Origin of the sequence: Streptomyces sp. NPDC047108, assembly GCF_040643575.1 — a bacterium.
Taxonomy (GTDB): Bacteria; Actinomycetota; Actinomycetes; order Streptomycetales; family Streptomycetaceae; genus Streptomyces.
On sequence record NZ_JBEYUP010000022.1, the window covers coordinates 56,222 to 108,228 of the forward strand.

Here is a 52,007-nt window from a genome sequence, read left to right on the forward strand (position 1 = left end):
GATGAACGGTCAGCGGTGGGCGGCGGGTGGGGTGCGCCCGGCCCAGGGACGCGCCGCCTCCAGCTGCGCGGCCAGGCGGAAGAGCAGGCCCTCGTCCCCGTACGGCGCGACGAAGTGGGCGCCGATCGGGACCCCTTCGTCGTTCCAGTGCAGCGGGACGGACACGGCGGGCTGCCCGGTGACGTTGATGAGCGTGGTGAACTGCAGGTAGGCGCCCTGCCGGCGCAGGGTCAGGGACGGGTCCCCACCCGTCGCCGCGAAGGATCCGAGCGGCGGCGCCGGCGCGCCCGTGGTGGGCGTCAGCCAGATGTCGTACGGGGCCTGAAAGGCCGCCAGGTCGTCGCAGACTGTCTGCAGTTCGGCCAGCGCGTCCATGTAGGCGCTCAGACTCGTGGTGTCGGACCGGCCCCGCTCGATCATGTCCCAGGTCGCCTCCTCGAAGTCCTCCGGCCGGGCCGTCTTGCCGGTGACGCGTTCGAGGTGCGCGATGTCCCACGCGAGGCCTCCGGCCGAGACCGTCGAAAACGGCCCGGCCAGGCCGGAGTCGAGCCGGGGTGTGCGCTCCTCGACGTGGTGGCCGAGGCTTTCGCACAGACGGGCGGCGTCCTCGACCGCGGCGACGCAGTCCGGATGCAGGGGCGCCCCGACCGGTGACTCCTTGCTGTAGACGATGCGGAGCCGACCGGGATCGGTCCTGGTCTCCTCGAGGTACGGGCGGCGCGGGGGCGGCGCGACGAACGGATCGCCGGGCAGGGGTCCTGCGGTGGCGTCGAGGAGGGCCGCGCAGTCGCGCACGCTGAGCGTCACGGCGTGCTCGCTCAGCACCGCGATGCGCATGGACACCCCGGCTCGGCGGCGCGCCGAGGATATGCGCAGGCGGGTCGGCTTCATGCCGAAGACTCCGCAGCAGGACGCCGGGACGCGGATGGATCCGCCGCTGTCGCTCGCGTTGGCCATGGGCACCATGCGCGCGGCGACCGCGGCCGCCGCGCCACCGCTGGATCCGCCTGCCGAGAGCTGCGGGTTCCACGGGTTCGTGGTGGCGCCGAACAACTCGGGCTCGGTGGTCGCCTGGAGGCCGAACTCCGGCAGGTTGGTCTTGCCGCACACCACCAGGCCCGCGGCCTTGTACCGGCGGGTCAGCTCGCCGTCCTGCGTGGGGACGTAGTCGGCGAGGAATCTGCTCGCCGACGTCATCGGCACCCCGGCGTAGGCCACGCCGCCGCCGTCCTTCAGCAGGAAGGGCACTCCGGTGAAGGGGCCGTCGGGCAGCGGTCCGGCCGCCGTCGCGCGCGCCTCGTCGTACATCGTCGTGACGACGGCGTTGGTGGCCCGGTCGGACGTCTCGATGCGCTGGACGGCGTCCTCGAGGAGTTCGGAGGCCGTGACCTTGCCGGTGCGGACCAGGGCTGCCAGGGCCAGTCCGTCCAGGCCGTCGAACTCGCTCATGATTCCGGCCCCACAGGAGTCCGGGTCTTCCGACCAAAGTCGTTAAAGGCTTTAACCATACTCGGGGAGTTTAGCCACTCTTCCGCTGTGCGCAATGGGTCGGAGGGGATCGATCCGTCCAGGTCCGGCGCCTTGGCGCCCGGCGTCACGCTGTGATGTTCGGAGATCACCGGCCGCTGTCACAGGGCAGGTGATTCGGCCCGTTCTGTCGCTCATGCGGCCGCGACGCACGCGACGACCGGGGTGCAGCAACCGGCCACCGGCGCGCCCGGCGGGGCGCTTGCGACCCGGAGGCCACCGGGCCGCTCGCGGGATCGGCGGACATCCGGGGGCGGAGCCGGCCGTTCGTCCGGCGCCGCTCCTCGGTGAGGCCGTGCGGCCAGGCCGCGGATCCCGCGCAGGTCCAGGCTCTGCCCCGCCCCGCCGGACGTCAAGGCTCCGCCGGAGGTTCCGGGGCACGATTCCGGTACGGGTGTCGGCTACCCGTTGATCGTCCCGTACAGTGCCGCCGACGAGGGCGTATCGCTCCGCCGACCGGTACGGACCGGCGCCCTCACCACACCCCTCACCGCCCGCCCGCGGCCGAACGGTGCACCTCCTCGGCCCTGGTGAGCAACCATTGAGGCGGAGCCGGATCAGGTGCGCAGCACGAAGGAGTGGCATGACCAAGGGCGAGGACGCCGAGCTGCTCAGCGCCGTACGGACGGTCATCCGTCTGGCGCGTATCGCTCAGCAGGCCTGCGAGGAAGGCGGCCTCACCATGCCGCAGTACCGCGCGCTCACGAGCGCGGCGAGCGGACGGCAGCGGGCCTACGAGCTGGCCCGGTACGCGGCCGTCAGCCGGCCCGCCATCTCCGCCCTCACCAACGGCATGGTCAAGAGCGGCCTGATCGAGCGCAGCGGACTGGCCTCCGACGGGCGAGGCGTGATCTTCGACATCACACAGCACGGCCTGGACGTGCTCGCCACCGTGAACCGTCTGCTCGTCGAGCGCTTCCAGGAGACCCTGGGATCCGCCGATGCCGCCCTGAAGGTGCTGGACAGCGAGGTACTGGCGGAGGCGCTGGAGATCCAGGCCGACAAGGATTTCGGCCCGGCCCGGCGACGGGCCCCCAAGGCATAGACCTCGACGGAGCGTCACCCTCACCCATATAGTTAAAGGGTGGAACTAGATACGTCTCGGGCGCAGCTCTCCGACCGAGAGATACTCAAGGCGCTCACGGGGCTGCTGCTCGCACTGTTCTCCTCCGTGTCGAGCACGATGATCGTCACCAACGCCCTGCCGTCGATCGTGGCCGAACTGGGCGGCGGCCAGGCCCAGTACACCTGGCTGGTGGCCGCCTCGCTCCTGACCATGACCGTCAGCACACCGCTCTGGGGGCGGTTCGCCGACCAATTCGACAAGCGCAGGCTCGTACAGGTGGCTCTCGCCCTGTTCGTCGGGGGGTCGATGGCGGCCGGCGCGGCACAGTCCATCGGGATGCTGATCGGCATGCGGGCCGTACAGGGGGTCGCCATGGGCGGCCTGATGGTGACCACCCAGGCCATCGTCGGCTCCCTCGCGACGCCGCGTCAGGCCGGGCGGTACGGCGGCTACGTCGCCGCCGTGATGGCGCTCGGCACACTCTGCGGACCGCTGATCGGCGGCGCCGTCGTCGACTCGCTGGGGTGGCGGTGGTGCTTCTTCGTCGTCGTGCCGTTCGCCCTCGCGAGCCTGCTCGTCCTCAACCGCCATCTGCACGTCCCCGGGGTCCGGCGCAGAGCCGAAGTCGACTACGCGGGCGCCGTTCTCATGACGGTGACGGCGGTGGCGCCGTCGGTCTGGGCGACGACCGCCGGCCGGTCCTACCCGTGGCTCTCGTGGCAGAGCGCGGCATTCCTGGCGGGCACCGTCGTCTCGGCGGCCCTGCTGTGGCACGTCGAGCGACGCCACCCGGAGCCCGTCGTCCCTCCGTCGCTCATCGGCGATCGCACCACCGCGCTCGCCATCCTCGGCAGCGTGGCGGTGGGCATGGTGATGTTCAGCTCGATCGTCTTCCTCAGCCAGTACTTCCAGACGGCCCGCGGCTATTCGCCGACCGAGACCGGACTGCTGGGCATGCCCATGTTGGTGGGCACCGCGGCCGGAACCCTGGGCTCGGGCCACCTCATCACCCGCTTCGGCCACTGGAAGGTGTTCCTGGTGGGCGGATCGGCCGCGCTGGCGACGGGATTCGCACTCCTCGGATTCCTCGGCCACGAACCGCCCACGTGGTACGTGGTCGCCGCCACGGTCCTGGTCGGCCTCGGCATCGGCGCGGTCCTGCAGAACTACGTACTCGTCGTGCAGAACACCGTACGGGCGGGCCGCGTCGGCGCGGGGAGCGCGTCCGTCTCGTTCTTCCGCTCCCTCGGTGGCGTGACGGGGGTGTCCCTGCTCGGCGCGATCGTCACGCACCGGGTGGCGGGAGTCGAGGGCCAGGGCCTACTGGCCCGGCACCACTACGCCGACGCCATCGGCACGGTCTTCGCCGTGTCGGCCGGGATCGCGCTGGTCAGCCTGCTGGCATCGCTGGCCATCAAGCAGGTCCCGCTGCGCAGCACCCATGACCACGCCTGATCGGTCGCGTACGCCCGCGGCTGCCGTATCGCTCAACAGCCCCCGCCTGCGGCGGTGTTCATTTCGCCGCCACCACGGGAAGCGTGCGACGGCCGTGCACTACTCAGGCCCTGACATGCCCTACCGGATCCTGCGGACCTCACCTCAGGATGCGTGCACCCCACACCCAACGACCGATCACTTGGTGATCCCTGCTACGAAGAGGTCGACAAGGATGAATCCGCCCAGGCTCTCCCGGACCGGCCCCGGCCGTGAAGCACCTCTGTCGCGCCGGACGGCCTCGGTGCTGGCCGCGGGAGTGGCCACCGTGTCGCTGGCCGTACTGGCCGCCCCCGGCACAGCCGCGGGCGCCGGAGACGCGGACGGCACCGGGTCGGCAACGCGAGCGGAGCGCGTCACCGCGGCCGCGGACGGCGCGACGCCGTGCGTCGACGACGTCCGCGGGTCGGTGACCGAGAAGCTGCGGGATCACGGCGACACCATGGGGGTCCACCTGGGCGGCGGCATGCCGGACCCCGAACAGAGCGACACGCACCGCAACGACCACCTCCAGGGAGTGCAGCGGCTACCGGCCGACGGCGGCAGGTGGCTGGCCATGTCCTACGACGACACCGATGACGGGCCGGGCGGGGTCGGGTTCGCGCATCTCCCCTCCCGCTCCCCCGCCGAGGACGGCGGCCGGCTCCGCTCCAACCGCCTCGGGGCCGCGTCCTCGGTGGACCAGTCCCCGCCGGCGTCGGACCAGGTGGTCTCGAAGATCGACAGCGGCCGGAACGATCTGGACCACGCCGGCGGCATGCAGGCCCTCGGTTCCTATCTCGCGGTGCCCTACGAGGGATCCGCGGCCTCGTCCGAGGTACGGATCTACGACGTCGGCGACCCCGCCTCCCCCGTCCTGAAGTCCACGCTCGTCCGCACGGGGATCAAGAACAGCGGAAACGTCGGCTGGACCCGGCTCGCGGACGGGCGCCACCTCCTGATGGTCGGCGGGTACGACTCGACGCCCCTCGATTTCTACGCGAGCGACACCATCGACGGCCCGTACACCCATCTGGGCACCTGGCGCGGCGACTTCGCCGCCTATCAGAGCACCAACATCGTCACCGAGTGCGGCACGGGGAATCTGTTCATCGTCGGCAGCTACAAGACCGGCGGCGAGGACACGCTGGACGTCTACTCGCTGGCCCTGACGCCGAATCCCGACATCGCCCCGGTCGGCAGCCGCCATATGTACTGCGCGACGGACGGGGTCCGGCAGTGCGACTTCTCTGCCGCGGGCGGCGTGTACGTCTCCCCCGCGCATGAACTGTATTTCTATGCCACGGAACATGAGAACGACGGCCCGAGCGACTCGGTGAAGTTCAGCGAATTCCGTACCGCCACGCCGAACGCGTCCACATGCGCCACCAACGCCGCGAGTTCCTGGGTGGAACTGTACGAGCACGACCACTTCGGCGGGCGCAGCATCATCATCGACCATCCCGACCAGGAGCTGGAGAACTACGCCGACTACGACACCGTCGAGGACTTCGGTGACGAGGCGTCATCCGCACGGTGGTGTCTGACGCCCGACCAGACCTATCAGCTCTTCAAGGACTCCGGCTTCAAGGGAAACGCCAAGTGGCTCACGGGCGTGGGCGAGGACGCGGACTTCGGCGAGCTCCCGGGAATCGCCGGGTGGACCGACACGACGTCCTCCTCCCGCTTCTGACCACAGCCCTGCCCCCCGTCGCGCGGACGGGACCGACGCGCCACGGAACGCCGGCGCCCGGTCGCGGGCCCGCGGACGCGGCTCCGGGGAGCAGGCCGACCGACAAGAAAGAGGAGAGGACGCATGACCGCATCCTTCTGGCGGACACCGCTCAGGAGCGGCTCGCTCGAACTGGCTCCAGGACTGGGCCCGGACGCGCGGCACGGCGCCGAGCGTCACCGGCCACACCCCGTAAGGTCGGCTCGATGAAGATCACCTCGCTGGGCTTCCGCACCGACCTGATGCTGCGGAGCATGGCCGGCTCGCTCGTCACCCACCACCCCTCCCATGTAGTGGTCCGGACTCCGGCCAATCCGCAGTTCTGGTGGGGCAATTTCGTGCTGCTCGGCGCCCCGCCGCGGCAGGGCGACGTGGCGCGCTGGTCGGCCGTGTTCGCGGACGAGTTCCCCGGCGCCGCCCACCTGGCGCTGGGAGTCGACGGCATCGAGGGCGATACGGGGGACCCGGCCGAACTCGCCGAACTCGGGGTGACCACCGAGGTGAGTTCCGTCCTGACGGCGGGGCGTCTTGTGCCTCCGGCCCGGCCGGCCACCGGCGTCACCATCCGCCCGCTGACCGGTGACGGCGACTGGGCGCAGGCACGCGATCTGCGGTTCGCCTGCCACGACGACGGAACGCTCGACCCGGAGTACCGGCGCTTCGTCGAGGAGAAGGTGTCCGAGGAGCGGCGGCTGTGCGCATCCGGCCACGGCACCTGGTTCGGTGCCTTCGCCGACGACGTGATGCGCGCGGGGGCCGGCCTGTTCTCCGACGGCTCCGGGATCGCCCGGTTCCAGAACGTCGAGACACATCCCGATGCCCGGCGCCAGGGGATCGCCTCCTCCCTCGTCCACCACATCGGCACCTGGGGCCTGGAGACGCTCGGCGCCCGGACCCTCGTCATCGTCGCGGACCCGGACTACCACGCGATCGGCCTCTACCGTGCTCTCGGCTTCGCCGACTCCGAACGACAGGTCCAGCTCCACCGCGCCCCCGCCCCGGCCGAGGACGGCAGCGACTGATCGTGCGGAAGCCGGGCGCCACCGGGGACCGCGGTCCCCGGTGGCGCCCGGCTCCGAGGAGCGTGTCAACGGGCGACGGGCAGACTGACGGTGGACCGTCCGGGGTCGATCGTGAACTTGGTGGCCCCGTCCTTCAGCGGGACGAAGTTGCCGGCGTCCGCACCGGCGACGGCAATGCGCACGCGGTGCCCCTCGCGGAACAGGGCCGAGGTGGACACCAGGCCGATCGTGACGTCCTCCATCTCGCCGGGCTTCATGGGGCGGGCGTCCTCGCGGGCGTAACTGTGGGGGACGCGTACCGCGTCATCGCGGCGCTTGCCCTGATCCACCCGGCGGTTGGCCAGCCGCAGTTGGCCCTCGGTGATGTATGTGACGCGGCCGTCGGGCGCGACGTCCTCGAGGTACACGCGCACGTCCGCGTCGGGTTTGTCGACCGCCATCCGCAGCTTGACCACCGGCATCCCGGTGACCCGGACATCGCGGCTGAGGGGCTTGCCGGTGTAGGTCTGGAGGCGGCGGTCGGCCTTGCGCCGGTCCGGATAGACGATGTCGTCACTGGTGAGGTTGCCGTTCCAGCGGCTCGCGGGACCTGTACTGGCCTTCGGGTCGACCTCGTAGACGTCCTTCGCCCCGTCCCCCAGCTCCCAGCTGCTGGTCCTGGTGCCCGCGGGCGGCCATACGGACGTCGTGCGCCAGCGGTCCTCGCCGAGCGTGTAGTAGCGGATCCGCTTCTTCGCCTCGGCGTCACCGGATCCCTTGACGTGCCGGTCGAAGAAGGACATGAGGGCCCGCCACTGCTGCGCCGGCGAAGGCGCGGCGGCCTTCTTCGGCGAATTGAAGGGGTTGGCGTCGCCCTCTCCGCCGTGGGTCCAGGGCCCGATCATGACCTCCTGCGGGTTGTCGAACCTCAGGAACCGCGAGAGCGCGCCGTTGGCCGTACCCGCGTCGAGCCAGCCCGCGGGCACGAACATCGGCACGCCGGAACGGGAGATCTCCCGCTGGTAGCTGCCGGTGCTGCCGTCGATCAGGGACGTCCCGCCCTTGCGGTCGTCGCGGAAGGCGTTGCGCTTCATGAGCGGGGCGATGTCCACGTTGGACTGGTGCTCGCGCCGGGCCGCCTTCGCGAGGGCGGACCCGTCCGGCCCGTCCACGGGGCGCGGCTTGCCGAACTCGGCACGCCACTTGTCGTCGCAGGGCTTCTCCAGCCTCTTGGCGAGGTCGCACACCGCGCCGTTGACGCCGTCCAGCGCGCGGGAGGCCGTCAGCCACCGGTAGATCACGGCCATCTCCGTGCCGCCCGGCCGGATGAGGTCGTGGTACATCTCGTAGTCGTTGAACCGGGGTGCGATCGCGGCGAGATGGGGATTGTCGAGCCGCGCCATCATCTCGGCGGTGTCGCCGTCGTAGGAGTCGCCGAAGGTACCGACCCGGCCGGTCGACCACGGCTGGTCCGCGATCCAGTCCAGGATCTCGCCGTAGTCGGTCACTTCGGCCTTGGACAGCTCGCTGCTGCGGGTGCCGAAGGACGCGCCGCTGCCGCGGGCGTCGACCAGCACGAGCGCGTAGCCCGCCTTGGTCCACCGCTCGGTCTCCGGGGTGCCCTTCTCGCCCGCCCTGGCCTTCCAGTAGCGGGTCGCCCTCATCGCCGTCGGGACCTTCCCGCGTGCGGCGCGCGGCTGGGGCAGCCATACGTCCACCGCGATCCGTGTGCCGTCACGCATCGGGACGTACAGGGACTGGAATGCGGCCGTGCGCTTGGTGGTCGGGCGTTTCGCGGCCTGGGACGCCGATGACGACGCTTTGCCGTCGGTGGCCTTGGACGCCGACGGTGAATCCGAGGATTCGTCGTTGCCGGCACTGCACGCCGGAAGTGCGGCCCCTGCGAGGATCACTCCGGCGATGAACGAACTACGCAGACGCACGGGAGTTCTCCTTCTGCTCGGCGGTGAAGACGATGGGCATGTACGGCACGGGAAGTTCCTTTCATCAAAACGGCACATCTCGCAGCTCCGGGCACGGCGAACTCGCGGAGTGTTCCGGCAGGACATGCCGGCCGGCCCCAGCAGCGGAGATTAATTTCGCCCCGTGTTCCTCGTGATGGGCATGGGCTACTCAGCGCATAGCGCGAGAACACGGCCACGTTCCGTACGCGGCGTGGAATGCCACGGCCGGAGTCGCGGGCCGGTGTCGGTCAACTCCGGCCGTATCGCCCGTCATTGCACGGGCAGAATCTGCTACATCAGTTCCATTGCTGTCGTACTGGACGAACGGGAAAGCTTCCCCTTCCCGCGCCGGAAATCCTGCCGAGTTCCGCGGTGCCGCGCATTGGCCGTAGCGTCACTTCTGGGAGGTGGTGCCAGCACCACCCTCTGGGGTGCTCCACCGCACCCTCCCGTCACCGGAACACGAGTGGCTCACGTCGCCGGCCTGCGGGGGCACGCTCGTACGCCGCTCACCGGCTTCACAGGCAAGTCGATACTTGCCTATGGTGGGGGTCATGGCGCAGGATGTCTTCAAAGCACTGGCCGACCCCACCCGTCGGAAGATCCTCGATGAGCTGGTGGAACGGGACGGCCAGACCCTGTTCGAGATCTGCACCCGGCTGGTGACCAAGCACGGCCTGGGGCTGTCCCGCCAGGCGATCAGCCAGCACCTGGCGGTGCTCGAGTCCGCGGGTCTGGTCCTCACGCGGCGCCAGGGCCGCTACAAGTTCCACGATCTGAACACCGAACCCCTTGAGCGCATCGTGACCCGGTGGCTCAGGCCCGACGCACCGGAGAGCACCCCATGAAGATCCATGTGACCAGCGTCTTCGTCGACGACCAGGACAAGGCCCTGCGCTTCTACACCGACGTGCTGGGCTTCGTGAAGAAGACCGAGGTCCCGATCGGCGAGCACCGGTGGCTGACCGTGGTCTCACCGGAGGACCCCGACGGGACCGAACTGCTGCTGGAGCCCGACGGCCATCCCGCGGTGAAGCCGTACAAAACGGCGCTGGTCGAGGACGGCATCCCGGCCACGTCCTTCGCCGTGGACGACGTGCCCGCGGAGTTCGAGCGGCTGCGCGGACTCGGGGTGCACTTCACGCAGGAGCCCCTGGAAATGGGCCCGGTCACGACCGCGGTGTTCGACGACACCTGCGGCAACCTGATCCAGATCGTGCACAGCGCGTAAGGGTTCCGCTCGGCGCCGGACGGCGAAGGGCCGCCATCCGTACGGGTGGCGGCCCTTCGTACGACTCGGCCGGTCACGTGTCGCGGTGGTCCCGGAACCACCGCGCCACGTCGTCGGCGTGGGTGTCCGGCGGGAAGACCGGGTAGAAGACGTGCTCGATCGAGGCGCCGCGCAGGACGAGGGTCAGGCGCCGGTAGAGCGTCTGGCCGTTCGCCTCGAACGTCGGGAGCCCCAGCGCGTCGGCGAGCGTGAGCCCGGGGTCGGACAGCACCGGGTAGGGCAGGTGCAGGCGGTCCACGAGTGCCTGCTGGTAGTCGGTCCGCTCCGAGGACAGCGCGAGGACACGGTCGACGCCCTCCGCCCTCAGGGCGTCGAGGTTGTCGCGGAAGCTGCAGGCCTCCTGGCTGCACCCGCGGGCGCCGGGGATCTCGTTCCACCCCTCCGGGATGTCGGCGGCCGGATCGCCGGTGAGGGGGTACAGGAAGAGCACCCAGCGACCGTCCGAGACCGCGTCGAGGCGTACGTCTCCGCTGCCGCCCGTCCCGGGGAACGCCAGGGCGGGGAGCGTCCGGCCGGGCAGATGGTCGGCGGCGCCGTCGTCCTCGGGGACCGGCAGGCCGGCAGGCAAAGGGGCGGCTTGGGGCAGCATCTCGTCGGGCTCCTTCATGGGCTCGGTGGCGGAGGGAAAACCTCGCCGGGCCGCCGCGTTCCGGCGGCGGATCAGCTGGTCCCGGCTGCTGGTCAGCCGGGCGACGAGAAGGTCGAGCGCCTCGATCTTCTGCTGGTAGGCGGCCAGGGACTCCGCGCAGTGGTCGCCCGCGTCGTGTCCCGCGCGCAGGCAGGCGAGAAACAGCCTGGTCTCCTTCGGCGTGAGGCCGAGCGCCCCGAGGCTGCGGATCTCCTCCGCCAGCCGGACGTCCTCCGCGGTGTAGACGCGGTATCCGTTGGCCGTACGGCCGGGACTGAGCAGACCGCAGTCCTCGTAGTAGCGGAGCGCCTTGATCGTCACGCCGGCAGCCGCGGCCGCCTCACCTGCACGCATGTGCACCTCCTCGTCTTCCAGACGCTAGACCCGGACCTCGGGGGACGGGTCAAGGGCGGAGGAGTCCGGACTCACGGACGGGACGACTCGGGGAGCGGACGCCAGGGGATCCGTCGGCACGGGCGCCTTGTTCCGGGCGTCCCGGGGGCGGGAGGGGCGGTGAGCTCCCGACGGCTTGCAGGAGGACCGGCCCGCCGCCCTTGCAGATGGGCGCTCACCGCGGCACCAGAGTGCACCAGCCGCACCCCCGTCACGCGGCGCGACACACGACGGGATGTCGGATCACGCGTGCCCCGGCGACGCGGGCAGGTGGACCTGAGCAGAAATTTCCGCCCACCGCCAGGCAACCCCTGCACGGCTCGCGCGTGTATCTCTCGGGTTGCCGTGGCAGCCCCCGGGCCGGATCCCCGCCGTCTTCGTAGCGATGGCCGCAACGCACCACTCCCGGGCGCGGCGCTCAGCGCACACCGGACGGCACGGGACCGACCGGGGGCTCGCCCCGACGCGATCCGGACTGTGTGATGACCGACGACGAGAGTGAACCAGTGAAGATACGCACCATGGGCATCCTGCTGTCCTCCATGGCGATGGCAGTGACGCTCACCGCCTGCAACGACAACGCCCCGGACGCCGCCAAGGGCAACGGCGGCAGCAAGAGCCAGGGCAAGGGCGTCGCCGAGGGCGAGAAGGACCCAGCATCCGGGGGTGGCTCCTCGACCGGCGGCTCGAGTGGCGGCACCTCGGGCGGCGATGTCCCGAAGTGCAAGGCGAGCCAGCTCAGTTTCAGCTTCGAGCCCGTCTCGCGACCGCTCAACCACGTGGTTCTCGAAGCCAAGAACGACGGCACGTCCGCCTGCCGGATCCCGAAGGCCCACCCCCGCATCGTCTTCGCTCTCGAGACGGGGGAACCGGCCGCTTACGACCCGAAGACCGACGACGGCCCCGGCCGGATCACGCTGTCTCCCGGACAGAGTGCCTTTTCCGGCGTGATGACCCTGACGGCAGACGCAAAGGACTCGGACATCATGGAAGCGACGGAGGCCAGCGTTTCCCTGGACGACGAGGATTCCAGCAAGGACATCGAGATGGACAACCTGTCCATCACCAGTCCTGAGGTGGGCCCTTGGTCCAGCACCCTCGAGGATGCCCTGAACGGCTGACGAGACGTCCCAGTCAGGTGGCCCCGCCGACGGGCCGGGGCCACCGGCACCCTTTCCACCGCCGCTTCGACAGCGGCGTTCCCACCACACCAGGAGGCAGGAATGCCGACAGGCATCGTCACGCAGGACGACAGCATCTTCACTGCGATGACGGACGGAGTACCGCCGGGCATACGCGACCTGGCCATGGCCTGCCGCGCTCTGGTCCGTGACGTGCTGCCGCGGACGGTGGAGGTCGTCTGGCCGCAACAACGCACCGCCGGCTACGGCACCGGACCGAAGAAGAACACCGAGCAATTCAGCTGGATCACCCCCTACACCAAGCACGTCGTTCTGGGGTTCTACTACGGCGCCGAACTGCCCGATCCCGAAGGGATTCTCGAAGGCACCGGTAAATCCATGCGCCATGTGAAGATCCGCACGCGGGAAGACCTCGAGAACCCGGCACTGCGCAAGCTCGTCGAGATCGCCACCACGCATCGCGTACCCCCGCTCCAGCCTTGACCCGCTGCTGGCAGTGCGGACGCGCAGCACGAGCCGGACGGGGCGCTCCGGCGCGGGATGCGCCGGAACTCCCCGTCGCAGCTGCCGCGTCACGTCAGAAGGTGGCTCCTCCCTTGACGTGCTCGGAGAACTCCAGGCGGAACTTGACGCCGGCCTGGTGGTTGAGCACCACGAACTTCCAGGACCTGGCCGTGGCGTTGCGCCAGTCGCTGCACGTCCCGTCCTCGTAACGGGCGCGCACCCTGGTGTTCTTGTCGGCCTTGACACTGGTCATCAGGCAGTCGGTCGTGACGACGCCCTCATCCGCGCTGGACGGCCATACGTAGGTCTGCGTCGCGTCGCCGCTCCTGTCCGCCTTTGAGGACGTGAAGGTCACGGCGTCCTCGGGCAGGCAGGTGGCCTTGGGTGTGGCTGTGCTCGGCGCACCGGCGGCCGACGCGCTGTCGGTTGCGGCGATCAGACCGCTGCCGGCCATGACGATGGCGGCAGTCAGCGCTCCGATGATGCGGGAACGAGTGGACACGCTTCTCCTTCTCTGCGGGGGGTCTCCGGGCCGCCGCGGCGGCCCGGGACTTACACGCGCCGACCGCGCAGGGGTTGCCTGCCAGGGAGAAGAACATGCAGAAGTCGGCTCACGGTCACGCGCGACGAGGCTCAGCGATCCGTGGGGCCCGTGGCAGTCCTGGCGGTCGGGACGACGCCGATCCGGCGGAGAGCCGGACGCGCGGAGGGCGGATCCGGCTGAGCCGACGGCAGCTGGACCGCCACCCGACACACCCGCCGCGCGTGCCGCGCCTACCTCGCCTGGCCGAGCGGCGTGCCCTCGGCAGCGGTGGCCTCCCCCACCGTGGCGGAGCCGCGCAGGACATGTGTCACCCCGACAGCGAGGACGGCCCCCGCCACGGGCCCGACCAGATACACCCACCAGGTCGACAAGTCGCCCATGGCCACATCGGGACCCAGGCTGCGGGCCGGGTTCATGGAGGCGCCGTCGAAGGGGCCGCCCATGGTGCCCCAGGCCACGATGTACGCGCCCACGGCCAGGGGCACGAACGGCCCGTTGAGCTTGGGCCCGTCGGCCAGGCACAGGACCGTCAGCACCAGACCGAAGGTGATGATCGCCTCGAAGCCCGCGGCCTGCCAGGACAGGCCGGCCGGGGGCGTCGTGGCGGCCAGGTGGCCCGCCGGCCCGAAGAAGCCGCGCGCCAGCAGGGACCCGCAGATCCCGGCGGCGAACTGGGTCACCCAGTAGGCCGAAGCCATCCGGAGGTCCATGTCGCGCCGCAGGACGAACGCGAGCGTCATCGCCGGGTTGAAGTGGGCGGAGATGTCTCCGAGGAAGTACACGGCCACCATGAGCCACAGCCCGGAGACCAGGGACAGCACGAGGACCACCTGCCACGGTTGCAGGCCGCTGCCGCCGTAGCGGGCGAGGATCGCCGCGCCTCCGGACAGGACGAACGTCAGTCCCGCCATGCCGATGAACTCGGCGAGCAGCCGCCGGAGCCGGTGATCGGGGTTGGTCCAGTCGGCGTAGCCGCGCGAGCCGACCGACGCGATCAGCGCGGCCTTGCCGACGGGTACGGCCGCGCGGGCCGCCGGTTCGCCCGCCCCGCCCTGCGGGGAGCTCATGTCACGACGCTCCGGACGCCAGGTCGGCGCTGCCGCCACGGGTCATGGCCAGCGGGTCGACGATCCGGTCGAAGAGTTCTTCCGACACGCCGTTGGCCAGGGCCGCCTGCTTGAGGGTGGTGTCGTGGTCGATGGCGTAGTGGGAGATGACCGAGGCCTGGTCGTAGCCGATGACGGGCGACAGGGCGGTGACCATCATGACCGACCGGTCGATGTTCTCCTTCAGCTTCGCCTCGTTGAGCCGGGCGCCCTCGATCATGAACTCCCGGAAGTGGTCGCACATGTCGGCCAGGATCAGCGCGGAGTGCAGATAGTTGCTGATCAGGATCGGGCGGAAGGCGTTCAGTTCGAAGTTCCCCTCCGCGCCGCCCATGGTCACGGCCACGTCGGAGGCGATGACCTGGATGGAGACCATCAGCATGGCCTCGGCCTGGGTCGGGTTGACCTTGCCGGGCATGATCGAGGAGCCCGGCTCGTTGGCCGGCAGGACCAGTTCGTGGATGCCGGTCCGCGGTCCCGAGCCCATCCAGCGCAGATCGTTGGCGATCTTGAACAGCGTGACGGCAGCCGCTTTGAGCCCGGCGTGCGCGCGGACCATACGGTCGAGCGTGCCCTGGGCCGTGAACTTGTTGGGCGCGGTCCTGAACGGGAGTCCCGTCATCGAGGCGATCTGCGCGGCGACCTCGTCCCCGAAGCCGGGCGGCGCGTTCAGCCCGGTACCGACCGCGGTTCCGCCCATGGCCAGGAGCAGCAGCCCGTCGGTGGCGTGCTCGACCTCGGCGATCGCGTCGTCCACGGCCCCGGCGTATCCGGACCATTCCTGACCCACCGTCAGCGGGCAGGCGTCCTCCAGGTGCGTCCGGCCGATCTTGACGACGTCGTTCCACTGCTTCGCCTTCGCCTCGATCGCGTCCCGGAGCCGCTTCAGCGCGGGGACGGTCTTCCGTGTGGCCATCGTGTAGGCGGCGACATGCATCGCGGTCGGGAAGGTGTCGTTGCTCGACTGACCCATGTTCACGTGGTCATTCGGATGTACGGGCTCCTGACTGCCCAGCTTTCCGCCGACCAGTTGGATGCACCGGTTCGAGACCACCTCGTTCACGTTCATGTTCGACTGGGTTCCGGACCCGGTCTGGAACACGTACAGCGGGAATTCCTCGTCCAGCGCGCCGCCGATCACCTCGTCGCACACCTGCTGGATCAGCCGGCCTTTCCATTCCGGCAGACGTCCGGCCCGGGTGTTCACGAGCGCCGCCGCTTTCTTCACGTAGCCGTAGGCGTGATACACCTCTTTGGGCATACGGTCGTGGCCGATGTTGAAATGCTTGAGGCTGCGCTGGGTCTGCGCGCCCCAGTACCGGTCCGCCGGCACCATGACCGGGCCCAGGCTGTCGAATTCCCGCCGCTCCCCCGTGGCTTCGAGCCCGATCGGCAGGTCCAGGATTTTCGGCGCCGTCTCGGCATGCGTATGCGTCATGGAGTCAGCTTTTCCCCGTGCGCCCGGCCCTCCGTAACCGTTGCCCGTCCACAGTCGGCGAAATGAATGACCGGGTTCAGCTGATGGGGTGCAGTCCGGGTGGGCTGTGTTTCCGGACGAGTGCCGCCGCCGGCTGACGCGGGTGCAGGAATGCCCCGGCCCGTGCGTGACCGAACCGGCGAGGCCCGATCGGAGTAAGTCCGGTAGTTCGAGCGAGTCGATCGGGCGTGGCACGGCGCCGTCCGGTTCGACGAGGGCGGACGTGCGGCAACGGATCGCCGCCGCACGCCCTCGCCCCCGGCGCCGGTCGTCGCGGGCTCGGAAGGGGAGGCCCGGGCGAATCCGTCCGGGATCGGGGACATGGGGACGGGAGCCTTCATGGTGTCGGTGGGAGAGCGACTGAGCAGGGCGCGGGAGCGGACCTTCGTCGGCCGGGACGAGGAGCTCGGACGGTTCGGGGAGGCATTGGCCGGGGATCCGCAGGCGCCGTTCGCCTTCTACTTCTACGGGCCGGGCGGCATCGGGAAGTCGACCCTGCTGCGGTCCCTCGTGGACCAGGCCCGTGCGGCCGGCCGGCTGCTCCTCGAACTGGACGGCCGCTTCGTCAGCCGGGACCCCGTCGACTTCGAGCGCGCGGCCGGTCCTTTCCTGGACGTCGACGGCACGGTCCTGTTCGTCGACTCCTTCGAGCACTGCCAGTGGCTGGAGAGCTGGCTGTGGCAGCGCTTTCTGCCCCGCGCGGCGTCAGGCGCCCTGGTGGTCCTGGCGGGCCGGCTCGCGCCGCAGCCGCAGTGGACCGCCGATCCCGCCTGGGGCGGGATCCTGAACGTCCGTGAACTGGAGCCGTTCTCCGATGAACAGGCCCGCGGCCTGCTGGCCGCGGCCCGGCTCAGGCCCGAGTTGCAGGACCGCGTGCTGCGCTTCGCCGGCGGCAATCCACTGGCCCTGTCGCTCGCTGCGGCTGCGGGAGCCGAGGGCTGGAGCCGGGAGGAGATCTGGGCGCCGTCGGCCGACGTCCTGCGCACCTTGCTGGCGGGGCTGATCGGGGACGTACCGACAGCGTCCCACCGCCGCGCCCTGGAAGTCGCGGCACAGGCCCATTCGACGTCCGAGGAACTGCTCGCCGCGGTGCTGCCCGACGAGGACGTCCATCCGCTGTTCGCCTGGCTGAGGGACCTGCCGTTCGTGGAGTCCACCTCCCATGGGCTCCATCCGCACGACGCCGCCCGCGAGACGCTGGCCGCCGACCTGCGCTGGCGCGCCCCCAACGCCTTCCTGACGATGCGCCGGCGCCTCGCGGACGAGTATCTGCGCCTGCTGCGCGAGGCGCCCGAGGAGCGGGTGTGGACCGTCACCGACGAACTCTTCTACCTCTTCCGGGAGGGCCGGACCCTGGCGCGCCTGCGCACATGGTCCCGCGAGGACGAACTGCACGACTGCCCCCTGCAGCCCGAGGACATCGACGCCGTCCTGCGCATGGCCGAGGAGACCGAGGGGCCCGCCTCCGCGGATCTGGTCCGCTACTGGGTGCGGCGCCAGCCCCAGGCCTTCAGCGTCTACCGCCGGGTGAGCACGGGCGAGACCGTGGCGTTCACGGCCCGGCTCGCCCTGCCCGCTCCTGCCGACCCCCAGGACGTGACCACCGATCCCGTCGTCGCCGCGGCATGGGAACACACCGACGCCACCGCACCGTTGAGCCCCGGCGAGCACATCGGCGTCAGCCGATTCTCGGTCTACCCGGGGCGGTACCAGGTCCCCTCGCGCGTCATCGACCTCAGCAGCTCCCGTGCCCAGGCGGAGGCCGCTCGCGCCCGCGGTCGCGCCTACGGCTTCGCGGTCTTCCGGGACGCCGAGACCTGGGCCGAGCGCGTCAAGGGCACCCTGGTCGACACCGGCGCGCGACCGCGGGTCGGCGAGCACACCTACGGGCTGTTCGGCGTCGACTGGCGTCAGGTGCCCGTCGAGACCTGGCTCGGCCGCTTCATCGCGGCTCCCGACACCCCTGCCGAGCCCGGGCCGTCGGCCGTCTCGCGTACGGAGTTCGACCAGGCCGTGCGCGAGGCCCTGGCGCACTGGCGTGACGCCGCAACGTTCGCCGCCTGCGCCCTGATGCGCGCCCGCCTCGCGGCCGACCTCACCGACCCCGTCGAGGAGATGCGCACCCTGCTGCGCCGGGCCGTCGACGACCTCGCCCGCGACCCGCGGGGCGTGCGCGCCCGCGACGCCCTGACGGCCAGTCACTTCTCCGGAGCACCCACGCAGGAGGCCGCCGCCCGCCGCCTCGGCCTTCCGTACGGCACCTACCGGCGCCATCTGCGTCAGGGGCTGGACCTGCTGTGCGAAGCCCTGTGGGAGCAGGAGTTGCACGGAAAGGGATGGGACGGGACGCGCGGCTGAAGGCGGAGAGGGTTGCTCTCCCGAGCCCTCCGGCGGCCGGCGGTTCCGCCGGAGGCTGCCGTGCCGGCCGTCACCGCTTCCTTTCGGCCGCGAGTGAACGGGTGTGGACAGGGCTGGACAGTCCCCGGCCCCGTACGGCCTGGAAAGTGGACACCGATCGAACCGAGTCTGTGCGCCATGAACCTCCCACGTACGCAGAAGGCCAGGACGGCGCCGCGATCCCCCGGACCGGGAATCGTGCTCGCTGCGCTCGCCGCGGGCCAGTTCATCGTCATGCTCGCCACATCGATCGTGAACGTGGCGCTGCCTCAGATCCGTGAGGGCGTGGGCCTGTCGGAGAGCGGAACCACGTGGGTGGTCAACGCCTACAGCCTGGCGTTCGGAGCCCTGCTCCTGGCGGGAGGGCGAGCGGCCGACCTCCTCGGCCGACGCCGGGTGCTGGTCACCGGCCTCGCGCTGTTCGCGGGTTCCTCGCTGGCCGCGGGACTGGCCACCTCCTCCGGCGCGCTGATCACGGCCCGCGCCGTCCAGGGTCTGGCCGCGGCCGCCATCGCCCCGGCCTCGCTCGCCCTGGCGATGGGCCTCTACCCGTCGGGCCCGGGGCGCGGCAAGGCTCTTGGGGTGTGGGGCGCGGTCACCGCCGCGGGAGGAGCGGGAGGCGTTCTGCTGGGAGGTGTGGTCACCCAGACAGGGGGCTGGCCCTGGATCTTCCACTCCGTCGCCCTGGGGACGGCCCTGGTGCTGGTCGCCGTGGCGGTGCTCGTACCGCGGGTCTCCGGCCGGCAGACCGGGCAGTTCGACCTGCTGGGCACGGCCACCGTCACTCTCGCCCTCACCTGCCTCGTCTGGGGGCTGACCACCGCGGGGAGCGCAGGCTGGACGGACGCCCGGGTGCTGGGCGCCCTCGTCGGCGCTGTCGCGCTGCTCGGGGCCTTCATCGTGATCGAGCGTCGCCGGCCGAACGCGCTGATACCGCCGCGGCTGTTCAGCACCGGCCGGGTGGCGGGCGGCAATGTGCTGATGGCGCTGCTGGGGTCCGTATGGATCGCCCTGTTCGTCTTCCTGTCGCTCTACCAGCAACTGGTCCTCGGAATGGACCCCTTGTGGACCGGCGCGGGCCAACTCCCGTTCGCCGCGGCGAACATGCTCGGCGCGATGTCCGCGCCGCGGATCGCCCGGCGCATCGGTGCCACCGCGACCGTGACCGCGGCTCTGGTCACCGAGGCCGGCGGACTGCTGTGGCTGTCGCGGATGAGCGCGGACGGGAGCTATCTCGCCGACGTCCTCGGTCCGAGCCTTCTCCTCGGCCTCGGACTCAGCATCGCCTTCGTCCAGCTGACCGCACTCGCCGTGGACGGCGTACCGCCCGAGGACGCGGGCCTGGCCGGCGGGCTGGTGAACACCACCCGCCAGGTCGGCGGTGTGATCGGCCTCGCCGTCCTGGCCACCGTGGCCGGCTCCGTCACCGCCCAGGCGTCCGCGCACGAATCCCATCTGGAGGCTCTGACCTCGGGCTACCGCGCCGCCTTCACGGTCTCGGCCGCGATCGTGGCCGTGGGCGCGCTCATCGCCCTGCCGCTCACCCGCCGAGCCGGCCGTGGTCGCGGCGAACTCCCGCCCACCGGCGATGCGTTCACGAAGCCGTCCCATCGGGGCCGGCCGCCGGACCGGGCCTCCGCCGGCTGACCCGGCGCCTGACCACCTGCCCCACCCCGACCACCTGATCCTGCTGCCCGAGGCGGCCACGGCCCGTCGCCGAGCGCCCCAACGGCCCCAGGGGGCCAACGGCAGACCCCGATGGCCGAGCGGACAAGCCCGGCCTTCCACCTCACGACGACCACCCGACCACGACCACGCCCATGACCCCGACACGACCACGACCACCGACGACACCCAAGGACGCACCATGACCAGCAAGCCCTACCTCACCGGCCACTACACCCCCGTCACCGACGAGATCACCGCCACGGAACTGACCGTCGAAGGCGCCCTGCCCCCCGAGCTGGACGGCCGGCTGATCCGCAACGGCCACAACCCCAAGCCCGGCGTCACCCCGACCCACTGGTTCAAGGGCAGCGGCATGGTCCACGGCATCCGCCTCCGCCAGGGCCGCGCCGAGTGGTACCGCAACCGCTGGGTGCACACCCCCGCCCTCGAGGGTGCCCCCTACATGACCGAGCACGGGCCCGACCTGACCGCCAGCGCCGCCGGTACCCACGTCGTCGAGCACGCCGGACGGCTGCTCGCGCTGTGCGAGGCGAACTTCCCCTTCGAGCTCACCCGCGAGCTGGAGACGATCGGCGCGCACGACTTCAACGGCAAGCTGCGCACCGCCATGACCGCACACCCCAAAGAGGACCCGGTGACGGGGGAACTTCACTTCTTCGGGTCCTCGCCGTTCCCCCCGTTCCTCGTGTACCACGTCGCCGATGCCAAGGGTGAGATCGTCCACAGCGCCGAGATCCCCGGAGCGACGGCCTCGCTCAAGCACGACTTCGCCATCACCCGCGGCCACGTGGTCTTCATCGAGGGCAACGTCACCTTCGATCCCGACGAGCACTCCAGCATCCCCTACAGCTGGAGTGACCGGCAGCCCGCCCGCATCGGCGTCATGCCCCGCGGAGCCGACGGCGCCCGGCACATCCGCTGGTTCTCCATCGAGCCGGGGAACATGCTGCACGTCGCCAACGCCTACGAGGACGGCCAGGGCCGTATCGTCCTCGAAGGCCCCACCGTGGACCGGGAGGGATTCCGGCTGTCCTGGAACTGGTGGGTCGGCGCGCCCGGACGCGGCGCCGAGCCCAACGCCCGTTCCTACACCCGCCGTTGGGTGATCGACATGGCCGCCGGCACTGCCGACGAGCAGATCATCGACGACCTCCCGGTGGAGTTCCCGACCCTCAACGAGGACTACCTGGGCGCCGAGAACCGCTACCAGTACGCGGTGTCCTTCCCCGACCACGAGGGCTTCGGCGGCTACGGGCTGGTCAAGTACGACCGCACGACCGGTGCCCGCCGCATCCGCCAGATCGGCGACGCCCGCCTCCCCAGCGAGGCGGTGTTCGTGCCCGCGTCGGGCGCGACCGGCGAGGACGACGGCTATCTGCTCACCGTGGTCTCCGACCTCAAGCAGGACGCCTCGCAGCTGCTCGTCCTGGACGCGTCCGGCCTCTCGCGGATCGCCACCGTCCACCTGCCTCGCCGGGTGCCCGGCGGGATCCACGGCTCCTGGATCCCTGACAGCGCCCTGGACGGCAGCGAGGGCTGACGACCGTCCGCATCAGCAAGCGGTGGGCGGCACCGGCCCGCACGGCCGTGCCGCCCACCTCTCACCGTCCGTAACCCCCGTTCGCCCCTTGCCTGTTCGAGGGGCCCGCCGGAAGGAACACCGTGCAGCACACCGACATCACCTCCGCCCTCACCGACCTGCTCTTCACTCCCGGACTCGACCTGAACGAAGCCGCCGACCGGCACTTCGCCCCCGACTACCGCCAGCGCACCGACGGCAGTTGGGACGACCGCACCGCGTGGCTCGACCACATGGCCCACCTCCGTAGGGTGGTCGCGGACGGCTCGGTCCGCGTCCACGAAGAACTCGTCAACGGACGTCTCTACGCCGACCGCCACACCGTCGACGTCACCAAGACCGACGGAACCACCGTCAGCATGGAGGTGTACCTCTTCGGCGAGTTCGCCCCCGACGGTCGCTTCCGGCGCATCGAGGAGACCACCCTCATGCTCGCGGGCGCCGCCGCTGACCGGAATCTCGGCAGCGCCCGCTGAACTCCGGTACGGCCCGGCCGGATTCGCCTCCACTCCGAGGCTGCCGTCAGCTTCCGACGCGCTCCGGCCGGGCCGCCACCGGTCAAGCCGCGCCCGGTCAAGGGCAGGCCCTAGTCCTGGAACGAGCCGTCCATGCGGCGGCGGTGGCTGCGCAGCACGTGCTTGCACTGCGGGCAGTGCCGCAGGAATCCGCGCTTCACCAGGAAGGCGAGCCCGAACGTGCACAGGTACACGGCTCCCAGGAACCAGCCCTGCAGCATCCGGGCCACACCGGCCTTCGTACACGTCCTGCAGTCGCGACAACCGTTCGCCATGAGTCCCCCTCGATGGTGCGAGATCCGTTCGTTCCCCCTGCCGAGCAGTCTTCCCGGCACAGGCCGCGCGCCGCACTGGCGCCACCACCCGGATCAGGGGTGGAGCCTGCTACACCCGGGAGGCGCCCGGCGCGGTCTCTGCCGCCGTCACTGCGGAAGCGACCAGTCCTTGCCGCAGAAGACCTGACTGATGGCGTTCATCGCCGCGACGACGGACGGTGTCGCCAAGGGCGGATCGAGAAGCTGGGCGTTCGCGGAGATCGTGACGCCGGCCCCGGTACGGCGGTCGGCGAAGCTGAGGGTGTTGAAGCCCGGGATGCTCCCGGTGTGGCCCCAGGCGTCGGCGGAGCACGGCATCTGTGCGTGCTCGAGCCCGAGACCGTACCGCGGATAGGCCGCGTTGCCCGTGTCGACCGATTCCGTCATCACCTCTCGCAGGTGCCGTGGCAGCAACCGGCCGTCCCACAGGGCCCGTTGGAGCCGGTTGAGGTCGGCGGTGGTGGAGACCAGCCCGTACGAGGACCAGGCGAAGGACGGGTCGAGGGCGGTGAGTTCGTGCGGCGGCTCCGTCGCGGGCTCGTCCGCGGTGCGGTAGTACCCCGAGGCGTGCGGACCGCCGAACGAGGGGGTGTGCCCGGGAAGGAAGGTGTCCGTCATGCCGGCCCGGTCGATGACGTCGTCCCGCAGCAGACCGGCCAGCTCGCGGCCCGTCGCCTTCTCCACGATCAGACCCAGCATGATGTAGTTGGTGTTGGAGTAAAAGAACTTCTCCCCAGGTGCCGCCACGGGAGGATGGGCCGTCGCGATACGGATCAACTCCTCTGGCTGATACGGGTGTTGGGCGTACGCGCGCGGATCGGCGAACGCGGCGTCCGTGGCGTAGTCGTACAGGCCGCTGGAGTGGTTCAGCATCTGGCGGACGGTGATCCGCTCCGCGTCAGGGACCACGACGCCCGGGAGCCGAGCGGCCAGGTTGTCGTCGAGCGAGAGCACGCCACGGTCCACGAGTCGCAGGACCTGCACCGCCAGCAGCTCCTTCGTCACGCTGCCGGCCCGGAAGCGCCCGTCGGCGCGCAGCGGTGCGCCGCTGACGAGGTCGGCGACCCCGGCTGTCACGGTCCATGTCCGGCCGCCCTGGGTGACGCGTGCCGTTGCGCCCGGCACACCGGAGGCCACCATGGCGTCCATCGCGGCCTCGACTTCCGCGCGGATCCCGGTGGGTATGCCCTGCCCCTGGCCTGAAGGGACCGGGGTGCGCACCGCGCCGGCCTGGGCGGACGGCCCGAGTGCCAGGCAACTCGCCGTGGTGACCGCAACGGCCGCCGCCTGCATCCATCTCCTGTGCATCACTGCTCCAGTCGTCGTCGTGAGGTGATGGGAACAGCCTTCTGGATGCGGGCCCGCCTGCACGTCGCCCCGTACGTTGATCTACGTCTGCGCATGGAGGCTGAACCGCACGGCCCGGCCTACCTCCACAGGCTGACCTTCGGACTGCCGGTGGGATCACACCGGGCCGACCTGCCGGCCCCTTCGCGGCTCCCCGGCCATCCCGGGGACTGGTGCGGGCCGTTGGGCCGGGACGCGCGTTGCGGGAACGACCGATAGATTGCGATCACATCCCGTTGGAGGACCGACCCGGACCTACGCGTAAGGAAGCCCGCATGGCCTCGATCCACCACACCACCATGAAGCCCACCAAGCTGGAACTGCTGACCGGCTGGCTGCCGCAGCAGAGCTGGTACGTGGGCCACGCCGAGACGCCGGAACTGGTCAAGGCCGGCGGGTTCCGGCTGGACGATCCCGAGGGCGCGGTAGGGATCGAGTTCATGGTCGTCGTGGACGAGGCCGCGCAGGAGCCGGTGGCGTATCTGGTGCCGCTGGCCTACCGCGGTGCTGCGCTGGAGGGCGCACCGCGCGAGGCGCTCATCGGCACCTCCGAACACGGAGTGCTCGGCACCAGGTGGATCTACGACGGCGTCCACGACCCGGTGGTGTCGGCGCAGCTTCGCGCTCTGCTGCGCGGCGAGGCGGTGCCTCAGCATCAGAACACGAGCGACACCCCTGACCCGACCGTCACCGTGCACGGATCAGGCCCTGGCGACGGGCTCGACGTCGAGGTCAACCGTGTCCTGCGCCCCGTGGAGACGGCGCCGAGGTCGTCCGGACGTCTCGTCGCCGGGTGGACCTGGCCCGACGGAACGTCGGCGCGCGGGGTGCTCGCGGTGGTCGCCCCGCGCTGACAGGTGGTGGCCGCCGCAGACGGAAATTCCGATACATAGGACACACTCGGCCTGTCCGGCGTGCCCGATCGCGGGACCTCGGCGGCCGGACGGACGGGCGACGGACGGACGACGGACGGACGGACGGACACCTCAACGCGACCTTGCCCCGGCCGTTACGCGTTCGTGAGCTGCGGCTCTCAGGATGAGGCCATGCTCGGTAACCGCGTCCGCCTCGCCACCGCCGTGATCTGCCTCGGCGTGACCGCCCCGCTCGTCGCGGCCTGCTCGGCGGACGGCGGGAAAGCGGCGCACTCGACGTCCTGCCCTTCCCCGTCGAAGCGGGCCGACAAGACGCTGAACAGGGGCGATGTCAATGGCGACGGCCATGTCGACGTGGTCGTCAACGGCTGGTACAAGGTGCCCGTGAACCCGGGCCTGGAGTGGAACCGGAACCGCTTCGTCGCCCTCGCCACCCCGGACGGGCTCGAACCGGAGGCAGCGTTCCGCCTGGGGGAGCGCCTGCCCAAGCTCGACCAACGGATCTCCAGCGGGCCGGTGGGCCACGATCAGTCGCACCTGTTCACCGGAGACCTGGACGACGACGGCTACGCCGACGTCATCGCCGGCGACCCGGACTTCGGTTCCCACGGGAAGATCGATCCCCGGCAGCGCATCCTCTGGGGCGGCCCCGATGGCCCGTGCGGCACCACCAAGCTGCCCACCGGCATCCCGGAGGCCACCCACACCGGTGATTTCGACGGCGACGGCGCTCTGGACCTGCTGACGCTCGCGAGGCCGAGCTCCGCCCAGCCCCCCGACCGGCCGCAGCGCGCCACCGTTCTGTACGGCCCGCTCAGCCACGACGGCGCGACGCCGCGCACCAGGAGGACCATCGACGTCGGCCACGACGGCTGGGTGTCGGTGCGGCACACGGTCGTCGGTGACTTCGACGGTGACGGCCGCGACGACCTGGTGACCAAGGGCGAGTACGGCGAGGAGGACTCGCGCCTGGAGAACGGCGTGCCGAAGGACGCCCCCGACGCCACCTTCTACCGGGGAACGCCCGGAGGACTGAAGCCTGCCGGGACCGTACCCGGCATCACGGGTTCGGCCGGCGCCCTCCCCCTCGCCGCGGGGGACTTCGACGGCGACGACCGGCAGGACATCCTGGCCCGCGCCCAGGACGACGGCCAGGACGAGGGCCGGGCCCTGGTCGTCCACGGCAGCAGCGAGGGCCCCGGCCGAGGAAAGCCCGGGGCCGGCGACCTCGGCACGCTGAAAGGGGGCCTCGATGCCGCGGTCGGCGACACCAACGGTGACGGCTACGACGACATCGCGACCCGGTCCCGCGGCGAGGGCCGCCGTTACGACCGCGTGGTGGTGGCGCTCGGCGGCAAGGACGGGCTCAGCGCGACCCGGACCGTCACGATCGGCCACAGCGCGCTCGACCCTGACGGTTCGGCCCGGCGCCCCGCGTGGGACGACGACTTCTTCGGCTGGGACCTGCAGTTCGCCGACGTCGATGCCGACGACCGTGACGACGTGCTCATCAGCACGTACGGCTCCTCCGAGCCGCGCAAGGACGCGGGCTACTGGATCCTGCGCGGAACGGCGGACGGCCCTTCGACGACGGACGCCCGCTTCGTCAAGACCAAGGGTTTCGGCAGGAGTTGAGCCGTTGAGCCGCCCGGCCGCGGACGCCTCCCGGGAGCGCCTTCCGCCACCGGCGCGGGCCGGAGCGCGCCGATGGCGGATCGTGGGCCGGCATCTCTCGTTCAGCTGCGGGTCGGCTCGGACTCCGCGGCCGCTTCCCTGAGCGCCCGGCGGCACGCCTGGATCGCGGGGTGTTGGCTGCGGCCGCGGCGCACCGCCGTGAAGATGCGGCGTGTCCGGTGGCCGGCCGGGAGCGGGCGCAGGGCGACGGTCGTGGGCTGCCCCTTCCACATGAGGCCGGGAAGCAGGGCGGCGGCGTGGCCTTGCTCGACCAGGCGGAGAGTGATCAGCAGGTCGGTGGTTTCGAATCGTATGTCGGGTTCGAAACCCGCGCTGCGACACAGCGTCATGCCCCAGTTCCGGGCAGCGGTTCCCTCGGGTTCCATGGTCCAGGGATGGTCGGCGAGGGAGCGCAGGGAGGCCGTCGGACTGCTGCCGGCGGCATGGCCCGCCGAGGCGGGCAGGGCGAGGTGGAGGGGGTCGTCGAGCAGGTCTTCCTGTTCGAGTTCGGCGAGCCGCGGGTTGGGGTTGCCCGGGTACTCCTCGACGATCGCCAGATCGAAGTCGCGGGCCTGAAGTGCCAGCATGGCCGCTTCCGGTGCCATCTGCGTGATGTGGATCCGCAGGCCCGGGTGGAGTCCGCGCAGCAGATTCAGCGCACTGGGCACCAGGGTCAGTGCCGCCGTCTGGAAACACGCGATGCGCAGGGTACCCGTCAACTCCGTCAGGGAGGTCGCCAGGTCGGCCTCGGCGCGCTCCAGACGTTCCAGTACTCGCTCGGTGTGGGCGACGAGGATCTCGGCCTGATCGGTCAGCCTCACGCGCCGCCCCACCGGTTCCAGCAGCTGCACGCCGACCTCGGCCTCCAGTTGGGAGAGCTGCTGGGAGACGGATGAGGGGCTGTACGAGAGGGCTGCGGCGACCGACGCCAGGGTGCCGCGGTGCTTGAGCTCGCGCAGCAGGCGCAGCCGGTGCAGGTCGAATATCACTGCGGTGCTCTCCTCGACGTCGTGACGGCTCTTCGATTCATCGGAATCCCTGATGAATATAGGCCGGAAACATGTGCTGGACGGAACGGAGGTGCGAGCCGCAGGCTGGCTGCACGTCGGCGATCTCCCGCGGTCACCCCTGCCGGACGACCGTGGACACAGCCAACACCCCACCGTTCACGACGACTTATGGAAGCCAGAGCATGCCCCCCACCCCCCACCGGAGCACTGCCGACAGCGACCGGCTGCGGCAGTCCCGCCATCCGGCGACCGCGTCACGCCCCCCGCGCTCGCGGCGCGGCTCCTCCCGGCGATCCGTACGTGCCGGCGCGCTGGCCGCCGCCGGCCTCGTCCTCGGGGCCGGTCTCACCGCCTGTGACAGCGGTACCGACGACACGTCCTACGGCCGCGGACAGATCGAGAAGGAGGAAGGGATCGTGGTGTCCTCGGACTTCACGGAGCAGCAGCCGTCCTGGAGACCCTGCCCCGCTGCCTCCGTGCTCCAGGGCGCTGACGCGGGCAAGCCGAAGCCACTCCCGGACGGCTCACGGTGGGAGTGCGCCGACATGAAGGTGCCGCTCGACTGGTCGAAGCAGGACGGCAAGAAGATCGACATCGCCCTCATCCGCGTCAAGGCCAAGGACACGAAGCGGCGTCTGGGGTCGCTGGTCTTCAACTTCGGCGGTCCCGGGGGTTCCGGTGTGACCGGCCTGCCCGGCTCGGCCGCCAGTGACTACGCCACGCTCCACACCCGCTACGACCTCGTCAGTTTCGACCCGCGCGGCGTCGGTGAGAGCCAGGGCGTGCGCTGCCTGGACGACAAGGCCACCGAGGCGGCCGACGCCATCGACGCCACCCCGGACACCCCCGCCGAGGTGAGGCGGTCCGAGGCGTTCGGACGGAGGGGCAACGCCGCGTGCGAGAAGAACTCCGGCGCCGTCCTGCCGCACGTGGACACGGAGAGCGCCGCGCGCGACATGGACCTGCTCCGTCACGTCCTCGGCGACAAGAAGCTGAACTACTTCGGCATCTCGTACGGCACCCAACTCGGTGGCGTGTACGCCCACCTCTTCCCCGAGCGCGTCGGCAAGGCCGTCTTCGATGCCGTCGTCGACCCCACCAGCGATCCCGCGGACAACGCCGTCGGCCAGGCCAAGGGCTTCGACCTGGCCCTCACCAACTTCCTGACCCTGTGCGCGGAGCGGAGCGGCCGGAAGTGCCCGACGGGACCGGACCCCGAGCAGGGCAAGGAGCGCATCGTCGCCCTGCTCGAGAAGCTGGACCGGCGACCGTTGCCCACGAAGGACGGACGCAAGGTCAATGAGAGCGTCGCGGTCAGCGGCATGGCCCAGGCGCTGTACGCGAAGGAGCTGTGGGACCCGCTCGCCCGCGGACTGGCGGAGGCCATGTCGGCAGGGTCGGGCGACACGCTCCTCAAGCTGTCCGACCTGATGGCCGATCGGGACGAGCAGGGCCGCTACAGCAATGCGAACGACGCCAACACGGCCATCACCTGCGCGGACCAGAAGCAGCGGTACACGGTCGAGGACGTCCAGGACCGGCTCCCGGCACTGCGCAAGATCTCCCCGGTGTTCGGTGCGTTCACCGGGTGGCAGATGCTGTCCTGCACCGACTGGCCCGTCGATGGCACCAGCGATCAGACGGTCGCGGCGCCCGGTTCCGCGCCGATCCTCGTCATCGGCACCACAGGCGACCCGGCGACCCCGTACGCGGGCGCGAAGCGTATGGCCGACCGCCTCGGCAAGGGCGTGGCCGTCAACATCACCAACAAGGGTGAAGGTCACGGCTCCTACGGCGTCGGCACGTGCGTGACCAAGGCGGTCGACGCCTACCTGCTGAACGGCAAGGTTCCGTCCGACGGTCTGGTCTGCTCCTCCTGACGCATCATCGCGACCGGCCGGCGCCCCCATTCCGTCCCCCGCCGGAGGTCCGAGACGTCAGGGGACCCCGTCGCGGCGCAGCTCTTCCCCCGCTGCGCCGCGACGGCCCCTCCCCCGTAGGTCCACTCCGGTGGCAGCCCGCCACCGGACTCCCCCGTACGCCCTTCGACGAAATCGGTCTCATCCATGCACTGGTACATCGAATCCCCAGCCCCGGCCACAGCTCCCGCCTGATCAGCTGCCGCCCCCCATCTCTGTGCCCGTCCGCAAGACCTGTGAAAGGAATACTCGTGGTGAAGTCCCGCATCACTTCCCTCCTCTCCGGAGCCGTGCTCGCCGGGGGCGTTGCCCTGGCGATGGCGGGCGGAGGAACGGCTTCGGCCGCCCCGTCGCCTGGCCCGGGCGGTGAGATCAGCACGGTCGAGATCTGCTCGCCGCTCGATCCCGACCCCGACTGCAACTGTGACGACCTCGAGTGGACCGGGTACTGCTACATCGAGGAGCACCCCGGCGCAGCCACCGAGGCCGCCGGCGCGAACAGGGGGCACCGGGCCCACCCGTAACGACACACGCTGACGAGCCGCCGCGTACGCGGCGACCGCGGCGCCGGCAGCACAAGCCCCCGGGCGTCTTCGCCCGGGGGCCTTGCCATGCGAGTCTCGCAAAGCCGACGTTCTATCCGAGGAGGCGAGCGGCCAGGCTCTCCCGTGCCTGGCGTGAGGTGAGCCCGAGGTGGTGCAGAGCTTCCTGACCCGGGCCCCGGCGCCTGCCGTTGAGCATCGCGAGGAACAGGTGCTCGGGCTGCATGTCGTGTCCGGCCCCGCGGGCAAGTTCGGCAGCGTACTCCCGCGCCTCTCCGGCTTCGATGCTGAAGGGAGGGAAGGCGCCGGGCTGGACCCGAAACGACCGCCAGGGCTTGGTGTCCCAGCACTGCTCCACGGCAGAGCGCACCGCGGACACACTCACCCCGAACCCCTTCAGCGCCGCTGCCACCGCCCCGTCAGGCTCGTCCAGGATGCCGAGGAGCAGATGCCCGGTGTCGGTCTCCCGATGGGACCGGCTCTCCGCTTCCGCTTCTGCGCGGTCGAGTGCCAGGGCCAGACGGCCCGCCACGCGTGACGTCTCATCGGGCTGGTGCACCGGGTCTTCGACACGCAGGACCGCGACGCCCTCACGTCGCCATGCGTCGGCGTCACCGGTCCGGACGATGTGCGGCCCCTCGGCGAACGGGTCGCCGAGGATTCCGGCCAGACGGATGAGCCCCGGCCCGTCCCCGTCGGTCACGGCGGCGTAGACGGTGTACGTCCACCCGCGGTCGGCAGCGTATCGGGCTGTCCAGGCCAGGAGTTCGTCGACGTCGACGTCCTCCATCACCTCGTACTCATGTGCCGTGACGGCGGGCACGTCCCAGAAGTACACCCGGTAGCGGGCGAAGTCCTGTTCCCAGACGGTGTCCCGGGGGTCGATTCCACGCAGGTTCATGAGATGAATCCCAATGCTGAGGCCCTTGGACAGGGGGTGCCTGACACCGTCGCTGCCGACGCGACGCACCTCCATCCAAACGCCGTCACACACCCGCGGCAGCGCGCCGGACCCGAGTTGAGTAGTGAGTCCCGGAACGTGAGTCGATCATGTCGCCATCTTGCGGAACCGAGCCCCCGACCGCCCACGGACGAGTCGGCCCGGTTCGGTATGAGCAGGCCGTACTCGCCCCTCCGGACATGCCCGGAGCCGAACGAGGCGGCCGATTCCGGTCCGTCGTACGAGATGAGGACGTGTGTTGCCGAAGTCCGCCCGCCCGGAGGCCCAGGACACCGAGAGCGGGAGTCCCTACCGGTCCCTTGTACGCGAGCTGGGCAAGCCGCTGGCGAAGTCCGTGCTGGCCGTCACGGTGGCCACGGCCATGGCCGCTCTCTTCCACGCGAGCATCATCGACTTCGTCACCCATCCGGCACTGCGATCGCTCTCCTGTGAGGTGGAGTTCACCCACCTCGCCCGGGCGACGACGGGCACGAACTGCGCCAACATCGTGGTGATGGACCGGCTCGGCCCGGTCACACTCGTATGGAAGGTCTCGCTCGCGGTCGGCGTGGTCCTCGCGTCCCCGGTCTGGCTCTACCAGCTCTGGGCCTGCCTCGCCCCCGGTCTGCACCGCAAGGAGAAGGAGTACGCGCTCACGTTCGCGAGCGCGGGGTCCGTTCTGTTGCTGATCGGCGGCTGCGTCACCTACCTGCTGCTGCCGAACGTCGCCCCCGTCCTCTACGAGTCCACCCCGGACGGCATCCACAACCTGCTGCCGCTGGAATCGGTGCTCGACCTCGTGGGGATCATGGTCGCCGTGCTCGGACTCGCCCTCGAGCTGCCGCTGTTGCTGGTGATGCTCAACTCCGGCGGGGTGGTCACCGGCCGGCGCATGCTGGGCTGGTGGCCTGGCATGGTCATGGGAGCCCTGGTCTTCTCCACGGTCGTCAGCCCCGGCACCGACCCGGTGCCGATCGTCGCGGTCGCCGCCTGTCTCGCCGCGTTGTACTACGCGGCCGTCGGGACCGCGCTGCTGCGCGACCGGCGCGAGGCCCGGGCGATGCACGCTCCGGGCAGTGGTTTCGGGAATTCCCGGCCGACGCCGGACTGGTAAGCCTGTGCGCGGACCGCGGACCGCTGCACCTGAGTACGGCATGGTTCTGTTCTCAGAGTTTCCCGGAGTTCCCGGCCCGGAGTTCCCGGAGTTCCCGGAGTTCCCGGAGTTCCCGGAGTTCCCGGAGTTCCCGGAGTTCCCGGAGTTCCCGGAAATTCTCAGAAGGGCAGACTCTCGTGGCGCAGAAGGAGATGGAACAGGCCACCCGCCACTGCCAGAAAGAGTCCGATCGGCGCTGCGGGAATGTCCGGCTTGCGCCGCACGATGAGACACCACAGAGCCATCAGGATCAACGGAGCCCACCCGGCGAAATACACCAGCCAGGCCTTCTCGGCGAGCCGGTCGCCTTCGTCCCCACCGCGTCTGCTCGCCACGATGAAGACGACGCCCGAGACGAACACGAACAAGGCGGGAGACGCCCAGAGATTGTCGTACGCCGACTGAGCCCTGGACTTCTTCGGCTTCGTCTGCTGCTGCAATGCCTTTCCCTTACGTGGTGTGTGCCTGACGGTGATGAATCTCCGTCAGGCACGGTCGTTCCGCGGCGATGGGACGTGACTCCAGTGACGCCGATTTCCCCGTGCGTGAGCAGCTTCTGCTCAGTCGTGCCCGTGGGCTACTCAGCCGGAGCCGCCCGGAAGGCGTCACCGGCAGCGGGGCGGCCACCACCGAGTACAACGGCTCGGCGAAAGCCGAACCATAGGTGAACGGCGCACTCAGGACGACCGGGGCCGAGAGCGATGACCACTCGGGCCGCCGCCGCGACGCAGAAGGTTCTCGACGAGGGCCTCGCCGACGCCGTCTCACTGGGCGCCCCGACGCAGAACTCGGAGGCGCGCGGCCCACCCGGCCCGGACAATGGCGCGCATGGTCGTCTTCCGCTGCCGCCGCTGCCACGGCGATGTCACCGCACCCGTACGAGAGGTACCGCTGCCCGACCCGGACATCGCCCCGGCGCCGTACACCGTGCCGACGGGCGAGGAGTGCCCGCCGCGGATGCGTCCGGGCACCTTCGCCTACGACCCGCCGGAGGCCGCGGAGCGCGTCCACCGGCCGCAGTTCGCGGGTGCGGCCCTGGGCCTCCGCCGGGCAGGACTGAGCGGCATCGTCCTGGGGCGGGCCGACGTCCGCGGCGTCGAACTCACCTCGCTGCGCGGACGGCGGAGCGGCTGCTGCGGCATGGACGGCTTCGACGGCCCGAACCTGGTGTGCGGCGGCTGCGCCGCCGAGGTGGCCACCGAGCGTACGGACTGCTGGACCCCGCGATAGATCGTGCTGGTCCCCGCCGCGGTGGAGGCCGTCGATGCCGGCCGCGCGTGAGCGCCGCTGGAACACCGCATCGATCCGTTTGCCGCGCGTCCAGGAGGACCACGGCGCTCGCCCGAGCACGTCCCCCGAGATTGAGGGCGCCAGCCGTCACAGACCCGCGAGCAGGCCCTCGAGCGGCGCGGGAGCGCGGTCGGGGTCCAGGGCCTCGACGAGGACCCGGCCGTAGCGGATCTTGCGCCCCTTCTTCGTGCCGAGGAAGCGCCGCAGTTGCTGCTGCGCCGTGCGGCCCTGCTGTGCGGGCTGGCGCAGGAAAGTCTGCAAGGCACGCAAGTCGCCCTCCGCCTGGACGAGTTCCTCCACGCGCGTCACGCCGAGCGCGCGGATGAGCTCGTCCTCCAGGTCGGCCGCGCAGACGAAGATCCCTTGCTGTGCCGCACCGGCCCGCTCCCAGCCGCGCGCGTAATAGTGGCGCTCCGCCTCGTCGCACAGGCCCGTGAGGCGCAGGCCCAGACCGGGCGGCCCGACGAGGTGGGCGAAGCGCCCGACGCTCATCGCACCGCCCATCGGCAGGACGCAGACTCCTTCGGCCGCCAGATCCCGGCCGCGGCTCTCGGCCAGCGCACTGACCGCGGCGACGTCGCTCGGCCCTTCGAGCAGGACGACGGCCCGGACGCGCAGCCGCTCGGCCAGCTCGCGCGCGGGGTCGCCGGGTCCACCCGCCGCCCAAGCGGTGACCGCCTCCCGGAACGCCCCCATGTCAGTCATGACAGGAGTCTCCGCTCTTTCGGGCCACCGCGGTAGGCAATTTCCGCCGACGCGCCGACGAGCGGTGGGGGGGCTCGCACCCGGCGGCCGACGTGGCTCGGTGCCCGGGGCGGGCGACGGCGAGCATCCGTCCTGTTCCTGCGAGAGGTCCGGGGCCATGTTCCGCTGTGCTTCGACCTCGGCGCGGAGCAGGCGCATCCACAGAGCATGGAATGGCTTGAATACCCAGGCTCGCAACATCAACGCCGCCGTCCATCACCCCGGTCGACGGTGGCCAGGCGCTCCACAGCCGCTTCGACCGTTGTGTTCAACTGTGCAGAGAAAGGTGGCGACTTGGGCCTGCCGTGGATCGCGGGGGCGCGTTGCCGGAAACGGTCGAGAAGGGCGAGGTGCCGTGGCACAGACCATGCCGTCGGGACCGCGGGCGGAAGAACGGCGTGCTGCCCCGCGGACGAACAGCAAGGGCGGCTTGGCCCGTTCGTCGCTGCTGATGGCACTCGGCACGGTGGCGTCCCGGGCGACGGGGCTGATCCGGCAGATGCTGCAGGCCGCCGCACTGGGAACGGGACTGCTGGCCAGTACGTACAACACGGCCAACACGGTGCCGACGAGCCTGTTCACGCTGCTCATCGGGGGCGCCCTCAACGCGGTGCTGGTGCCGCAGTTGGTGAGAGCGCGGACGACGCAGCCCGACGGCGGACGGGCCTACGAGCAACGGTTGGTCACGCTCGTGGTGTGCGTCCTGGCCGTGGGGACGGCCTTGGCGGTCTGGGCCGCACCGCAGATCGTGAGCCTGTACATGCGCGACACCCCGAACGCACATGAGGCATTCACGCTGACGGTGACCTTCGCCCGGTACCTGCTGGCGCAGATCTTCTTCTACGGTGTGTTCAGCATCTACGGGCAAGTCCTCAACGCCCGCGAGAAGTTCGGCGCGATGATGTGGACTCCCGTGCTCAACAACCTCGTGCTGATCAGCATGTTCGGCGCCTATCTCACGCTGATGACCGTCCCCGTCCGGGTGGAGGACGTCACCGCGGTCCAGGTCCGGCTGCTGGGCATCGGGACGACCGCAGGCATCGCCCTGCAAGCGCTGGCGCTGATCCCCTTCGCCCGAGCGGCGGGATTCCGTTTCCGCCCGCGGTTCGACTGGCGAGGCACCGGTCTGGGCAGGAGCGTCCACGCGGCGAAGTGGACCCTGCTGTTCGTCCTGGCCAATCAGGTCGCGCTGACGGTGGTGACCAACTACGCCAACGCCGCCGATCAGGAACTCCCCCGGGCCGGCGCCGGCTATACCGCGTACACCTACGCACAGACCATCTGGATGCTCCCGCAGTCCATCGTGACCGTGTCCGTCGTGACCGCGCTGCTGCCGCGAATGAGCCGTGCCGCAGCGGAAGGCCGCATCCCGGACCTCCGCGCGGACATCTCCCGGGCCTTGCGCGTCAGCGGCGTCGTCATCGTTCCCGCCGCGTTCCTCTTCCTCGCGCTGGGGCCGCAGATCTCGACGCTCCTGTTCGCTCATGGGGCGGCGGATGCCGCGACGGTCCGTCCGCTGGGGTACATGCTCCAGGCGTTCGGGCTCGGGCTCATTCCGTTCTCCGCCCAGTACTTGCTGTTGCGTGGCTTCTACGCGTTCGAGGACACGCGCACGCCGTTCCTCATGGCCTCCTGGATCGCGGGCGTGAACATCGCTCTGGCCACGGTCTGCCATCTGATGCTGCCCGCACGCTGGGCGGTGGTCGCCATGGCAGGCGCCTACACCCTCTCCTACCTGGCCGGTCTCGCACTGACGGCCCGTCTGCTGCGCCGGCGGCTCGACGGCCGCATCGATGACGGAGGCCTGGTCCGCACCTACGCCACATTGCTGACCTCCGCCGGCCTGGCCGCGGGACTGGGCTGGACAGCCGCCCGTGCATGCGCCGGACCGGGCAGCGGGACGTGGCCCACCGCGGGGGCGCTGACAGCGGGGACGCTCACCATGGCACTGGCCTATCTCCTGCTCGCTCGGCTGATGAAGGTCACCGAGTTGCGCCGCCTGCCAGGGATGCGCTGAGTCCGAGCGGTCACACGTGCGGCGCGTCCCGGATGCCTCAGCACGAGAGCGTCCGGCCATCGCCGTGACCGGTCCGTGGGCTACGACAAGCCGGGACCGGAGACAGGCCGGACGTCCTCCCCCGCATGACGTGCCGTGGCCACGATCTCCTGAAGGCTCGTCAAGTGCCGTTCCAGTGTGGCGAGTCCGCCGTCCGTGAGGTTGATCCAGGTCCGGGGCGCTTGCCGACGTAGCCGCGTCTGACGTCGGCGTACCCGCGGTCCTCGAGCTTGCCGATCTGTTTGGACAGGGCCGAGGCGGAGACCGCGACGGTGCTGCGGACGAAGGCGAACTCCGCCCAGCGCGCCGAGGACAGGACGGACACGACCGCCAGCCGCGTCGGATCCAGCAATAACGGCTCGGGAGACACCCCGCTCACAGCACCGTCCGCTGCCGGGTACGGGCCGGCAGCCACATGCGCATCCGTCGCTGCAGCGGACTCAGCGCGGTGAAGAGCGCGAGCCAGGGCAGACCGTTCACGTCGCCCGCCGAGCCCGGCTCCGACTTGCCGTCCCGAGCGGGCAACCTTCGGCGGACCACCCACGTCTTGCCTGGTGCTGCGGGGTGCGGCGCCTGCTGCCGCTGCGCCCGCGGCGGTGATCATCCCCGTCGGGCGGGGTACGTGGGAGGGCGAGCCAGGGATGCGACTGGAGAGAGTCGGGCGGCGCTACGGACTGCGCGGGCCGTGGGTACTGCGCGACGTCGACGTCGACATACCGCAACGCTCGTTGCTCCGCGTGACCGGCGCCAACGGCAGCGGCAAGTCCACCCTGCTGCGACTGCTGGCCGGCATCGACGCCCCCAGCACCGGCCGTGTGACCGGACGCCCGCCCACCGCCTACGTGCCTGAACGCTTCCCGTCCACCCTGCCGTTCACCGCCGTCGGCTACCTCACCCACCTCGGGTGCGTCCACGGCCTGCGGCGCGACGCATCGGCCCGCCGCGCCGAGGAGCTGCTGGAGCGTTTCGGTGCGGGCGCCTACGTCCGTACGCCCATACCCGAGTTGTCAAAGGGATCGACGCAGAAGGTCGCCGTCGCCCAGGCCCTGATGGCCGAGCCCGATCTGCTGGTGCTGGACGAGGCGTGGACCGGTCTGGACCGTTTCGCCCGCAGCGCCCTCGATCGCGCCGTCGCGGAACGGGTGGCCGGGGGCGGCACCGTTGTGTTCGTGGACCACGACCCCCAGCGTCTGGCGGGCGCGGCGGACGTCGAGTTCCGGATCAGGGACTCCCGGCTGGAATGCGCTCCGGTCGCGCGCCCCACGAACGGTTCCGGCGGCGGACCGCGCGTCCGCGTGGAGGTGGAGGGAGTTCCCGGCCTCTGGACACCGGACGGCCTCCCCGGCTCGCCCGTCGTCGAGCAGGGAACCGAGGGCCGTACGATCCTGCTGACCGTCCCCGCCGCCCATTCCGACGGGCTGCTCCGCGCGCTCCTCGGCGCGTCCCCGCCCTGGCATGTGCTCTCCGTGACCAGGACGGACGATGTGACGCGGCCCGGGACCGAGACGCCGCCCGAGGGCTCGTCCGAGGGCTCATCCGAGGGCTTGTCGGACGGCTCGTACGACGGCTCGTCCCAGGGTTCGCACGACGACTCGTACGCGGGCGGGACCGACGACGCGGTCACCTTGGACCTGGGGACGTACGGCATCGGGGCGTACGAGGCCGGGAGGACCTGCGCGGTCGGGACGTACGACGCCGGGACCGACGAGCCCGCGTACGGGGAGCCTCCCCGCGACGGAGCCGAGAGCAAGGACCCCCTCCGGTGATACCGCTGCTGCGCTACCAGCTGGACCTGCTGCTGCGATCGCAGCGCTGGCTGCCGCCGTTCCTGCTCTACGCCGCGTTCGTCCTCATCGGTGTCCGGAGCGGTGAGCCGATCCTCGACAGCCTTGGCTACGCATCCGCCGCGCTCCTGCCCACCGCGATCTGGATGGTCCGTGCCTGCGTCTCCAACGAGGCACCGGCCGCGCGCCATTGCACGACGGCTGCTACCGGTCCGGCACGGGTGCACCTCGCCAAGGTGCTCACCGCCATGCTGGCCACCGGAGCGCTCGGCGTGCTCGGTACGGCTGTCGTCGCCTTCGTCTCCGACCCGCACAGTGCCGGCCATCGCACAGCCGTCCCCGTACTGCCCGCGGCCGGTGCGGGGCTGCTCACCGCGCTGTCCTGCGTTCTGCTGGGCATCGCGGCCGGGGCCCTGTGCGCCTGGCCGGTGATGCGCAGCAGCGGCTGGGGGATCTCGATCGGTGCGTTCGCGGCACTGCTGCTGCTCGTGGTGGGGGCGTCGCCCGCGAACGCCGCGGTGTCCGGCATGGTGACGGGCTCCCCGACGGGTGTGATCCACGTGCCCTGGCTGCCCTTCGCGGGCGCTGCGCTGCTGGCGGCCGCGGCCACCGCGGCGTCGTGCGGGCTCAGTTCGCGCCGCACCTGAGCGGCTTCCCGGCCCCGACGTTAATCGCGGTCCGTTCACCGCTGAGTACGTGCGTACCTGTCCGTGAGTAGCCGTTACGCATGGCACGTCCGCATGGGGACGGGCAGGGCTACGAACCGGCGGCCGTCACTTCGCAGAATGGGCACCCGAAACGACAGGGCCGGTCAATCCGCCCGAGGAGAAAACGAGTCGGTGGCCATTCCCCTGGCGAACATGTCCCGCAACGCACGCCGGTTGGCGACACCGAGTTTCTTGTAGATGCGGTACAGGTGGTTCTCCACGGTTCTCACCGAGAGGGAGGCTCGCTCGGCGATCTCATGGCTCTTGTGACCGCCGGCGGCGAGCAGGGCGATCTCTCGTTCCCTGTGCGTGAGCGCCTCGTGTTCCTCGACGGCGTGCATCAGAAACGTCGGGGCACCCTTGTGGTGCACACGCGTCGCGGCACAGCGGCGTGCCGCGGCGGTGGCGCGCCGTGGGTCGTCCGCCGCCCGGTGGAGGCGCGAGACCGATGCCCAGGCTTCGGCCGCGTACAGGGGCGCTCCCGACTCTTCCCAGCGCTGGGCACAGGTGTTCACGCGTTCGGCCGAACCTGCCGCCATGGCGTGGGCGAAGTCGATCCCCAAACGGTCGAGTTCTCCTTGCAGTTCGTGGGTCCACGGTCCGCACATACGGACGGCCAGGTCGGCGCGTCCGACGCGCGTCAGAGCGTGGACGACACGGGCGAGGGAAGCGTGCGCCCCTCTGCGGAGTGCAGCGTTCCCCGCAAGGCGGAGCAGGTTGACCGCTGCCTCCATGCGTCCTTGATACATCTCATGCGTCGCCAGGGCGATATCGATTTCCGCGATGTCGTGAGGACTGCTCCTGACGAAAGGACTGAGCCGCGCAACCGCACGGTCGACGGCTTGGACGTCTCCCAGATGAACCGCCGTGATCACCGCTCCGCAGCGCGCCAGTTGCTGCACGATGATGATGTCGTCCCGCGCGCTTGCCGTGCTGTAGATGCGGTGGGCCTCGCCGATCTCCCCTTGTTCGAAGAGAAGATGAGCCAGCATGACTCCCGCTCGGTTGGCGACCATCGTGTTTCTGTTCATGGATGCGTGCAGAACATGCTCGCGCAGTTGTTCCACGGCCGTCTCCCGATCACCGGTCAGGCCCCGGGCGTACGCGAGGAGTGCCGGGATGTTCGCCACGTCGTACTCGGGAATGTCCGCCTGATCGAGTCCGCTCATGGCGCGGGTGAGAGCGGGTTCCAGACTCAGGCAGTCCTGTGGTCTCCCCAGGTGCAGCAGCGCGGCCAAGGCCACAGCGCCCGCCATGGCTGCACGGCGGGGATCCCGCCCCTCGAGCAGGGGCCGGACGGTCTTGAGGCCCGTCTCCCAGTCACCGTTCACGAGTGCGACGACGGCCGTGTCCAGTTCGGTGCGTTCCGCTGTCGGTGCGGCGCCTGTCCGTGTTCCGGAGCCGAATCGGGTGATCCGGCTGCGGTGGACCGTGTCGTTCGCCTCGGCGACGTGACTGCCTCCCTGCGCCGCGGTCAGACACTGTGCGAGTTCCGTGATCTGTCCGTGCCGGCCCTGGTGCAGGAGGACCTTGCTCAGCAGCAGGCCGGCAGCCGGTGAGCGATGAACGCGCCACGCGGTGTCGGCCAGGCGCTGCGCCGTCGCCCAGTCGTGCGTCCACCAGGCTTGCCGGGCAGCGTGGAGGAGAGCCCCCTCGGATACGGCCTCCCCGACGTGCAGGCGCCACGTGACGAGTTGGACGACGCGGCGTGGGGCAGTCGGCTCGGCGCGTTCGAACGTGCCGATCAGCTGTGTGAGAAGACGCCGTCTGCGCAGTCGAGGGATGAGCTGAACCACGACGTTGCGCATCAGAAGGTCCGGAACCGAAAGATCGGTGTGAGCCCGCCGGTCGTCCACCTCGACGAGGCCACGGCTTTCGAGCGCCTCCCAGTCGGCAGCCGCCGCCCACTGACCCACGACGCTCCAGGAGGCCGTCTCCGCCAGGCAGAGAAGTTCCAGGGCACCGCGCTGGTCGTCGGTGAGGCCGCGAAGGCGCGGAAGGACCAGGTCGTGCAGCCGTCCTGGAATGTCGGGCAGGCGCTGGTCCACCCAGAGCCCGTTCTGCTGCGTCAGCGCCTTCTGTTCCGCGGTTGCGTGGAGCAGCTCGCGGAGGAGCACCAGATTGCCCTGCGCGAGCATGGCGAATCGCGATGCGGTGGTGAACTCCACGGGACCCGCGAGCATGGCATCGCAGACCGCACCGATCTTCCCGGCGGGCAAAGGCGGAACCGTCACCCGCGGCAGCCAGCCGTCTTTCCACAGCGCCCGGATCTCCTCGGGTACCGGAGCGTCCTGAGGAAGACCGACAAGGAGGTGGCACACCCTTTTCCGTGCAAGATGCAGAAGGAGACCGGCCGTGGTGCGATCAACCAGGTGGGCGTCGTCGATGCACACGACGACGGGCGACTTCTGATGCGCGTACGACAGGGTTTCAGCTGCCTTTGCGGGCGAGGACGGAAGGTCCAGGCCCGCGGAGCCCATGGCCGTGGCCAGGACTTCGAGCGGCAGTTGCCGCATCGCGTCGCTGGGTTGAGCCACCACCGGGGTCCAGCCTCGCTGTTCGGCAGTCTCGACGACGTGCTGGAGAATGCGCGTCTTACCCGTCCCTGGCGCTCCCAGGACAACGGCTCCGCCTGCGCCCGGAACTCTGGACAAGGCCGTTTCGACGGCGGCCAGGACGTCGCCGCGCCCGATGAGACGGGAGCCATGGAGGGTCGGGAGCACTTCGGCCCGTTCCGTGCGCCCCCCGCCGGAAGTAATCATCGCTGTTCGACCCACATCATGGTGACCCGGCCGTCCAACCGCCTGAGGCAGCAGGGGAAACCCCGTCGCTGCCGGGCGCTCAGAGCCGGCGCGTTGTTCTCGGGCGGCCCTGAGCGAACGACCCTTTCGACCATCGTGGCCACAAGGTCAACAGATGAGAAGAGTAGAAATCACTCAACACCGAAGGCCGACATACTCACCACGGTCACGCCACGCGCTGCAGATGGCGGGCTCATCAGGGACAGGTCCATGAGGCAGAAGGCGCGTCATTCCCACGCTCGGACGGCAGCAGTACGTCGTCGGAGCGAGTCCCGGAAGGCCGGATCACCGTGAAATGAGTACCGCCTGCTCCAGCACCAGGGCCACCTTTGGTGATCTTCTGGTCGCCACGTTCCGCAGTGGATTGGATCAGCTTGTCACCCATGTGTGTCGGCTTCGGCGGTGCGGCGCTCGAAAGCTTCGCCCCGGACCACTTCCGTGCTGCGGCCGAGCTTCTCGCCGCCCGGCACCGGCGTGACCTCGCAAGCGAACCGTCGCTGAGTCCGTCCTTCGGAGACCCGGACACCTGCGGATCCCTTCTCGTACAGGCCTGGGAGGAAGGGGCACGCGGGGCGGTCGCGTTGGAGGGGAACACCGTGGTGGGCTATCTGCTCGCCCGTTCCGGGGACGGGCTGCGCGGTCGTCACTGCTGGACACAGCCCCAGGATGCGGCCTGTTCGCTGGGCGCCGGTCCGGTGATCATGCAGCAGCTCTACGCCCATCTCTCGGGCCAGTGGCTCGTGGACGGATGCCTGCACCACTACACGGTGACTCCGGCCTCCGACCTCTCACTGTGGCTGATGCTCGGGTTCGCGCACGAGCAGGTCCACGCGATCATGGCCCTGTCCGGAACGGCCCGGCCCACGGTACCGCCTCCTGGCGTCCGTTCCGCGAGGCCTGAAGACATCGATGCGCTGGAGCCGTTGCTGGGCCTCGTCAACGCGGCGCACGCGGCTCCGCCCGTCTTCGCGTTCACCGACCAGCCGATGTGGGACATCCTGCGCTCCGGTCACCTGGAACTGCTGGGCGATCCCACGGTGGCGTACTGGGTGTCCGAAAACCCGGACGGAATCGACGGGTTCACCGTCATGAGGCCGGTTCCCGACGATGAGGCGTCGCTCATGAAGCCGCGTGGTTCGGTCGAACTGCTGCTGGCCGCCTCCGCTCCGCAGGCCCGTGGCAGGGGCGTGGGACGCCGCCTTGCCGAACACGCGTGGGCCGATGCGGTGAGCCGCGGATTCCGTACCTGTGTGACCGACTGGCGCGCGGCGAATCCTCTGTCCTCCGTCTTCTGGCCGCGCAGAGGATTCCGCCCGCACGCCTATCGTCTCCACCGGATCCTGGACCCACGGCTCCTCACACCCGAGCACGTACCGGGCCTTCCTCCGGAGAGCGGTACGTCAGGGCGTCGGTGACCGGAAGGCCCGGCGAGGGCGTCAGTCGATCCGGTTCAGGGCCATGTACCCGAGCTGCTCCAGCAGCAGTGCGCTCTCGCGAGGCGCGTCGGTGGCCGCGGTGATCACCTGCTTGGCCACGGAGGCGGCCATCGGCGGGTGGGCGGCCATCTCCGCGGCGATCTCCAGCGCGCGGTCCAGGGACGGTACGCCTGGCTCGGTGACCTCGCTCAGCAGGCCCCAGGCGTACGCCTCAGCGGGGTCCATCCTCCGGCAGCGCAGGACGAGATCACGTGTCCGTGCCGGTCCGACAGCCCGGACCAGGCGTGTCACGCCGCCGGAGCTCGGCAGAATGCCGATCGCCACTTCCGGCAGTCCGAACGAGGCGGTCGGGTCGGCGACGCGGATGTCGGCGGCCAGGGCGAGTTCCAGCCCTCCGCCGAGGCAGTACCCGGAGATCGCGGCGACCGTCGGCCGGCGGAGGGCGGCGAACGTCTCGTACACCGCGCCCGTCGAGCGGTAGTACGCGGCGATGGTCTCCGGGGTCATCTCCCGGAGTTCGGTGGTGTCGGCACCGGCGGAGAAGACGTCCGGCCCTCCGGTCACCACCACGGCGCGGCTGCCGGCGACCAACTCGCTGCCCAGGGCCGCGAGGAGGGCCGCTTCCATGTGGGTGGAGAGGGCGTTCAGCTTGGCCTCGCGGCGCAGCGTGACCACGGCGATCTCGCCGTGGAGCCGCGTCTCGACGGTGCCGGGATCGGACCTGTCGCGGGTGTCGTGACGGGCGCCGCTATCGGTGTCGTGACGGGCACCCTCATCGGTGTCGTGACGGGCACCCTCATCGGTGTCGCTACAGGGGGCGTCACCGGTGTCGTCACCGGCCGGCACGTCGGGGCGGGTGTCGGAATCCATCGCTACTCCGCGGGAGATGGTGGAAGGCGGGCGGATGATCGTGCGCTCGGGGCGGCGGAGTCTCCGGGAGCGCGGGCCGCGTCCGTGTTCCCGGATTCGCGCTGAGGCTCCACGCGCGCCGGGACCGGCTGCCCGGCGCCCCAGGCGTCCGCACCGCCGTCGACGACAACGGTGGTACCGGTGATGTAGGAAGCCGCGGGAGAGGCGAGGAAGGCGATGACCCCGGAGACGTCCTCGGGGCGGCCGAACCGTCCCAGCGGCACCGATCGGTCCCAGCTCTGCCGGTCGGCCTCGGAGTAGTTCTCGGCGAGCCCTTCGGTGGCGATGGTGCCGGGCGCGACGCAGACGGAGCGGATGCCGTAGCGACTCCACTCCTGGCTGAGGCCCGCGGCGAGGTTCTCGACTGCCGCCCGAGCCGCCGCGGCGTGGGCGAAACCGGGGATGCCCCGGCGTGGCGAGAAGCCGATGAAGACGACCACTCCCGAACGCTGCGGGATCATCGCCCTGCGAGCCACTTCACGTGTGACCGCCCACGTGGCGTCCACGGCGAGCCGGTGCACGGCCCGCCAGCCCTTGGGGCTGATCTCCTCCGCGGGGGCGGAGAACTGGCCCCCCGCGTTGTTGACCAGGACGTCGATGCGCCCGTACGCCTTCAGCGCCCGGCCGACCACGTCGGTCACCTGCTCGTCGTCGCGGATGTCCGCGGGCACGGCCAGGCAGGAGCCGCCGAGTTCGGCCACGGCCTGCCGAGTCTCCTCCAGGGGACCCGCGCGGCGGCCGCAGACGACGACGCTCGCTCCGGCGGCCGCGAGGTCCAGCGCGGTGGCCCGCCCGATCCCGGTGCCGCCACCGGTGATCAGAGCCACCGAGCCCGTGTGGACGTCGGGGCGAAGTACACGCCCGCACGCGGATTCCGGACCGGCGGACCTCGAATACGAACTGCTCCGCACGGATCCTCCTGACCGAGCTGACCGAGCCCCACTTGACCTGACTGACCAATCAGTCAGGCATGGCGCGGGAGCCGGCGTCAAGGGTTCCGGCAGAGCCCGGTGCGAGATCCGGGCGGATGCATGAGCCCGGTCGACGGATCACGGCGCCCACCACGGGGCGGCAGGGAGACCCGACAACCTCCGCGCCCCTCGCAGCCCCTCGTACTGCGGCCGTACGGCCCCGGCCGCGACGCCGTACGGACTGGGGATCCTGCGCCGCAGTACGCCGTGCGGTCACATCTGGGCCCACGGCGGAACGAGCACCGGCTGCGAGACCATGCCGGCCGGCGACGCCCGCGGCACCCGCCAGGTGGCCCTCTCATTCAACCGGCCCCGATTGGGAGGTGCCGGTGAAGAGCACCCCGTACTCAGACGGCGCCAAGAATTCGGACGCACAACCGGTGCCTCGGGGCGGCGCCGCACCGCTCGACTCGATGAGCAATTACTCAACTCCCCCCTATGTCCCGTTTGTTCACCGCGAGCACTCGACAGCGAGTTGACCGGGTTCCTATGGTTAATTCATGGAACCAGGCGGGAATGGGCCACTTCTCCACTCAAGAGACCATGAAGTCCCTGCCGCGGCTGCCGCTGCGCACAGACCCCTTTCCGCATAGGGCGCGGCAGTCTCCCCGCGCCGTTCCGGTCCTGTGTGAAGTAGCCTGCAACACAAGGGGCTTCGCCCGGATGTGAACGTGTCCGAAGGTTGCGGACCGACCGGCAAACCGACCGTCGCGCGTCTCGCCCTTGCCATCCCCTCGCGCCTCTTTCGCCTTTCCCCCACGAAGGTCGTAACTCAATGAACGCCCGGATCGCGCCGTGAAGATATCTTTCCTCATTCATAACGTGTACGGAGTCGGTGGCACTGTCCGCACGGTCGTCAACCTTGCCGGGGAGTTGGCCGAACGGCATGACGTCGAAATAGCCTCGGTGTTCCGGCATCGCGCGAAGCCGCGGTTCGACATCGCCCCCCAGGTGCGGCTCACCCCGCTGGTGGATACGCGTCCGGGTCACGACGACGGTCACCCTCTGGCGGGCAGACCCGCGAGGATGTTCCCTGCCGGCGAGGCGCGCCACGGCCAGTACAGCCGGCTCACCGACGAGCGCATCATCGCCTGGCTCGCCCGGGTCGATGCGGATGTCGTGATCGGCACGCGACCGGGACTGAACGTGATGCTGGCCCGCTACGGGCCTCGCGACGCGGTCCGCATAGCCCAGGAACACCTCACCTACGACGGCCACCGGCCGGTGCTGCGCGACCAGTTGCGTACCTGCTCACCGCTCCTGGACGCCTTCGTCACGGTGACGGAAGCGGACGCCGCCGCCTATCGCGCCCGGATGCCGGACATGCGGGTGGCCGCCATTCCCAACGGTGTTCCCCGTCCTCGGGCGGAGCCGTCGGACGGCACGTCCCGTGTCGTGGTGGCCGCCGGTCGCCTCGTCCCCGGCAAGCGGTTCGACCGACTCGTCGACGCCTTCGCCGAAGTGGTCACCGAACGTCCGGACTGGACGTTGCGGATCTACGGCCGGGGCCCGCACCGTGACGCCGTCCAGGCACGCATCGATCACCACGGACTGCACGAGAACGTGCGGCTCATGGGGATGCACACGTCGATGGAGAACGAGTGGGTCAAGGGCTCCCTCGCGGCGGTCAGCTCCACCAACGAGTCGTTCGGCATGACCATCGTGGAAGCCATGCGCGCCGGCCTGCCGGTCGTCAGCACCGACTGCCCGCTCGGCCCCCGGGAGATCATCCGCCAGGGCCGGAACGGACTCCTGGTACCGGTCGACGACACCGAAGCCTTCGCGGACGCGCTGCTGCGCCTGATCAACGACGACGAGGCCCGGAAACGGATGGCCCGCTCGGCCCGGGAAGGCGCGTACCGCTATGACCCCGGGGTGGTAGCGGCCCGTCACGAGACCCTGCTCAAGGATCTCGTACGGGCACGGGAGAACCTGCCCGACCACCACCTCACGGCTACGCGGCACCGCATACGCGCCGCCCGCGCCACCGTCTCGTACGTGATGCGGGAATTCCTCTTCAGAGCGGGCCGAAGCGCCAAGCGGAAGGCGTCACGCATCCGCGGCGGCGGAACGTCGCCCTAGCAGCCGGAGCGACGCGGTCGCCACCTGGCTGACGCCGTCGCAGAAGTACCGAGGCGGCTCGACCGAGCCGGTACTCGGACGCCTGAGGTCGATGCCCGAAGGCGAGCGCACCGCATGGCTCGGCGACTACTTCGCCGCCGTACGCGACTGCGCGCCGGACCGCATCAAGGCCCCCTGATCCCCCAACTCGAGGCAGGGAAAGGCCACGTCGAACAAGAGCCCGGCATCGTCGGTCCGCAACCGTGCCGGGGCTCTTTCGCCTGCTCTCTGGACTCACGTGCATGTGCTCTCTGGACGGACGCGCATGCCTCGCTACGGCCGGGCGCCACCAGGGGCTCGAGCCTGGCTGCCGCACCGCACTCGACGGCCGCCCACCCATCAGCCGCGTGAACAACCTCCCGGTCGATACAGCCGGAACGTGACACCCGGAACGGTCTCGGCCGCGTGCAGGGGGCAGGGGGCAGGTCAGAGGTCGGCGAAGTCGCAGAAGTCCATGTTGGCGAGGGCCAGGTTGCAGTGCATCTCGTGCGGGGTCTCCAAGGCCGGTATGCGGATCGCCTCGGTCTCCTCCAGGTCGGTGCTCACCGCGAGCAGTGTCGGTTCCGTGCCTTCCATGCCGTCGCGGTCAGCGAGGAAGACCACGTCCCAGCCGCCGTCATCCGGTTCGTCGCCGCGTTCGGGCGCGGTGAGGGCGGCGAGGATGTCGGCCGGGGTGGCCTCCGCCCACTCCGGGTCGTCCACGCAGAGGATCTCTTCCTTGACCCGGCCCTCGTCCCCGTCGCGTTCGTCGAAGACCCAGGGCTGGTCGAGGGTGTCTCGCACCCGCCGCCAGGCGTCGTCGTCCCCGTAGTGGGTGCGAACGAGCAGCATGGGCGGGTGGCCCTCGTGGGCCTTCGGCAGAACTCGCACGGGTCGGCATTCCTTTTGACGGGCGGCGTGGTGAACCGCGTTGACGGTGTGCCGAAGCGTAGGCGCCGGGTCCGACAACCGCGGGCCGGAATGCTGCAGTCGGGCACCGAACCTGGCTGACCCGGGCACGGCGGTGCCGCCGAGATACCGGCTACGAGGGAGAAGGAACGGGCGCCGGCGACAGCCCTCCCGGGCCCTTCATGATCGATGCGTCCCCAACCCAGAGGACCGCATGGACGTGCTGACTGCGCGTTGGTGCGGAGCCGCGCGTCCGCCTCGTCACAGCCGACGGCCCACCGTGTCCTGCTCGCCCACCGGGTCCTGCTCCCCCACCGCGTCCCGGCGATCCGCGGACGCGACCCCGGCCTCCGCCGGGGCCTGCCCCGCGGGGGCGGGCTTGCGGCGGCGTGCCGTCAGGCGCAGCGCCACCGGCTCGGTGAAGCGGGCGGTCAGCGGGCCGAGGATGACGAGGATCAGCACGTACGCGGTGGCCAGCGGACCGATGCGGGGTTCGACACCGACCGCCAAGCCGGCGATGACGACGGAGAACTCGCCGCGGGCGACGAGCGTGCCGCCTGCGCGCCAGCGGCCCTTGGCCGAGATGCCGGCCCGTTTGGCCGCCCAGTAGCCCGTGGCGATCTTCGTCAGCGCCGTGACGACCGCCAGCGCGAGCGCGGGCAGCAGGACCGGCGGGATGCTCGCCGGATCCGTGTGCAGGCCGAAGAAGACGAAGAACACCGCCGCGAACAGGTCCCGCAGCGGGGCCAGCAGATGGTGCGCGCCCTCGGCGACCTCCCCGGACAACGCGATGCCGACCAGGAACGCTCCCACCGCGGCCGAGACCTGGAGTTGCTGGGCGAGCCCCGCCACCAGCAGCGTCAGGCCCAGGACGACGAGCAGCAGTTTCTCGGGATCGTCGTGGGAGACGAAGCGGGAGATGTGACGGCCGTAGCGCACGGCCAGCAGGAGGACGAGTCCGGCGACACCGAGCGCGATGGCGAGGGTGACACTGCCCGCGGCGAGTCCTGATCCGGCCAGCAGGGCCGTGATGATGGGCAGATAGACGGCCATCGAGAGGTCTTCGAGGACCAGGATGCTCAGGATGACGGGCGTCTCGCGATTGCCGAGCCGCCCCAGGTCGCCGAGCACCTTGGCGATGACTCCGGACGACGAGATCCAGGTGACTCCGGCCAGGACCACGGCGGCCACCGGCCCCCAGCCCAGCAGCAGCGCCATCGCGGCGCCGGGCAGCGCGTTGAGGGCCGCGTCGACGAGTCCGGCCGGGTACTGGGTCTTGAGGTTGGAGACCAGGTCGCTCGCCGTGTACTCCAGGCCGAGCATGAGGAGGAGAAGGATCACGCCGATCTCGGCGCCGATCGCGACGAACTCCTCACTGGTGCCCAGGGGCAGCAGCCCGCCCTCGCCGAACGCCAGACCGGCCAGCAGATAGAGCGGGATCGGAGAGAACTGCAAACGCCCAGCAAACCGGCCCAGCAGTCCCAGACCGAGAATGATCGCGCCGAACTCGATCAGGAAAATCGCAGAAGAGTGCACCGGCGATCACTCTCGCCCGAGTATCTCGGCCGCGGCCTCGACACCCTCGCGCGTGCCGATCACGATGAGCGTGTCACCTCCCGCGAGGCGGAAGTCCGGTCCGGGAGAAGGGATGGCCTCGGCGCGGCGCAGCACCGCCACGATCGAGACACCGGTGTCCGTACGCATCTTGGTCTCACCGAGGAGCCGCCCGTTCCAGTGCGCGGTGGACGACAGCTCGACACGCTCCGCGACCAGGCCCAATTCGGTCGTCGAGAGCAGACTCGGACTGTGGTGCGCCGGCATCATCGCGTCGATCAGCGCCTCCGCCTCCCCCGCCGTCAGGCGGGCGGACAACGCGCACGCGTCGGGGTCGTCCTCCTGGTAGGCGTTCAGGGTCCGGGACCCGTCGCGATGGGCCACCACCGACAGCCGGCGCTGTTCCCGCGTGGTCAGGTCGTATCGCACACCGATCCCTGGCAACGGCGTACTGCTCATGCGCGCGGCGCTCACGGCTGCCCCCCATTTCCGGCCATCCGGTCTTGACGTTTTCTTGGGAAAACTTTGGTGACACCCTAGCGTTACATCTCGCAACAGAAGGACCGGGCCCGAGCCGGGACCGGGTGCGAGAATCCCCTCCGGGGGGCCACGCGCCGCGGACACGGTGACGGGTCGCGGGCGGGAACGAACGGCGTTTCCCCGTCCGCCGGTGCGGGCGGACCGGAAGGACGGGTCAGGATGATCGAGTGGGGACCTCTCGGCACCGCGGCCAGGCCCGTACCCCAGCCCGTGGCCACGCCGCTGGTCTGGGCCGCGGCCTTCGGCGGCGCACTGGTGCTGGTGGCGGTCCTCAACACGGTCGCGGGCGGTGATCGTCCCGAACTCGTCCTGGCCGCCCTGTCGTTGATGGCCTGCCTGCTCGGCTCGTACGCGCGCTTCACGGCCGCGCCCGGGACGGCTCTCCTGTGCTGGCTGTTTCTGAACGGGTTCGGCATCCCGCCGCTCGGGACCCTCACCTGGGCGGCACAGCGCGACGCGTTCTGGCTCGCGTGCCTGCTCACGGCCACGCTCGTGGGCACGGCGCTGGCCCGCGTGATCCACGCGCGGGCTGCCTACCACCGCCTCATCGCGCGAGGCGGCGCGGGCGCGACGGGCCGCGACGGCGGTCCGTTCGACGCCTGACCGGATCACCTTGGGAACAGGCCACGGCAGTGGGTGTCTGCGGGTCGGTGGATCCCCCGCAGGTCGGCAGTTCCCTACGAGGCAACGGGGCGGCGGGGCGTCAGGCCGTGCCCTCCCACCTGACCTCGCCGTCGTGCCAGTGCTCCGTGGGAGCGAGCCCCGCCGCGGTGGCCACGGCGGCAGAGGCGGCATGGTCGGGATGGATGTGGGCGACGACAGTGCGTACGTGCTGCTTCGCGAGCCAGGCGACCAGTCCTCGGGCTGCTTCGGAGGCGATGCCCCGCCGCTGCCAGGGAGTTCCCACCACCCAGGCGATCTCCGCAGCCACTGCGCCGTCCCCGGCGGTGACCGTCGCCTGAACGGTTCCGGTCAGGCAGTCCCCGTCCTCGTCATGGAGCTGGACGACCCAGTTGCACCAGGAGACGTCGGCGTCCGGCGATCCGGCGACCAGGCGCTCGTAACGCGCCCGCAGGGCCTCGACGGTCGCGGGGCTGCCGCCGATGAACGTGTGCAGCTGCGCGTCGGCGAGCGCTGCGGCCATCTCGTCGGCGTGCTCCACGCGCAGGGGCAGGAGGGTGAGCCGGTCGGTGCGGATGGTCTGTGGCTCGATGGCGGTCACGGTCCCTCTCCCTTGGCCCTGTTCCCTGCTTGCTGACCTCTGGTTGCTGGTTGCTGGCCTCTGGCCGATGGTCCGGGATGGCTACCGCAGTGTGGCCCACTGGCGGAGCCGGTGCCAGCGGTCAGCCGTCCCGATGGCTGGATGCCGCGTTCGGTGCGGTGGTTCCAGCACCGGTGCCTACCGCCGCGAGGAAGAGGAACGGCGGATGCGCGCTCAGGTGGTGTAGTCGGCGTTGATCCTCACGTAGCCCTCGGTGAGATCGCAGCCGTACACGGTGAACGCACCGTGCGCGATGCCCAGATCCACCCCGATGACCACCTCGTCACCACCGAGGTAGGCGGCGGCCCGGGCGAGGAGAGCGTCGCTCGGCTCCTCCGGATGCATCGCGAGGTCGCCGAACCGGATCCGGACGCGGGCCGGTTCGATGTCGGTCTCGCCGTGGAGCTTGCCGACGGCCATCGCCACACGGCCCCAGTTCGGGTCGCTGCCGTGCACAAGGGTCAGCGCAGCCGCCGGGGCTGGCCCGTCAGGTCCACCCCGCGGGCTTGGCCGTCCCCATGGCGCGGGTGACGCTGATCTCGATGACGACGCGCGACGGGTTCGGGCGCGGGGACTTGTAGCGCTGCGCGTAGCGCTGCTCGGCGTCCGCCACGGACGCCGGGTCGTCCTTGATGACGGCGGTGCCCTCCAGAGTGCACCAGCGGCGGCCCTCCGCCTGGCTCACCGCGACATGGGCGCTCCCGCCCGCGCCCCGTACGTTGCGGACCTTCTTGCTGCCGGCGCTGCTGATGACGCGTGCGATACGGGTCTCGGGATCATAGGTCACCCCCACCGGCACGAGATGCGGGGTCCCGTCGGGGCGCAGCGTGGTGAGGAAGCAGATGCGACGCTCCCGCCAGAACGTCTCGTCGGTCGGGGTGCGGGGCGTTGGGGCCGTCATGGGGTGGTCCTTCGGAGCGGGCGGGACGGATGCGATGCGGACCGGGCGGCGGCCGCGATCAGGGTCAGGAGCAGGAGCAGGAGCAGGAGCAGGGGCAGAGGCAGGGGCAGGGGCAGGGGCAGATGCAGGGGCAGGTTACGTGAGCTGGTCCGCGTCCAAGCGCCTGGTCAGCCGAGGCGGCGGGCGGGTTCTCCGTCGAGGTAGGCGCGGATGTCCTGAACGGCGTGGCCGTAGTAGGTCGT

Annotated in this window: 46 protein-coding genes and 1 pseudogene; 24 read left to right on the forward strand and 23 right to left on the reverse strand. The window is 70.5% G+C overall.

Annotated elements, in window-relative coordinates:
* Positions 1 to 9 precede the first annotated feature (9 nt).
* On the reverse strand, positions 10 to 1,449 hold the full coding sequence (locus ABZ822_RS28450) for an amidase (RefSeq protein WP_360860374.1): 1,440 nt from the start codon (positions 1,447 to 1,449) through the stop codon (positions 10 to 12).
* A 661-nt stretch (positions 1,450 to 2,110) separates the two neighbouring features.
* Here ABZ822_RS28450 and ABZ822_RS28455 point away from each other — a divergent pair.
* The 4 genes from ABZ822_RS28455 to ABZ822_RS28470 all read left to right on the forward strand — a co-directional run bounded on the left by ABZ822_RS28455 (position 2,111) and on the right by ABZ822_RS28470 (position 6,820).
* Positions 2,111 to 2,572, forward strand: a complete 462-nt coding sequence (locus ABZ822_RS28455) for a MarR family transcriptional regulator (protein WP_360860377.1) — start codon at positions 2,111 to 2,113, stop codon at positions 2,570 to 2,572.
* A gap of 39 nt (positions 2,573 to 2,611) precedes the next feature.
* Positions 2,612 to 4,048: an MFS transporter gene (locus tag ABZ822_RS28460; protein ID WP_360860380.1), complete on the forward strand. Its 1,437-nt coding sequence runs from the start codon at positions 2,612 to 2,614 to the stop codon at positions 4,046 to 4,048.
* A gap of 214 nt (positions 4,049 to 4,262) precedes the next feature.
* Entirely contained in the window at positions 4,263 to 5,759 is a 1,497-nt protein-coding gene (locus ABZ822_RS28465; RefSeq protein ID WP_360860382.1) for a hypothetical protein, read from the forward strand.
* Between the two features lie 245 nt (positions 5,760 to 6,004).
* Positions 6,005 to 6,820 (forward strand): GNAT family N-acetyltransferase, encoded by an 816-nt coding sequence (locus ABZ822_RS28470; protein WP_360860385.1) that lies wholly within the window; start codon positions 6,005 to 6,007, stop codon positions 6,818 to 6,820.
* A 65-nt stretch (positions 6,821 to 6,885) separates the two neighbouring features.
* On the opposite strand, the gene ABZ822_RS28475 is transcribed toward ABZ822_RS28470, so the two are convergent.
* The gene (locus ABZ822_RS28475) at positions 6,886 to 8,742 is read right to left on the reverse strand and encodes a CocE/NonD family hydrolase (protein ID WP_360860388.1); all 1,857 of its coding nucleotides are present in this window, start codon (positions 8,740 to 8,742) and stop codon (positions 6,886 to 6,888) included.
* 575 nt (positions 8,743 to 9,317) lie between these two features.
* Between ABZ822_RS28475 and ABZ822_RS28480 the strand changes: the two genes are divergently transcribed.
* Positions 9,318 to 9,611 (forward strand): metalloregulator ArsR/SmtB family transcription factor, encoded by a 294-nt coding sequence (locus ABZ822_RS28480; protein ID WP_360860391.1) that lies wholly within the window; start codon positions 9,318 to 9,320, stop codon positions 9,609 to 9,611.
* Positions 9,608 to 9,994: a VOC family protein gene (locus tag ABZ822_RS28485; protein WP_360860395.1), complete on the forward strand. Its 387-nt coding sequence runs from the start codon at positions 9,608 to 9,610 to the stop codon at positions 9,992 to 9,994. The genes ABZ822_RS28480 and ABZ822_RS28485 overlap by 4 nt, the downstream gene beginning before the upstream one ends.
* Positions 9,995 to 10,067: 73 nt before the next feature.
* Here ABZ822_RS28485 and ABZ822_RS28490 read toward each other — a convergent pair whose 3' ends face one another.
* A complete protein-coding gene (locus tag ABZ822_RS28490) occupies positions 10,068 to 11,036 on the reverse strand; it encodes a MerR family transcriptional regulator (RefSeq protein ID WP_360860398.1) in 969 nt (322 codons plus the stop codon).
* 521 nt (positions 11,037 to 11,557) lie between these two features.
* Between ABZ822_RS28490 and ABZ822_RS28495 the strand changes: the two genes are divergently transcribed.
* Both ABZ822_RS28495 and ABZ822_RS28500 read left to right on the forward strand, forming a co-directional pair.
* Positions 11,558 to 12,196, forward strand: a complete 639-nt coding sequence (locus tag ABZ822_RS28495; protein WP_360860401.1) for a DUF4232 domain-containing protein — start codon at positions 11,558 to 11,560, stop codon at positions 12,194 to 12,196.
* A gap of 102 nt (positions 12,197 to 12,298) precedes the next feature.
* Positions 12,299 to 12,700 carry a DUF1801 domain-containing protein gene (locus ABZ822_RS28500; protein WP_360860404.1) on the forward strand — a complete coding sequence of 134 codons (402 nt, stop codon included), beginning with the start codon at positions 12,299 to 12,301 and terminating at the stop codon, positions 12,698 to 12,700.
* A 94-nt stretch (positions 12,701 to 12,794) separates the two neighbouring features.
* Here the strand turns inward: ABZ822_RS28500 and ABZ822_RS28505 are convergent, their stop codons facing one another.
* The 3 genes from ABZ822_RS28505 to ABZ822_RS28515 all read right to left on the reverse strand — a co-directional run bounded on the left by ABZ822_RS28505 (position 12,795) and on the right by ABZ822_RS28515 (position 15,809).
* Positions 12,795 to 13,223 (reverse strand): hypothetical protein, encoded by a 429-nt coding sequence (locus ABZ822_RS28505; protein WP_360860407.1) that lies wholly within the window; start codon positions 13,221 to 13,223, stop codon positions 12,795 to 12,797.
* A 272-nt stretch (positions 13,224 to 13,495) separates the two neighbouring features.
* A complete protein-coding gene (locus ABZ822_RS28510; protein WP_360860410.1) occupies positions 13,496 to 14,332 on the reverse strand; it encodes an aquaporin in 837 nt (278 codons plus the stop codon).
* Between the two features lies 1 nt (position 14,333).
* On the reverse strand, positions 14,334 to 15,809 hold the full coding sequence (locus ABZ822_RS28515) for a class II fumarate hydratase (RefSeq protein WP_360860413.1): 1,476 nt from the start codon (positions 15,807 to 15,809) through the stop codon (positions 14,334 to 14,336).
* A 360-nt stretch (positions 15,810 to 16,169) separates the two neighbouring features.
* Here ABZ822_RS28515 and ABZ822_RS28520 point away from each other — a divergent pair, with 360 nt between their 5' ends.
* From ABZ822_RS28520 to ABZ822_RS28535, 4 genes are all read left to right on the forward strand, one after another.
* Positions 16,170 to 18,206 carry an ATP-binding protein gene (locus ABZ822_RS28520; RefSeq protein ID WP_360860416.1) on the forward strand — a complete coding sequence of 679 codons (2,037 nt, stop codon included), beginning with the start codon at positions 16,170 to 16,172 and terminating at the stop codon, positions 18,204 to 18,206.
* A 177-nt stretch (positions 18,207 to 18,383) separates the two neighbouring features.
* Positions 18,384 to 19,892: an MFS transporter gene (locus ABZ822_RS28525; RefSeq protein WP_360860419.1), complete on the forward strand. Its 1,509-nt coding sequence runs from the start codon at positions 18,384 to 18,386 to the stop codon at positions 19,890 to 19,892.
* Positions 19,893 to 20,112: 220 nt separating this feature from the next.
* Entirely contained in the window at positions 20,113 to 21,474 is a 1,362-nt protein-coding gene (locus ABZ822_RS28530; RefSeq protein WP_360860422.1) for a carotenoid oxygenase family protein, read from the forward strand.
* A 122-nt stretch (positions 21,475 to 21,596) separates the two neighbouring features.
* On the forward strand, positions 21,597 to 21,989 hold the full coding sequence (locus tag ABZ822_RS28535) for a nuclear transport factor 2 family protein (RefSeq protein ID WP_360860425.1): 393 nt from the start codon (positions 21,597 to 21,599) through the stop codon (positions 21,987 to 21,989).
* A 110-nt stretch (positions 21,990 to 22,099) separates the two neighbouring features.
* Here the strand turns inward: ABZ822_RS28535 and ABZ822_RS28540 are convergent, their stop codons facing one another.
* Together ABZ822_RS28540 and ABZ822_RS28545 are read right to left on the reverse strand one after the other, a co-directional pair.
* Complete coding sequence (locus ABZ822_RS28540; RefSeq protein ID WP_360860428.1) at positions 22,100 to 22,258, reverse strand: hypothetical protein; 159 nt, start codon at positions 22,256 to 22,258, stop codon at positions 22,100 to 22,102.
* A gap of 192 nt (positions 22,259 to 22,450) precedes the next feature.
* The gene (locus ABZ822_RS28545) at positions 22,451 to 23,650 is read right to left on the reverse strand and encodes a serine hydrolase domain-containing protein (RefSeq protein ID WP_360860431.1); all 1,200 of its coding nucleotides are present in this window, start codon (positions 23,648 to 23,650) and stop codon (positions 22,451 to 22,453) included.
* Between the two features lie 314 nt (positions 23,651 to 23,964).
* Here ABZ822_RS28545 and ABZ822_RS28550 point away from each other — a divergent pair, with 314 nt between their 5' ends.
* Both ABZ822_RS28550 and ABZ822_RS28555 read left to right on the forward strand, forming a co-directional pair.
* Positions 23,965 to 24,543 carry a 1,4-alpha-glucan branching protein gene (locus tag ABZ822_RS28550; protein WP_360860433.1) on the forward strand — a complete coding sequence of 193 codons (579 nt, stop codon included), beginning with the start codon at positions 23,965 to 23,967 and terminating at the stop codon, positions 24,541 to 24,543.
* 192 nt (positions 24,544 to 24,735) lie between these two features.
* Positions 24,736 to 26,199 carry a VCBS repeat-containing protein gene (locus tag ABZ822_RS28555; RefSeq protein ID WP_360860436.1) on the forward strand — a complete coding sequence of 488 codons (1,464 nt, stop codon included), beginning with the start codon at positions 24,736 to 24,738 and terminating at the stop codon, positions 26,197 to 26,199.
* 101 nt (positions 26,200 to 26,300) lie between these two features.
* Here ABZ822_RS28555 and ABZ822_RS28560 read toward each other — a convergent pair whose 3' ends face one another.
* Positions 26,301 to 27,224 carry a LysR family transcriptional regulator gene (locus ABZ822_RS28560; RefSeq protein WP_360860502.1) on the reverse strand — a complete coding sequence of 308 codons (924 nt, stop codon included), beginning with the start codon at positions 27,222 to 27,224 and terminating at the stop codon, positions 26,301 to 26,303.
* A 206-nt stretch (positions 27,225 to 27,430) separates the two neighbouring features.
* Here ABZ822_RS28560 and ABZ822_RS28565 point away from each other — a divergent pair, with 206 nt between their 5' ends.
* The gene (locus tag ABZ822_RS28565) at positions 27,431 to 29,128 is read left to right on the forward strand and encodes an alpha/beta hydrolase (protein ID WP_360860439.1); all 1,698 of its coding nucleotides are present in this window, start codon (positions 27,431 to 27,433) and stop codon (positions 29,126 to 29,128) included.
* 290 nt (positions 29,129 to 29,418) lie between these two features.
* Positions 29,419 to 29,691: a hypothetical protein gene (locus ABZ822_RS28570; protein WP_360860442.1), complete on the forward strand. Its 273-nt coding sequence runs from the start codon at positions 29,419 to 29,421 to the stop codon at positions 29,689 to 29,691.
* A 112-nt stretch (positions 29,692 to 29,803) separates the two neighbouring features.
* Here ABZ822_RS28570 and ABZ822_RS28575 read toward each other — a convergent pair whose 3' ends face one another.
* Positions 29,804 to 30,610: a Clp protease N-terminal domain-containing protein gene (locus tag ABZ822_RS28575; RefSeq protein ID WP_360860445.1), complete on the reverse strand. Its 807-nt coding sequence runs from the start codon at positions 30,608 to 30,610 to the stop codon at positions 29,804 to 29,806.
* A 298-nt stretch (positions 30,611 to 30,908) separates the two neighbouring features.
* On the opposite strand from ABZ822_RS28575, the gene ABZ822_RS28580 reads away from it, so the two are divergent.
* The gene (locus ABZ822_RS28580) at positions 30,909 to 31,763 is read left to right on the forward strand and encodes a twin-arginine translocase subunit TatC (RefSeq protein ID WP_360860448.1); all 855 of its coding nucleotides are present in this window, start codon (positions 30,909 to 30,911) and stop codon (positions 31,761 to 31,763) included.
* Between the two features lie 158 nt (positions 31,764 to 31,921).
* Here ABZ822_RS28580 and ABZ822_RS28585 read toward each other — a convergent pair whose 3' ends face one another.
* Entirely contained in the window at positions 31,922 to 32,242 is a 321-nt protein-coding gene (locus tag ABZ822_RS28585; RefSeq protein ID WP_360860451.1) for a hypothetical protein, read from the reverse strand.
* Between the two features lie 388 nt (positions 32,243 to 32,630).
* On the opposite strand from ABZ822_RS28585, the gene ABZ822_RS28590 reads away from it, so the two are divergent.
* Entirely contained in the window at positions 32,631 to 33,032 is a 402-nt protein-coding gene (locus ABZ822_RS28590; protein WP_360860453.1) for a hypothetical protein, read from the forward strand.
* A 147-nt stretch (positions 33,033 to 33,179) separates the two neighbouring features.
* Here the strand turns inward: ABZ822_RS28590 and ABZ822_RS28595 are convergent, their stop codons facing one another.
* Positions 33,180 to 33,797 (reverse strand): TOPRIM nucleotidyl transferase/hydrolase domain-containing protein, encoded by a 618-nt coding sequence (locus ABZ822_RS28595; protein ID WP_360860456.1) that lies wholly within the window; start codon positions 33,795 to 33,797, stop codon positions 33,180 to 33,182.
* 406 nt (positions 33,798 to 34,203) lie between these two features.
* Between ABZ822_RS28595 and murJ the strand changes: the two genes are divergently transcribed.
* Complete coding sequence (gene murJ / locus ABZ822_RS28600) at positions 34,204 to 35,853, forward strand: murein biosynthesis integral membrane protein MurJ (RefSeq protein WP_360860505.1); 1,650 nt, start codon at positions 34,204 to 34,206, stop codon at positions 35,851 to 35,853.
* Positions 35,854 to 36,013: 160 nt separating this feature from the next.
* Here murJ and ABZ822_RS28605 read toward each other — a convergent pair whose 3' ends face one another.
* Positions 36,014 to 36,244: a transcriptional regulator gene (locus tag ABZ822_RS28605; RefSeq protein WP_360860459.1), complete on the reverse strand. Its 231-nt coding sequence runs from the start codon at positions 36,242 to 36,244 to the stop codon at positions 36,014 to 36,016.
* A gap of 23 nt (positions 36,245 to 36,267) precedes the next feature.
* Positions 36,268 to 36,417 (reverse strand): hypothetical protein, encoded by a 150-nt coding sequence (locus ABZ822_RS28610; protein ID WP_360860462.1) that lies wholly within the window; start codon positions 36,415 to 36,417, stop codon positions 36,268 to 36,270.
* A 116-nt stretch (positions 36,418 to 36,533) separates the two neighbouring features.
* On the opposite strand from ABZ822_RS28610, the gene ABZ822_RS28615 reads away from it, so the two are divergent.
* Positions 36,534 to 37,658, forward strand: coding sequence for an ATP-binding cassette domain-containing protein (locus tag ABZ822_RS28615; RefSeq protein ID WP_360860465.1), 1,125 nt, complete (start codon positions 36,534 to 36,536; stop codon positions 37,656 to 37,658).
* Entirely contained in the window at positions 37,655 to 38,323 is a 669-nt protein-coding gene (locus ABZ822_RS28620) for an ABC transporter (RefSeq protein WP_360860468.1), read from the forward strand. Before ABZ822_RS28615 ends, ABZ822_RS28620 begins: the two co-directional genes overlap by 4 nt.
* Positions 38,324 to 38,487: 164 nt before the next feature.
* Here the strand turns inward: ABZ822_RS28620 and ABZ822_RS28625 are convergent, their stop codons facing one another.
* The gene (locus ABZ822_RS28625; RefSeq protein ID WP_360860470.1) at positions 38,488 to 41,106 is read right to left on the reverse strand and encodes a LuxR family transcriptional regulator; all 2,619 of its coding nucleotides are present in this window, start codon (positions 41,104 to 41,106) and stop codon (positions 38,488 to 38,490) included.
* A gap of 461 nt (positions 41,107 to 41,567) precedes the next feature.
* Here ABZ822_RS28625 and ABZ822_RS28630 point away from each other — a divergent pair, with 461 nt between their 5' ends.
* Positions 41,568 to 42,599, forward strand: coding sequence for a GNAT family N-acetyltransferase (locus tag ABZ822_RS28630; RefSeq protein ID WP_360860473.1), 1,032 nt, complete (start codon positions 41,568 to 41,570; stop codon positions 42,597 to 42,599).
* A 21-nt stretch (positions 42,600 to 42,620) separates the two neighbouring features.
* Here the strand turns inward: ABZ822_RS28630 and ABZ822_RS28635 are convergent, their stop codons facing one another.
* On the reverse strand, positions 42,621 to 43,490 hold the full coding sequence (locus ABZ822_RS28635; protein ID WP_360860476.1) for an enoyl-CoA hydratase/isomerase family protein: 870 nt from the start codon (positions 43,488 to 43,490) through the stop codon (positions 42,621 to 42,623).
* A gap of 2 nt (positions 43,491 to 43,492) precedes the next feature.
* Positions 43,493 to 44,356: an SDR family oxidoreductase gene (locus ABZ822_RS28640; protein WP_360860479.1), complete on the reverse strand. Its 864-nt coding sequence runs from the start codon at positions 44,354 to 44,356 to the stop codon at positions 43,493 to 43,495.
* A 939-nt stretch (positions 44,357 to 45,295) separates the two neighbouring features.
* On the opposite strand from ABZ822_RS28640, the gene ABZ822_RS28645 reads away from it, so the two are divergent.
* Entirely contained in the window at positions 45,296 to 46,582 is a 1,287-nt protein-coding gene (locus ABZ822_RS28645) for a glycosyltransferase family 4 protein (RefSeq protein WP_360860482.1), read from the forward strand.
* A gap of 465 nt (positions 46,583 to 47,047) precedes the next feature.
* Here ABZ822_RS28645 and ABZ822_RS28650 read toward each other — a convergent pair whose 3' ends face one another.
* The 3 genes from ABZ822_RS28650 to ABZ822_RS28660 form a co-directional block, all read right to left on the reverse strand.
* Positions 47,048 to 47,491 (reverse strand): hypothetical protein, encoded by a 444-nt coding sequence (locus tag ABZ822_RS28650; RefSeq protein WP_360860485.1) that lies wholly within the window; start codon positions 47,489 to 47,491, stop codon positions 47,048 to 47,050.
* Between the two features lie 279 nt (positions 47,492 to 47,770).
* Complete coding sequence (locus ABZ822_RS28655; RefSeq protein WP_360860488.1) at positions 47,771 to 49,045, reverse strand: cation:proton antiporter; 1,275 nt, start codon at positions 49,043 to 49,045, stop codon at positions 47,771 to 47,773.
* A 6-nt stretch (positions 49,046 to 49,051) separates the two neighbouring features.
* Entirely contained in the window at positions 49,052 to 49,522 is a 471-nt protein-coding gene (locus tag ABZ822_RS28660; protein WP_360860508.1) for a TrkA C-terminal domain-containing protein, read from the reverse strand.
* A gap of 240 nt (positions 49,523 to 49,762) precedes the next feature.
* Here ABZ822_RS28660 and ABZ822_RS28665 point away from each other — a divergent pair, with 240 nt between their 5' ends.
* Positions 49,763 to 50,206 (forward strand): hypothetical protein, encoded by a 444-nt coding sequence (locus ABZ822_RS28665; protein ID WP_360860491.1) that lies wholly within the window; start codon positions 49,763 to 49,765, stop codon positions 50,204 to 50,206.
* A gap of 100 nt (positions 50,207 to 50,306) precedes the next feature.
* Here the strand turns inward: ABZ822_RS28665 and ABZ822_RS28670 are convergent, their stop codons facing one another.
* The 3 genes and pseudogenes from ABZ822_RS28670 to ABZ822_RS28680 form a co-directional block, all read right to left on the reverse strand.
* Entirely contained in the window at positions 50,307 to 50,825 is a 519-nt protein-coding gene (locus ABZ822_RS28670; protein WP_360860494.1) for a GNAT family N-acetyltransferase, read from the reverse strand.
* A 213-nt stretch (positions 50,826 to 51,038) separates the two neighbouring features.
* A pseudogene (locus tag ABZ822_RS28675) lies at positions 51,039 to 51,326 on the reverse strand (bifunctional ornithine acetyltransferase/N-acetylglutamate synthase); the annotation flags it as partial.
* Positions 51,327 to 51,351: 25 nt separating this feature from the next.
* Positions 51,352 to 51,765, reverse strand: coding sequence for a TIGR03618 family F420-dependent PPOX class oxidoreductase (locus ABZ822_RS28680; protein WP_360860497.1), 414 nt, complete (start codon positions 51,763 to 51,765; stop codon positions 51,352 to 51,354).
* Positions 51,766 to 52,007 lie beyond the last annotated feature (242 nt).

What these genes read in the sequence shown, in the direction of transcription:
- ABZ822_RS28450 (WP_360860374.1), bottom strand. Translation starts at nt 1,449, where the DNA reads ATGAGCGAGTTCGACGGCCTGGACGGACTGGCCCTGGCAGCCCTGGTC.
- ABZ822_RS28455 (WP_360860377.1), top strand. Translation starts at nt 2,111, where the DNA reads ATGACCAAGGGCGAGGACGCCGAGCTGCTCAGCGCCGTACGGACGGTC.
- ABZ822_RS28465 (WP_360860382.1), top strand. Translation starts at nt 4,263, where the DNA reads ATGAATCCGCCCAGGCTCTCCCGGACCGGCCCCGGCCGTGAAGCACCT.
- ABZ822_RS28470 (WP_360860385.1), top strand. Translation starts at nt 6,005, where the DNA reads ATGAAGATCACCTCGCTGGGCTTCCGCACCGACCTGATGCTGCGGAGC.
- ABZ822_RS28480 (WP_360860391.1), top strand. Translation starts at nt 9,318, where the DNA reads ATGGCGCAGGATGTCTTCAAAGCACTGGCCGACCCCACCCGTCGGAAG.
- ABZ822_RS28485 (WP_360860395.1), top strand. Translation starts at nt 9,608, where the DNA reads ATGAAGATCCATGTGACCAGCGTCTTCGTCGACGACCAGGACAAGGCC.
- ABZ822_RS28490 (WP_360860398.1), bottom strand. Translation starts at nt 11,036, where the DNA reads ATGCGTGCAGGTGAGGCGGCCGCGGCTGCCGGCGTGACGATCAAGGCG.
- ABZ822_RS28495 (WP_360860401.1), top strand. Translation starts at nt 11,558, where the DNA reads ATGACCGACGACGAGAGTGAACCAGTGAAGATACGCACCATGGGCATC.
- ABZ822_RS28500 (WP_360860404.1), top strand. Translation starts at nt 12,299, where the DNA reads ATGCCGACAGGCATCGTCACGCAGGACGACAGCATCTTCACTGCGATG.
- ABZ822_RS28510 (WP_360860410.1), bottom strand. Translation starts at nt 14,332, where the DNA reads ATGAGCTCCCCGCAGGGCGGGGCGGGCGAACCGGCGGCCCGCGCGGCC.
- ABZ822_RS28515 (WP_360860413.1), bottom strand. Translation starts at nt 15,809, where the DNA reads ATGACGCATACGCATGCCGAGACGGCGCCGAAAATCCTGGACCTGCCG.
- ABZ822_RS28520 (WP_360860416.1), top strand. Translation starts at nt 16,170, where the DNA reads ATGGGGACGGGAGCCTTCATGGTGTCGGTGGGAGAGCGACTGAGCAGG.
- ABZ822_RS28525 (WP_360860419.1), top strand. Translation starts at nt 18,384, where the DNA reads ATGAACCTCCCACGTACGCAGAAGGCCAGGACGGCGCCGCGATCCCCC.
- ABZ822_RS28530 (WP_360860422.1), top strand. Translation starts at nt 20,113, where the DNA reads ATGACCAGCAAGCCCTACCTCACCGGCCACTACACCCCCGTCACCGAC.
- ABZ822_RS28545 (WP_360860431.1), bottom strand. Translation starts at nt 23,650, where the DNA reads ATGCACAGGAGATGGATGCAGGCGGCGGCCGTTGCGGTCACCACGGCG.
- ABZ822_RS28550 (WP_360860433.1), top strand. Translation starts at nt 23,965, where the DNA reads ATGGCCTCGATCCACCACACCACCATGAAGCCCACCAAGCTGGAACTG.
- ABZ822_RS28555 (WP_360860436.1), top strand. Translation starts at nt 24,736, where the DNA reads ATGCTCGGTAACCGCGTCCGCCTCGCCACCGCCGTGATCTGCCTCGGC.
- ABZ822_RS28565 (WP_360860439.1), top strand. Translation starts at nt 27,431, where the DNA reads ATGCCCCCCACCCCCCACCGGAGCACTGCCGACAGCGACCGGCTGCGG.
- ABZ822_RS28575 (WP_360860445.1), bottom strand. Translation starts at nt 30,610, where the DNA reads ATGAACCTGCGTGGAATCGACCCCCGGGACACCGTCTGGGAACAGGAC.
- ABZ822_RS28590 (WP_360860453.1), top strand. Translation starts at nt 32,631, where the DNA reads ATGGTCGTCTTCCGCTGCCGCCGCTGCCACGGCGATGTCACCGCACCC.
- ABZ822_RS28595 (WP_360860456.1), bottom strand. Translation starts at nt 33,797, where the DNA reads ATGACTGACATGGGGGCGTTCCGGGAGGCGGTCACCGCTTGGGCGGCG.
- murJ (WP_360860505.1), top strand. Translation starts at nt 34,204, where the DNA reads ATGCCGTCGGGACCGCGGGCGGAAGAACGGCGTGCTGCCCCGCGGACG.
- ABZ822_RS28615 (WP_360860465.1), top strand. Translation starts at nt 36,534, where the DNA reads ATGCGACTGGAGAGAGTCGGGCGGCGCTACGGACTGCGCGGGCCGTGG.
- ABZ822_RS28630 (WP_360860473.1), top strand. Translation starts at nt 41,568, where the DNA reads ATGTGTGTCGGCTTCGGCGGTGCGGCGCTCGAAAGCTTCGCCCCGGAC.
- ABZ822_RS28635 (WP_360860476.1), bottom strand. Translation starts at nt 43,490, where the DNA reads ATGGATTCCGACACCCGCCCCGACGTGCCGGCCGGTGACGACACCGGT.
- ABZ822_RS28660 (WP_360860508.1), bottom strand. Translation starts at nt 49,522, where the DNA reads ATGAGCAGTACGCCGTTGCCAGGGATCGGTGTGCGATACGACCTGACC.
- ABZ822_RS28665 (WP_360860491.1), top strand. Translation starts at nt 49,763, where the DNA reads ATGATCGAGTGGGGACCTCTCGGCACCGCGGCCAGGCCCGTACCCCAG.
- ABZ822_RS28680 (WP_360860497.1), bottom strand. Translation starts at nt 51,765, where the DNA reads ATGACGGCCCCAACGCCCCGCACCCCGACCGACGAGACGTTCTGGCGG.